The organism is Hadarchaeum sp. (SeqCode) (assembly GCF_049969415.1).
Taxonomy (GTDB): Archaea; Hadarchaeota; Hadarchaeia; order Hadarchaeales; family Hadarchaeaceae; genus Hadarchaeum.
The window spans coordinates 1-53,640 of the sequence record NZ_JBMFOX010000005.1; the positions used below are offsets into that span (position 1 = coordinate 1).

Below are 53,640 nucleotides of genomic sequence, written 5' to 3' on the forward strand. Positions count from 1 at the left end.
AATCGCGGTGGCTTCTTGAACCAAGCTCAAGGACCTCATCTGTGTATTCAGCTGGATAAATCACCTTATCCCCATACGGCTATTGCGGCCACTGCGGTTCCGATAACCTCATAACTAAAATCAAAGCAATGGTCACGAAAACTATGGATATCGCAATCTTCGCCTTTTTGCCCATCCTTTCTACCTTCATCCCTTCTCTTTCCGGTTCACTCACTGAACTTTAGCAATTTTGGCTTTTTAAAACCTTCGAAGAGCGTTCTTACACTTCTCATCCTTTTCGGCATGGAGTACGTCATAGAGATCACCGAGGAGGACCCGGAGAACGCGGACTTCATGCAGCTGGTCGGTGTCGCACCGAGGATGGGCGTGGCCATGGACATACTCGCGGCCAGTCCCTCGGCCTCCGAAAAGATCTACGAGCTCGTCGGACACGTTTATGAGGACGGGAACGGGGAGGTCGCGCTTCTCGGGTTGATTGGTTCAAGAAAAAAGTGAGGGGGATATTCTAAGCAACGCGGGAATCCCTCCACAGATATTCAAAGTATTCCTTGGCGAACCGGGCCAGGCCGATTTCATCCGACCATATCCCGAGAAGTTCGTCCCCGTTCCCAAGGATGAGCAGCACCTCCCGTCCATCGATGACGACACCACCACCGAAGAGGTTTTCCCTTTTTCTGATTTCTAGCTTTCGCGGCAGCTGCAACCCGCGCAGCTTCAGCCTTCGAGGGACCAGAATCCTGACGGGGATATTTTTCGCCTCTAAGAGGTCAAGGTAGGGGGTTAGTCCTGAGATCTCCAGGGGAATGTTCGGTAGCGAGAGCAGGACCTCGATTTCGGCGCGGGCGAGCATCTCTCCAGTTTTGGTGAGGATGTTTTTTCCACCACGGATTACCCAGACATCGGGCCTCTTCACCTCGGCCCTCTTGGAGTAAAGCGGTTCAAGCTCTTTCAGCAGAGCTTCGCTGATCTCCTTGAGCCTCCTCTCCTCTTCGGCCTTTACGATCTTTACCACCTCGGCCGGGTCCCTTGATCGATATCGACTGGGCCTACCCGCCTGAGCTTCCACCCAACCCCGCTCCCCAAGCCGGGACAAAATGTCATAGATTCTCGAGTAGGGCACGTTCGCCAGTTTGCTCAATTCTCCAGCGGTTGACGGGCCGTTTGATACCAGGGCGCAGTAGACCCGGGCCTCGTATTCAGTCAGTCCCAGCTCGCGCAAGAGTTGGTGGGCTTTTTCCATAGCACCACTTTTCATATTGGGAAAAGTTCGGCAAGGCTTAAAAGTTACCCCTTTCAGTGGTAAAATGATGACCATGAAGGAGTTGGCTAGGACCAGTTCCGTCTGCCCGCAGTGCCTTAAGATCCTTCCCGCGGAGGTCTTTGAAAGGGACGGTAAGGTCTGGATCAGGAAGGAATGTCCCGAGCACGGGTTTTTCGAGGACCTCTACTTCAGTTCTTATGATTGGTATCTGCGCGCGCAGAATTTCGCTCGCGATGGCAGAGGGGTGCTGAATCCTCAGGTGACCAAGGAGGCCCCGGTCTGCCCGACGGACTGCGGTTTGTGCCGGATGCACAAGAGCCACACCGCGCTGGCGAACATTGTGCTCACCAACCGTTGTGATCTTTCCTGCTGGTACTGCTTTTTTTATTCGGGCCGTGTGGGCTATGTCTATGAGCCCACTTTCGAGGAAATAGAGGAAATGGTCAAAACTCTAAAGTCGGAGCAGCCGGTGGGATGCAATGCGGTCCAGCTCACCGGCGGCGAGCCCTGCCTCCGTAAAGATTTGATAGATATAATAAAGATGGTCAAGTCGCACGGGGTGGACCACGTCCAGCTGAACACAAACGGTATCAGGCTGGCGCAGGACCCCACCCTTGTTGAGAAGGTTCGTGCGGCCGGTGTCAACACCCTTTATCTAAGCTTCGACGGGGTTACTGAGAAGACCAACCCTAAGAACCACTGGGAGGCCCCTCAGCTTATCGAGAACTGCAGGAAGGCGGGCTTGGGTATCGTCTTGGTGCCCACAGTGATTAAATCGGCAAATGACCATGAGGTTGGAGACATCCTGAAGTTCGGGTTCAAGAACATCGACATCATCCGCAGCGTGAATTATCAACCCGTCTCCCTCGTGGGCAAGATGCCACGCGAGGAGCGCGAGCGCTATCGCATCACAATTCCGGACGTGATAAAGAACCTTGAGGAACAGACGGACGGAATTCTCAAGATGGACGATTTTTTCCCCGTCCCGACCGAGTTGATAATCAGCGATTTTGTGGAGGCCTTGACCAAAAAACCGATGTACCAGATGAGCAGTCATTTTGCCTGCGGTGCCGCCACCTATGTTTTCAACGACAACGGGAAGATGCTGCCGCTGACCCATTTCATCGATGTCCAAGGTCTGCTTGAATACCTATCTGAGAAGGCGAATGAGCTCCGCGCTGGAAAGAGCAAGCTTTTAGTCGGGGCCAAGTTGCTTTACAGCATTGGCAAGTTTGTAGATAAAAAGAAGAAGCCGCGAGGCCTTGACATTGACCGGATAATCTTCAACGCGTTGATAAAGCACGAGTACAACGCGATAGGCCAGTTCCACATGAAGTCCCTTTTCATTGGGATGATGCACTTCATGGATCTCTACAATTACGACATCGAGCGGGTCAAGAGGTGTTGTATCCATTACGCCATGAGCGACAACCGGATTATACCCTTCTGCGCCTTCAACGTCATCCCTGAGTGGTACCGAGATAAGAGCCAGGCGGCGCAGGGCATCTCATTTGAGGAGTGGGAGAAAAAGACGGGGAGGGCGCTGAAACAGGACCTTTACAAGCGCGATATGGAAAAGTGGAAAGCGTCTGAGGCTTACAAAAATTTTGTCCGACAGGTGGAGGAGATAAAGTCGGGCAAGCTTTGAAGGCGCGGTTCGGACAAAACCTTTGCCTAAAAATTTTAACCCGCCGCTAGCTCGTTTTCACCTCCTCAGCTAACAACCGATGTAAAATCTTAAGATGCAACCGACCAAATTAGAACATCTCGGTGGTCAGATTATGGACGTACTCTCTATTGCTTTGGCAGTATTAACGGCACTGTTTTGGTCCCTGAGCCAGATAATGGGTAAAGTTCTGATGAAGGAGATGAATCCCACTTATTATAGCACTTTACGCCTGGTAATTGCGGTAATCGTCTTCACCCCACTGGTGTTAATCAACGGCCTGAGGATAACTGCGGATTCCCTGCCAATAGTGGCGTTGGACGGTGTTCTCGGCATGGCGTTGGGAATACTCATTTACTTCTACTGCATGAAGAGGGCTCCCGCGCACAAAATCATTCCAGTTGGGAACTCGTATCCAATTTGGGCCATGGTCTTAGCGCTGGTCTTGCTGAGGGAACCTTTTTCGATTGTTTTGCCAATTTCTATCGCTCTGATTATGGCGGGAGTTCTTTTACTGGTCCAGCGGAAAAAAGAAAGGAGATCCAACGGTTGGTGGCTGGCTGTTCCGTTGACAACGCTTGTTGCTGCGCTCTACGGTCTGGACCTCGTTTTGAGAAAAATGGCAGTGAACCTGAGAACGGACGTTACCAGCTTTGTTTGGGTCTCGTTAGTTGTCGCGGCCTCGGTGTTAGTTTTAGCCACCTTATTCACGCGCTCTTGGTCAGGACAAAATCTGGGCCGAAAGAACCTATCGCTTGTCTTTTTCTCCAGCCTATTTGGCCACATCTTGGGGACCATTGTCTTCATGTGGGCGCTGGAGTCGGAATCCTTGACATCGTTGGCACCTTTTGTCTCGTTGAGCATACCCTTTGGTTTCATTTTCAGCGTTTTATTTATTGAGGAGAAGCCGAGCCTAAAATCGGTGTTCGGAATGGCCTTAGTGTTTCTTAGCGTGGTCCTAGTCGCCCTCTGAAGTCGAGATTTCACCGCAGATGGTATTGAAAACTATCTGGAGGGAACGTGAGACTGAAGAGAGGAGCAGAAAGATTGGTTGGAAAATCTTGGTCGAGATTTGCGGGTGATTAAGGCATTAAAATGAGATGCTATTGAAAGGCATCGATTTTTAAAAGGGCAAGGTTTTTATATTCTAAAATTTTCTCATTATAGTAGCGTAATTGGATAAATTGATGGGGGGGATTTTATGGCGAGTCAGTTAGGAGGACAACCAATACTCATTCTGCCGGAAAAAGTTCAGCGCTACCTGGGCCGAGACGCCCAGCGGATGAACATAATGGCCGCGAGGGTCATCGCGGAGTCGGTCCGCACGACCTTGGGCCCGCGCGGAATGGACAAGATGTTGGTTGACAATTTGGGTGACATCACCATAACTAACGACGGTGTCACCATTCTCGAGGAAATGGACGTTGAGCACCCGGCCGCCAAGATGATGGTGGAGGTCTCCAAGGCGCAGGAGGACGAGGTCGGGGATGGCACCACGACGGCGGTGGTGTTGGCCGGGGAGCTGCTGAAGAAGTCGGAGGAGCTGCTGGAGCAGGACATCCATCCGACGGTTATCGTCAGCGGCTACAGGCTAGCGGCTGAGCAGGCCCAGAGGGTACTGGAGAAGATGGCGACTCCGGTTTCCAAGGACGACGACAAGCTCCTCAAGCAGATCGCCAAGACGTCAATGAGCAGCAAGGGCTCGGAGATACACGGAGATAAACTCGCCGAGCTCTGCGTTAAAGCCGTCAAGCAGATAGTTGAGGAAGTCGACGGTAAAATCGAGGCCGATATCGACAACATCAAGGTGGAGAAGAAAACCGGAGGCAGCTCTGCGGATACCCAGCTGATCAGAGGGATAGTCCTCGACAAAGAGGTGGTTCACCCCGGGATGCCAAAGAGGGTGGAAAATGCGAAGATCGCTCTTCTGAACCTCGCCCTCGAAGTCAAGAAGACGGAGACGGATGCCAAGATCAACATCACCGATCCGGAGCAACTCAAGAAGTTCATCGACGAGGAGCAGCGCATGCTGAAGGAGATGGTTGACCAGATAAAGAGCGTTGGTGCCAACGTTGTCTTCTGCCAGAAGGGCATTGACGATGTAGCCCAGCACTACTTGGCGAAGGCCGGTATCTTGGCGGCTCGAAGGGTGAAGGAGTCGGACATGGAGAAGCTGGCCCGCGCCACCGGAGGCAACTGCGTGACCAACATCAAGGACCTTTCACCTAAGGATCTGGGCGCTGCCGAGCTGGTGGAGGAGCGAAAGATCGCTGGCGATGAGATGATTTTCGTCGAGGGCTGCAAAGACCCCAGGTCCGTAAGCATCTTGGTCCGGGGTGGCACCGAGCACGTCGTCGATGAGGTCGAACGCGCGGTGCACGACGCGATTTCAGTGGTCTCAGCGGCCATCGAGGACGGCAAGATAGTCGCCGGCGGTGGGGCCCCTGAGATAGAGGTGGCCAAAGGGCTCAGGGAGTATTCCGACTCCGTTGGCGGTCGCGAGGCCCTCGCCGTTAATGCCTTCGCCGACGCCATTGAGGTGATACCGAGGACGCTGGCTGAAAATGCAGGCATGGATCCCATCGATATCTTAGTGCAGTTAAGGGCGGCTCATGAAAAGAACGGCGGAAAGAACGTGGGCGTGGATGTCATCAGCGGTAAAGTCTTGAACACCTTAGAGAAGGGTATCGTGGAGCCGCTGAGGGTCAAGGTCCAAGCGATAAAATCTGCAACCGAAGTCACCGAGATGATTCTCAGAATAGACGACGTTATTGCTGCCGGAAAGCTGGAGAAGGAAGAGGGGAAAGAAAAGGGAGCAGGCCCTGAGATGGGTGGCATGCCGGAGATGTAGGGGGCCCTCCCATTCTCTACAAAAAACACACTCGCTTTGAAAAGGCCCGCATTATTGGCGCTAGGGCGCTCCAGATTCAGATGGGAGCTCCGGTCTTAGTTGAACTGCCGGAGAACTTGTCCGATCCCATCGAAATCGCCATGTACGAGTACGAAAGGGACGCAATTCCGATCACGGTGGTGAGAAGGCTTCCCGGGGAAAACAGAGCGGCGTAGTTTTCGATTGACAACATTTTATAATATTTTTTTACCTGTTCTATTTTAAGTATCCAGCGTGAACTTTAGTTGGTGCCAAGATGGGCGTACAGCTAGGCGACCTAGTTTCCAAGGAAAGGGTTGAGCTGGAGAGCCTGAGGGGCAGAATAGTCGCCATAGATGCCTTGAACTTCCTTTATCAGTTTCTCTCGATAATCAGGCAGCGGGATGGCGAGCTGTTGCGGGACTCCAGGGGCCGCATAACCTCGCACCTCTCCGGAATCTTCTACAGAACGGCCAATTTCATTGAGGTAGGGATCCGGCCGATCTATGTATTTGACGGAAAGCCCCCCGCCCTGAAGCGGTTGACGGTCGAGCAGCGCCAGATGGTAAGGGTGGAGGCGGAGAGAGAGTGGAAAAAAGCGCTCGAGGAGGGAAGGACACAGGACGCCCGTAAGTTCGCCCAGAGGGCGGGTCGCTTGGACGCCGCGATGATAAAGCAGACCCAAGAACTTTTGAGCCGCATGGGGGTACCCTGGGTACAGGCTCCGGGCGAGGGCGAGGCCCAGGCGGCGCTCATGGTCCAGCGTGGAGATGCTTGGGCGGCGGCGAGCCAGGACTTTGATAGCCTGCTCTTCGGGGCACCTCGGCTTGTTCGGAACCTAGCCATAACTGGGAGAAGAAAGCTTCCCGGAAAGGACGCTTTCACCGAGGTCTATCCCGAGATCATCGAGCTGGGAAGGGTCTTGGCGGAGCTGGGGATAACCCGCGAGCAGCTGGTCGACATCGGAATTTTGGTAGGGACGGATTACAACGAGGGCATCAAGGGCATAGGACCGAAGAAGGCGCTGGAGCTGGTTAAGAAATACGGGTCGATGGCAGAGATCGTCAAGACGGAACTGGGTAAAAAGTTTGAGGTCGACCCGCTCGAGGTCCGGGAAATTTTCCTGCGGCCGGAGGTCACCACCGACTATCGTCTGGTCTGGGGTGATCCAGATCCCGAGGCCATCAAAAAGTTCCTCTGCGATGAGTTCGATTTTTCTGAGGAGAGGGTGCTGTCGGGCATAGATAAGCTGACCCGCGGTAAATTGGAGCGGGGACAGGCTAGATTGGAGCAGTGGTTCGGCTAATCCTCCAGCTTCCAGCCGCACCTTCCGATGAGGGGCACAAAGGAACAGCCGCCGTGTTCGGTGATGGAGATTTCCCCCGTTTCGGTCTTTTCCACAACGGTCCAAGTCTGGAACATATAGTCCCGGCCAACTGGAGCGCCCAGTTTGCCCCCCGGCTTGAGCTGTTTGACCAGCGGGCGCGGTAGCTCGGGGGCGCAGGCGGTCACCAGAATCCGATCCCACGGGGCGTCTTCCTCGTAGCCAAGCGAGCCATCACCGACCACCACCTTCACCCAATCATATCCCGTTTTTCTCAGGTTTTCCCGGGCAAAATCAGCGAGCTCCTTAATCCTTTCCACACTGACCACAAGGCCCTTTCTTCCCACCACCTCGGCGATGAGGGCAGCGTTGTATCCCGAACCAGCGCCGATTTCAAGCACGCGCATACCCGGGGCCAGATCGAGCGTTTCCATCATTATCGCTATCATGCTGGGTGCGGAAATGGTCTGGCCTCTTCCGATGGGCAGTGGCTGGTCGTGGTAGGCGTAGCTTCTTTCACCGCTCGGCACGAACTCATGCCGTGGAACTTTTCTGAAGGCCGCAATCAAGGCCGGGTTCTTCAGATAGCCCCATTTAATCAGCCGTTCGACTAATTCCTCTCGCTCCATCATCCAAAGTAATATTTTTCTGATACCTTAAATGAGGTCGTGGTCGAATGAGATGGGTCATCAGGGCAAGGGGACATCCGATGGTGTCGGCGAAACACCGGACGACCTTCATGATTACCAAAGAGAAAGATCTGGGTCCGAAGGGTGACTGCGTTATTGGGGTAGGAGCGGAGAAGTCAGCCGCGGAGCTGGACCTAGAGCTGAAAAGGTTGGCAGCGCTGGCGGTTCCGATTGTTATCCGGCTCAGGGCCGGTGGTTTTGTGGACGAGGTCAGGGCCTGGGGGCATCCGTCTTTGACCCTCAACCACCCCACCGATATCGTGGTGAGGAAAAGTCGGTTCATCTGCGGGCGGACTTTGGCGGTCGGGGCCGACAAGGCAGCAGCGGATCTTTCCCGAGAACTGGTTGCAGCGCTTCGGAAACCAACCACCCGTCTTGAGATGGAGGTAATTTTTGGTGTCAACCGGGAGTAATTTTTCGTTTTACCGGATGATGGTGTCAGTAAGCAATATTTAAGCCGTTTCAATTCGTTTTGTTGAAGTGTGAATTTGATGGAAAAAAGGCTTGCTTTTTTCAACAGAAGGTCAATCCTCATCTTCATTCTCCTGTGTTTGATGGTTGTGGCAGCGGCCTTTCTGATTCTCCGGGAAGACTTAAGCTCGATGCTGTTGGCGCTGTACCAGGCCAGCCCTTCTTACCTTTTGCTGGCGGTTCTTGCTTATCTCTCCGGTTTGCTGTTTTGGTCGTTAAGGTGGCGGGTGACCCTTTCTGCTTCAGGGCATCCCATTCCGGTAGGGAGTATCTACGTCGTCATATTGGGGGGGATTTTCATAAACAACATAACTCCATTTACCTATGCGGGCGGGGACCCTATCGCAAGGGCCTACATCCTCAAAAAAACCCAAAACGTGCCCTACTCGAGCGGTTTCGCCACCATCCTTTCCGAATACATCATGGATCTGCCGGTGTACATTTCCCTGTTAATCTTTGGGCTTTTAATTTCACTTAAACAATTTGAACTTTGGTACGGGGTTTTTGTTTTTCTGATATGGTTGTCCTTTTTAATTGGCTGGAGCGTTTTTTTCTTCCACGTGTTGTCCAGCGGTACGGGGGCCAAGAGAATAGCCAGGATAACGTCCAAACTGGCCAAAATCTTCCACCGCAAAGTAAAGGAGGCCGGCTTGGAGCGCAGCATTAGGCGGTTTTATCGAAGCTCGGAGCGGATTATAAGAAATAGAAAGACGATTACAATAATCACCATCCTTACGGTAACGATTATAGCTTTGGCCATTACCCGACAGTACCTCATCTTTCAGGCCTTTGGCTACACACCAACCCTTCCGATGCTTTTCTTTGCCCTGACCTTGCCGGCGCTGGTGGGGATGATTCCGGCGCTTCCCGGAGGCCTTGGCACAGTCGATGCCACGATTTTGTCCGTTTTTCTGCTGTTCGGCGTGCCGCTTCAAATAGCGGTCAGCGTCACCTTAATCGAGAGGGCGATAACGCTGGTTTTCAGCACTTTGATTGGTGCCGGCGCAATTTCCTACCTTGGGATAAGGCAGGGCAACGCTAGAACACTAGGAGCAAAAAGGCGACGATGAAGAGTCCGCCCTCGAGGGCCAGCACTTTTTTGTCAGTCAGATAGGTCCAGAAATCATAAGGTAGCACCCTGATTCCGTAGAACTTTTTGCTCAGCGGATAGAGGAGGCGCCTCCCCTTCTCGTCGAACGATTCGGTCAGGACGTGAATTATTCCACCCAAGGAAAAGGACATGGCGATGTTCCAGCTGTCGTTCCAGCCGATGGCGCTTAGCCCTAGGCAGAGGAACGGCAATATTATCACGTAAAGGAAAATGGTGTGCAGGATGGTGGAGGCGTGGGTCTCATCAATGGGGTTTTTAGGAGTTTTTTTCCTCAAAAGCGTCGGGAAGACATCAAAGTTGGGAAAACCGCTCCCGATGAGTAAGGCCACCAAGTTGATGTTTCCTGGGAAAAGACCGTAGATTATCAGCGGAATGGAGACGTGTCCTATTAGCGTTTTCTCAACTCCTTGGCCATCTTGACCATGGCTATAATGAACGGCGGTAGGAAGGGGGCGATTACCACCAGCGTGTAAATACCTATCTCCCGTATGACCAGCGCCAGCAGCGTCAGCCCCATGAAGATCCAGATGGCGACGTATGCCGCATTTTGGCGCATCCATTCCTTTAGCTTTACCCGCATACTTTATCCAACCGTTTAAGAGGCGGGCATTGGTTAAATGGCTTTTTGCGTCATCCCTTTAAGCATCCGTCAAGATGGATTTACTGATGGAGATGAGAATTCTTCATGTTAATCCATTTTACTATCCCTATCAAGGCGGCACTGAGAAGTACCTCTACGATTTGTGCCGGCGGCTGGCCCGGAGGAACTCCGTGAGCGTGATCACCTCAAAGTTCGGGGGCAATCCTGAGTTCGAGGTTATCGAGGGAACCAAGGTCTACCGACTAAAGAGCCTGGTACTGCAGAAGCTTCCCCCGTTCTTGCCGCCGCCACTCGCGATACCCTTCTCGTTTCGGAGCAACATGATTAAAATCTGTAAAAAGGAAAAGCCCGACGTAATCCATATCCACAACCGGTTCTTTTTGAGTTACTCATCCATGGTCCTGTGGAAGAAATCGTTGGGCGTGCCCCTTTTCATCACCCTTCACAATGCCAGGCCGGTGGGCATAAACGAGGAGACCGATCTTCTGGGGCAGCTTTTTGATGACTATGTGGGGCAGAGGATAATCCGCAGCTGTGACCGGGTGCTCGCCAACAGCAGGTGGACGCTGGAGACCACCCTCCCCAAGGATTACCCTCGGGAGAGGGCGGAGGTAATCTACAACGGGGTAGACACGCAAAGGTTCAGGCGCGTGAAGTCGAACCTTAAGGACAGGTTTGGCTGCGAGTTTCTCTCCGTGACCGTCTGTAGACTGCTTCCGCAGAAGGGGGTCAAATATCTCATCGCCGCCGTTAATGAAATCGAGGAAGATTACAAGGCGGTGATCATCGGTCGGGGCCCGTGCCTCGGGGAGCTAAAATCACTCGTCAAAAAATTAGGTTTAGAAAAGAAAGTTGAATTTATCACCGATTACTTAACGGACGAGGACTTGGTTAAATATTACTCGGCCAGCGATTTTTCCATCTTGCCCTCGCTTTGGGAGCCCTTTGGCATAACGCTGGTTGAGTCGATGGCCTGCGGCTGCCCCGTCATTGCCACCAATGTCGGCGGGATTCCCGAGGTCGTTACCAGCGACTGCGGGATTTTGGTTAGTCCCAGAAGTCCAAGTGAAATTGCTGTGGCGGTCAGCAAACTCATCGGGGACAAGAACCTCCGAAGAAGGTTGGGTCGGAATGCACGAAAGAGGGTCGAGAGGCACTTCGACTTTGACATCATCGCTGAAAAGGTCGAGCAAAGCTATCAAAGACACCTAGAGGGAGCCGGCTAGAGGTTTATCTTTTCTTCACAGGTGGTCCCGTTGTATCCGCTGTCCGAAAAACCGAAAATAACGATAGTGGTGCCGGCGCTGAATGAGGAGAAGCTGATAAGGAAAACGTTGAAAAATGCCCGCGAGGTGGCACCCGAGGCCGAAATCATCGTGGTCGACAGCGGTTCCACGGACAAAACGGCCCAAATAGCCGCCGAATACGCCAAGGTCCGCCGCCGTGTGGGCAATGTGGCACAGGCGAGGAACTTTGGCGCCAAAATGGCCACGGGAGAAATCATCATTTTCTTGGACGCGGATACCCTCATAACCAGGCAATTTGTCGATGAGGTTGTTCGCGCCTTCAGGGATCCTGAGGTTGTCGGTGCCGGGGGTATGATAATGCCCCATTTTAAAGGAGTTTTGGTCGAAATGATCTTCTACCTTTTCAATTTCATGGTCATGGTCTCTTTCGTTACTCTAGGTCCTTTTCTCGCCGGGACCTGCGTGGCTTACAAGCGGGATCCCTTTTTTGAGGTGGGGGGATTCAACGAGAGGCTGGTGGCCTCGGAGGACTTCGATCTGTGCCGGAGAATATCGAAGAGGGGAAGGGTGGTATTTCTCAGGAAGGTTGCGGTGAGAACCTCGCGGAGGAGGCTGGAGCGGCTGGGGCTGATGGGGCTTATCCTCGATTGGGCGAAGGTCACGTTACAATATCTGGGCGGCAGAAACCCGATGAAGTACAGCAGTTTCAGATGAATGGGACAGTTTAGATGTGTTTTCGGTAGAACCTCTCCAGTTTTTTGGTACATTCAACGACGGAAAACTTTTTTCCTGTTTTCAGTGCCTGATTTTGCATTTTTTGGGATGGCACATAGGAGTTTAGGATCTCGGCCAGTTGGGCAACGTTACCGGGTTCAAAAAGGTAGCCGTTTTTTCCGTCCTTTATAAACTCAGGTATGGCGAGGGAGTTGGCGCCGATTACGGGGCAACCGCAGGCCATGGCCTCCAACACCACTAGGGCCTGCGTCTCTCCCGTTGATGCGATGATAAAGGCATCCGCGGCCGAATAGTAGAGAGGTTTTAGCTTTTCCGGGACATAGCCGACAAAGGAGACCTTTTTCCTGAGCCCGAGCCTGTCCCTTAAATCCCTCAGCTTCTTGGCTGCCGGCCCGCGGCCGGCGATGACCAATTTTCCATCAACCTCAGCAAAGGCGCGGATGATGACATCTATGTTTTTCTCGTAGCCCAACCGCCCCAAGCTTAAAAAAAATTTTTCCCCTTTCAGCCTGAGAACTTCTCGAGCGTATTCCCTTTCTTCCGGCTTGAAGAAATTGGTGTCGATCCCTGTGGGGATGATTGAGATGGCCCTTTTTATCTGGTGTGAGCGGAGGACCTCCCTTAGCGCTCGGCTCGGGGCAATGATCCCGTGTTGTTTATTGTAGAAGATCTCGCAGTATTTCCAGACCACCTTTTCCATTATTTTTTTACCCAGCGTTGCCACGTAGCACACGTATTCCGAGAGCAGGGTGTGGAAGGTCGTGACGCGGGGAATCTTCTGGAAGTTGGCGACCCTCCATCCGAAGAAGCCCATGGTGAATGGGGAGTGGCTGTGGACGATGTCGAGCTCGGGCACGGACTCTCTCCCCTGCGGGACGGCGATTTTGAACTCGGGATAGGGCCGGAAGGTCACCGCCGGGTAGGAGCAAACCTGCATCCCGGCGAACCCCCTGACGTTGGTCTTCGGGCAAAAGATAAAGACCTCATGCCCCCGCCTGACCAGCTCAGGACCGGTGCTCAGCAGGGAGGTTACGACGCCGTTTTTCTGGGGCAGGAAAGTGTCCGTGAAGAACCCGATTCGCATTTTTACCCACTCCAAAGTTGTCCGATTGATCTCAGCCCAGTTTCCGACCTTAGATTGGCCAGCAGAATTTTCATTCGGTGCCCGCTCTTTAACGTTTTCAGTATCTGAGAAATCAGGTAGCTTGGCCTTCTGACAAATTCCTGATAAAAACCGTTTATCATCTCGTTCAGCTCCCCTTCGTTCAAGACGGAGGGAAGAACTTCGACGGCGGGCAGAGCGACATCCCAGTATTTTTCTTCATCCAGGTATCCTTTCTCCACCGCGTGGTTCCATAGTTCAGTTCCGGGAGACAGGCTGAGGATGTTCATCTGGGGAAAATCCATCTGTCGCAGGCTGAGGGCGAAATCAAAGGTTTCTCTGATGTCCGCCTTTGTTTCAATCGGCGCCCCAACGATAAAAGATCCGATGACGTTTTCTATATCTGCCTTTTTCGCATTGGTCACCGCCCTTCTGCTCATCCCCGGGGTTATGTTTTTTCCGTAGTAGTCGAGTACCTTCTGAGCGGCGCTCTCGATTCCAAAGTAAATGGTCCTGCATCCGGCGCGGGACAGCTCCCGCAGAGTTTCCGCGGAAGCCTGATCTACCCGCCCCTCGGCCCACAGGTCTAGCTTTACCTTGCGGGCCCTCAAAAGTTCGCAGATTTTTTCGACACGCTTTCTGTTGAGCAGTAGGTTATCATCCACGAATCCGACCTCCTCATACCCCTGGCTGCAGAGCAGCTCCATCTCGGCGACAACGTTTTCAGGCGATCGGAACCTCACCTTTCTCCGTGAAAATGCCGAGCAGGCGCAGTACCTGCAGGCGAAGGGGCAGCCCCTAGAAGAGAGTATGGTGGTGAATTTCCCTGAGGCGCCTAGCAAACCAACCAGCTCTGAGTGGTATTCCTGCTCCAACAGCGATCGGTCAGGGAAGGGCAGCTTGTCTAGGTCTTGGACCAATTCTTGGGGCGGATTTTTTACCACCTTGCCTCTCCGCCGGAAAGCGATGCCCTTGACCTGTTTTATTTCAGTTCCATTTTCAAGCGCATTGATCAGTTCCGGGAGAACTATTTCCCCCTCACCAAGGACAACGAAGTCGACGATAGGATATTTCTCCAGCAGCCGCCTGAACTCGAAGGTGGCGTGATAATTTCCAAAGACGATCTTGGTCTCAGGGCTTTCTTCCTTCACCAGGGTGGCAATTTTGAGGGCCTGTTTAAAGGTGGGCGTCAAAGCACTTATCCCCACGATATCCGAATTTTCCCATTTTACTCGTGCAGAGAGCTTTTCCAGCGGCAACCTTTCCCGGGCATTGTCGATGACCTTGACCTCGTGGCCCTCAAGCTGCAGCACCGATCCCAGATAGAGCAGGCCTAGTGGAGGCCAGGCCGCCTCGTTTTCGATCCGCTCCTTTTGCCCCATGTTGGCATTTATCAGAACTACTTTCAAATGGCCACAACCTGAATTAATATTTCCTCATCAGGTTAAATTTATCAGGTGGCAGGGAGAGGTGAGACGGATGACGGTTTTGGTTACTGGCGGTGCGGGGTTCATCGGCTCGAACCTGGTGGAGGAGCTGGTCGGGCTTGGGGAAAGGGTCATCGTTGTGGACGATTTTTCCACAGGCTCGCTGGATAATTTGAGAGCGGTGCAGGGCCGGGTGCAGATCTTGAGAACCCCTTGCCAGCGGCTTTTGGAGCTGGAACTTCCGGAGATAAAGAAAATTTTCCATCTGGGGATACCGTCCAGCTCTCCGATGTATCGCGACAACCCGGTGCTGGTCGGTGAGGCCATCGGCGGCTTCATGAATGTCTTTGAGCTGGCGAGGAAAAACCGGGCCAGAGTGGTTTACGCCTCTACCTCAAGCCTTTACCGGGGTTGCCCCACCCCCCACCGGGAGGACATGATTGCGGAGCCGTTTGACTTCTACACCGAGGCCAGAATTGCCATGGAGCGGCTGGCCAAGGTTTATCACGAGCTTTACGGAGTTTCCTCGGTGGGCCTGAGATTTTTCTCGGTTTACGGTCCGCACGAACGCGCCAAGGGCAGATACGCGAACAACATCTCCCAGTTCCTCTGGGCCATGCGTGAGGACGAGCCCCCGGTGGTTTACGGCGACGGGGAACAGACGCGCGATTTCGTTCATGTGAGCGATGTGGTCCGGGCCTGTCTCAAGGCAGCCGATTCCGATCTGGGCTGTGAGGTGATAAACGTCGGTACCGGCAGGCAGACGACCTTCAACCGAGTGATTGAGTTGCTCAACAAGGAGCTGGGCAAGTCAGTAAAACCGGTTTACGTGCCGAACCCGGTGAAAAATTACGTCTACCACACGCTCGCCGATCTGACCAAGGCTAGGAAGCTGCTGGGGTACGAGCCGACGGTAACCGTTGAGGAGGGCATCAGACGGCTGGTTGCGTCGGCAGAGTAAAGCGGTCACTTTTGGTGCGGCACCAGGTTTAGAGGTTAGAAGATTAAGGTAAGTTGGGGTCACCGGTGAATGGGAGCTGGTTAAGTCGGCACAGAAAACCGGTTGCGGTATTTGTCGTTGTGGTTCTGGGCCTAGGGCTTTCGCTGTTGGCCACCTATATCTACAACCTGCCCGGTGATTTCTGGAAAAGCATCGGTTATCCCGGCATCTTTTTGTTAAGTTTTATCGGGACCAGCTCGATAGTAATCCCCATCCCTTACACGGTGGTGTTGCTGGCAATATCGCCGGCCTTCGACCCCATCCTTTTTACCGTGGCGGCGGGAACGGGCTCGGCCGTGGGGGAGATGACCGGATATCTTCTCGGGTTCTTGGGCCGAAATGCCCTGGGTGAAAAGCGCCGCAGCCAGATGGACGCAATGCTGAGAATTTTCAGGAAGTTCGGGTCCGTCGCCGTCTTCGTCTTCGCGCTCACCCCCCTCCCTGATGACCTGATCTTTATCCCGCTGGGCCTCATGCGATACAGCCCGTGGAAGACCTTGGCCGCGTGTGTCGCCGGCAAGTTCACCATGGTGTTTATCATTGGAGTTGTGGGCAAGGCAGTGGGGGAGTTGTCTGGAGACCTGCTGATCACGGTTTTGGTATCCGTCCTCTTGATCCTGATTATCCTGGTAATTTTCAAGATTGACTGGGTGAAGCTGGCCGAAAAATACGCTCCGGTAGAGGATTAGCACTGACAGGCTACTTAGTTTGGTCGGTCACTTTTTGATGGGTTCAAAGCGCTTCTTCAGCTTTTCAATCACGTCAGGTAGCGTGGTGTACTCCAGTTCTTCCAGGGAGAGAAGGTGGGGCTCGAATGGCCCGTGCCGGCGCATGTACTCGCTTACCTCGATGGCCCGTTTTCGAGCTAGGTCGAAGGAGGGGTCGCCGAAGAGGTCAACCGGACCAATCAGTTCTCCCTCGCAAACTTGGAAGCCGTAGGCCATTACACGCGGTGGACCATCAAAGCGTGTGGGCCGCGCCTCTTCGCGGGAGACCGGCATCAGGGGGCCGCGGTGGGACCCGCGCATCCACCCGGGCACGAGCTGCGGAAAGGCAAACGCTTCCAGAATTTCCCCCACGGCGGGGAATCCGGACTGCGCCCGGGCAATCGCGACGGGATCGTCCTTGCCCACGTATTTTCCTGCGATGAATGAGAGCCGTTCTGTGCTGGCCACGGCGGCCACTGCCCCGTCTTTCCTGAATATCCTTTTGATCACATAGCGGCTGGAGAGGCCGATCAGAGAGAGCAGATCGTAGAGTTCCTCGGGGCAGTTGAGGAAGATCCGTTCACCTTCCTTGATATTGTGCACCTCAAACCTAAAGCCCTCGTGTATCTTTGAGTCTATTACCAGCCCGGCGGTGTTGAAGGGATCGGCGAAGATCTTGTAGAAGGGAAGGTTGAAGGCCGAGGGCGAGGTCTTGTCGCACATAAGGACAATGATGGGCTCGCTGGGGCGCTCCTCGATTTCGAATTCAGCCACCCCCGGCCCCATGCCCCTCACGTTTCCGGAGAAGGCCTCGACCAGCAGGTCCTGACCCGCACCGTAGTATTTGCGCTTTTTCGCCAGCGCCGCAGCTTTCTTAAAAGTTTCCCAAGCCAGTCCGTGAATCTTAGGGTTGTCCTCTCCCTTGTCGTGGGACATGATAAGCTCTAGGTCATCCCCGCAGTTGGTGACATGATAGCTTTTGATGACGCCCTTCTGCTGGGCCGCCTTTAAGGATTTTTCTGCAATTTCCAAAAGCTCGTCGGGAACTTTTACGTGACCGGGAATGCTGCCTACGTCGGCTTTTATAACACTGATGGTGGTTTTCATACATCAAGTTTACGGCCGAACGTTTTTAAGTCTTACGCGCTGGAGATCGCGAAGGTGGCGGTTAATCCGGCGACCAAGGACAGCGTCACGATGATGATGAGGCTTGAGATCAGTTCTGGGCCCGCCGCCGGCTTCGTCGGCCTTCCCCGCAGGCGATAGAGCATCCGGACGGACCGCTGTGTGCCCAGCTGTGCGGCCCACAAGGAGAGTGGCAGATTCACGACTAAGATTATCATGATGAAGAAGAACGACCAAAGCTCCGCCGATGTGATCGAGGTCAACCTCCAGTTTGAAATGGCGGTCTCTAGGATTGTGATCAAACCGCTGTCGTAAACACCCCGTGCGAAGAGAAAGAACGCGGCCCCAGCCCCGAAGAAGAGCTGGGATAGCACGAAGGCGGCAACCGGGGTGAGGGTGAAGTATAAAATGGGCTGCCAGAGTTCCAGCCGGCCAGGCAGCGGCACGCTGATGGCCCGCCCGAGCTCCGAGAAAAGTCCACCGTAACCACCCAACCACTTTCCATAGGCGAAGCCAACTATCCAACTGCCGACGACGACGAGCCAAAAGGAGTAATACCAGTATTCTTCGCGCATCTCCCCACCGGAGCGTTATCTATTTGTATTTCCGGTCATAGTCGCGCTTGGCCAGATCGATGGCCCGGCTGAGATACTTGTGGTCCAAATCCGTCTTTTTCTGGGCGGAGTCGGTCGTTGAATGCGGCGTCTTCGGCGCCAATGGCTTCGGCGGCGTTAGATTGCGCTCCAGGATGGTTATCCTGCGCTCAAGCTCAGAAATTTTGGCGCGAAGAAAATTCAGCTTCTCCTCCAGCTGCGAGATGCGCAGGTCGTTCTCCATATTCATTTCACCGTTAAGATTTTTCTCTGGTTTCTATTAAGCGTTTGGCGTAATTTTTTTAATAAGCGAGGCAACTAGGCAATTTCACTCGGCAAAACAGTTTTTTGTTGGTGAAGAAAGACATATTTGAGCCGCCGTAGCTCAGCCGGTAGAGCGATCGCCTCGTAAGCGATAGGTCGTGGGTTCAATCCCCACCGGCGGCTCCACTGGCAAAAGCCGCTTCGCACTTTATCCCCAGTTCCCGACAAAGAGGGATTATTTTTGAAGAGATTATTTTTTGATAATCGTGCCCATGAGAGATTGTTGGCGGTATCCTCCCAGCCAGCCCCGGTTTCAGGCTTTCCAGAACCGGCTCCAGCCGTTCCATCACCCACGGCTTCAGGTTGAGCTTATCGTATAGTACTTTGCTTTTGGTTTTTGCTGCGATTTCAACGATTTTTCTGAGATTTTCTTCATCATCGTTTATTTCAGGAATTATCGGACCCAGAAATATCCAGGTGTCAACTCCGCGGCCAGAGAACTCCTCCAGCACCTGAGCGCGCGCGTCGGGCGGTGAGGCCTTGGGCTCCAGCAGACGCGCCAGTTCTGGATCTATCGTGGTGATGGTCACGCCGACGTCGAATTTCTTTGGCACAATTAAATCGGAGTCGCGCAGGACTAGGTCCGATTTGGTCTGGATCGATACTGGAAAATCGTGCTCTAGCAGAACCTCGATGCATTTTCTAGTCAGCTCTAGGTTCTTCTCGACGGGTTGGTAGGGGTCGGTCACCGTGCTCAGCCCGACCACGCCGCGATCTTTGCGGTGCACCTCCTGCATCAGCGTTTCCACAATGTTCCTTTTTATCCTGACGACCTTTCCCCAGCTTTCAGCAATTGACTGGTCCTTAAACACCGAGGGGCTGTAGCAATAGGCGCAGCCGTGCTCGCATCCCGTGTAGGGGTTCAGGGAGTAGTTGAGCCCGGGCAGCCTGCTGGGTGAGAGCGCAGTTAGGCAGCTGGTGAAGATGTATTCCACACTCATCAAACGAACTCCGTTATTTTTTTCTGATATAAGGATTGCCTCAGGAGCTGACTGTTCCGGATCCAGTTCTTTAGCGGGATAGTGAGCTTGGCCATGGCGCTGTTCAGTGCCGCGGTGAAGTTGTCGAACTTCTCGGGCTCGCCCTTCAGCATTTGCCTGATCGACTCCCTCACGTTCCAGACGCCCACCGGCAGGATGTAGCCCGGATGGATCTCCCTGAGCACCAGCGCCGCCGCCTGTCTCTTTTCTTGGCACAGCTTCTCCGCAACCGCAAGCCTGCAGGAGTAGTAGCAGCCGCCGACATCCGGGTAGATGTTTCGGCCCCAATAGCTCTCAAAATCACCCATCATCGCCGGTTCGGGACTGCCCCGGTCCGGATTCCAGGTCGTCCCAGGGAACCAGGCCTCGATCCACTCAAAGCTCCATTTCTCCGGCATCAGAATGGCGACGTAGCGGCTGTCCAGATAGCTGAATGAGTAGACCCGATACTCATCGATGGTGTCGTTCTCCTTTATCCGGTTGATGAGCTCTTGGGAGACGATTGAGTCCACAGCGGTGATGCTCCAGCGCGTGGGCACGAGTTTCCTGTTTTTCCCTAAGCCGAACATCCCGAGGCTGAACGCCCGCTGGATTCTGGTGACGTAAACCCCGTTGTCGTAGAGTTCCACCACCGCCTCGCTGGCCCTGAGGTCCCGGTCGTAAAAGGCCCGCTCCAGCCGGCGATCGACCGAGACGTTGGAGGCGTTGAAGGATCTGAGCGGGGCGGAAGGACCAAAGGGTTGAATGTCGCTTCCGAGCGTGAGCACCCCCTGTGGGATCTTTGCTAGGACCACCTCTGCTTCCACGGGGCTTCTTCCCAGCGCCAGCTCCTGAAGCGAGTCCAGAAGCCGCGTGCCGGTACTTGCCTCGCTGATGTGGGCCACCGCCTTGCCCCGGATCAGTGAGAACCGGTAGTCGATTATTTCCTGAATCCCTTTTCCCATCCAGAGCTCCGGCGTGTCCAGTATCTCGGTGTCCCCCGTAAACGGCGGCACCATCGGCCCGATGAAGACCTTGGGGTAGCCGAGGCGCCCGACGAAGACTCCTGGCGGGGTGGATCCCTGGATGTGCGGAGAGGTGATGCGCAGAGTGGTTTTTGCCAAGGACTGGGCCTTGGCGATTATCGGGCAGCTAATTTTTCCGCAGAGCCTTCGGCCTCCCTTGCAAAGCAAACAGAGCGAGCTCCCCCTGACGACCTTGATTTCCTGGAAAGTGGTCAGCTCGTTGACCTGCCGGGGAGAAATTATGTCGCTTAACCAACTACCTAGTGACCGGGGCATGTTTTTAACCCAGTTTTTTCGATTGAAATAGAACCTCATTCTCCCTTTAAAACACTTGCCGTCGCCACCACCTGAGTTCCAATTTCCTTTTTAAGCGTCACGAACATTGTTTTCTTGTAAGAGAAATTTTTGGCGTTTGGGATGTACGATTTTGAGGAAGAGCGGGTCCGGGAATTTTTGCGGAGAACCGGGGCCAAAAGAGCGGCTGTGCAGCTACCGGCAGGTCTCGCCCGTTTTTTGCCTGGGATTAGAAGGCCCTTTGACGAGCTCGGCGTAGAAATGGTGGTTTTAGCTGGCACCTGCTATGGCGCCTGTGATCTGGCGGATGATACTGCCAGAAAACTGGGCTGCGAGGTGCTGGTCCACTATGGACATGCCGACATGGGGCTCGGGTCAGCGCTGCCCACTCTTTTCGTGGAAGCCCGAATCAAAGTTGACTTGGTTGACTCCCTCAGGCAGGCCCTTCCCGCGCTTGATTTCAAGCGGGCCGGCTTGGTTGCCACGGTGCAGCATGTGGGGCAGCTAGAGGAGGTGGTCAGGTTTCTCAGTGCTCAGGGGATTGAGGTGGTGCTGGGCGGGCCGTCATCCAGGACAAGATACCGCGGCCAGATTCTGGGCTGTGATGTGGGCTGTGCCAAGGCCCTGGCCCCGGTGGTCGATGGCTTCGTTTACATCGGCACCGGTGATTTTCATCCGCTGGGCGTGGCCCTAGCTACGGGTAAGAAAGTTGTCGCGGTCAATCCGGTTTCAGGAGGCTTCAAGGTTTTTTCGCCGCGGCAGGAGGAGTTCCTCAAATGGAGAAAGGCTGTGGTGGCCCGGGCGGCTCTGGGTAAAAGTTTCGGCGTCATCGTGAGCACCAAGAAAGGCCAATCCCGTTTCAATCTCGGCAGAAACATCGTTAAACTGCTGAGACAGGAGGGGAGGCAGGCCCACCTCTTGGCGGTCGACGATGTCTCCCCGGAAGCCGTGGAAAACTTTAACTTCGACGCCTTGGTCTGCGTCGCCTGTCCGCGCATCCCGATAGACGATGCGGAGCGCTTTGAGCGACCGGTGTTGACACCGTTTGAGGTTTTGGTCATGCTGGGCAAGGCACCAATCGAGCCCTATCAGTTGGATGAGGTGTCCTTGGAGGACAGAGGATAAATCGTTTAAGGGGAGCAATATATTGTTGGTGGGATATCATGCCTGAAGTAAGCACTGGAGACTTTGTCGTTCCGGGAGACCTCTTGGCTACGGCAGAGGAGTTCGTCCCCGGAAACGGCGCTTATGAGGAGAACGGTAAGATATATGCCGCCAACACGGGCGTGGTCTTGGTTGACGCGAGGACGAAGCACATCTCCGTGTTCTCGAAGACGGCCGGAGTGCCTACCTTGAAGAGAGGCGACATCATCGTGGGCAGAATTGATGAAGTCAGGGACCAGAACGCCACCGTGGTCATCAGTCGTCTGCGGGGCAGGGAGGATCGAGCCCTGCCGCCCCCAAATGTGGGATCGATTCACATTTCACAGACGGATACCGGTTACGTCAAGGACCTGAGCCGGGAGTTTCGGGTCGGCGACATCGTGCGGGCCAAGGTCATCAATGCCAACCGGGAACCCGTGCAGCTGTCCACGGTCGGCGAGGACCTCGGCGTCATCGTTGCCTTCTGCTCGAGATGCCGGACTCCACTGACCCGCCAGGGCAAGAAACTGGTGTGTGAGTCCTGCGGCAACGTTGAGACCAGAAAAATGGCCAACGACTACCGTAAAGGAGTGCTGTGATGGCGAGGACGAAGCGGGTTCTTAACGTGCCCGTCAAGGACACGGCTGAGATGCTGGACCTCATGAAGAAGCTCGGGACGCTGGCGGCTGACCTGGAGGCGGTTTCTCGGCCCGGGATGGTCAGGATCGTCCTCCACGGGACCGGCGAGGAGATCAAGGAGCTGAAGGAAAAAATTAAAGATTTCACAAAGGCTAAATAAAAGGGATTACAGGTAGTCTGGGTGTGCGGATGGAGCTTGAGTTGGTCGAGAAGGGGGAGGACAGCATCCTGATAAAGATAATCGGCGAGGATCACACCTTTTGCAACCTGCTGCGGGCGGAGCTGATGAAGGACGACGACGTGGTTTCCGCGGTCTACACGATCGAGCACCCCCTGACCGAACCGCCCAAGTTTTACCTCAAGGTCAAGGGTGGTAGATCGCCCGAGAAGGTGCTGATGGGGGCGGCAGATCGTTTAGTCGAGCAGCTGGAGGATCTGAAGAAGCAGCTCCAGAAAGAGCTTAAGAAATAATGCCGATGTTTCCTTAGGGCTGGCTTTGCGCACGGTTAAATTTTGGCAGATAAAGCCGGAGATCAGGATATTGGGCGTTGACGACGGACCTTTTGAGGCGGACCACCAGGGCAAGGTCCCGCTGGTGGGCGTCGTCTTCCGGGGAGGGCGCTGGCTCGACGGCGTTATGGTCACCGAGATCGAGAAAGACGGGATGGATGTCACCGACCGTTTGATTGAGATGCTGGTTCGCAGCCGCCATCTGGGCCAGCTCAGGGTCCTGATGGTCGACGGCGTAACCTTTGCTGGGTTCAACGTGCTGGACGTGAGGCGGGTCTTCAGGAAAACCAGTTTGCCCGTGGTGGTAATCTCCCGGGAAGTCCCGGTGATGGCGGATATCCGCAAGGCGTTGAGGCATCTTCCGCGGTGGAGGGAGAGGTGGAGGATCATCAAGGCGACGGGCAGGATTTATCCGGTGGCGACGAAGAGCCAAGGCAGGTCGATATACATACAACCGGTTGGGATTAAGCGGGAGGATGCCGAAAGGATCGTGAGGTTGAGCTCGACCCGCAGCCTGGTTCCGGAACCGCTACGGGTGGCTCACCTCATAGCCACGGCAATCGTTCGCGGTGAGAGCTATGGCCGGGTCTAGGAAAACACGTCGCTTTTTCAAGAGGGCCAAATCCTCGTTGCGGAATTTTTTGAGGCGCCCCGCGGTTAATGGGACCGTTGAGTTCCTGCTGATGCTGGGCATCCTTTATTTTGCCTTCACCGGGGCCATGATCCTAATCTTCCGAACGGATTCTTTCTGGAGGGGGGTTACCTCCCAGAGCATGAAGCATGAGGACGACTATTCCTGGCGCCAGTACTACCTCGAGCGGGGCATTGATACCTCTCAGTTTCCGATTCAAGGCGGCTTTGAGCGGGGGGACCTGTTGATCATCCAGGGCGTCAGCTCCTTCTCGGAAATAAAGGTGGGCGATGTCGTCGTCCTGGATCAGGGCAGTGGTGTGATACCGCTGGTGCATCGGGTCGTTGAGATCTGGTATGAAAACGGATCGCCTAGGTTCACGACCAAGGGTGATGCCAACAGCCGGCCCTTGCCCGTTGAGGTGGCCAACCGCCCTGAGCAAATCTTGGGCAAGGTGATCTTCGTTATCCCCAAGCTGGGCTACATCTCGTTATGGTTCCAGGGGCAGTGAGAAGATGACGGGTCCGGCCTTGACCGTGGATGTGGTGATAAAGTTCCGGGGTGGCGTTGTCTTGGTGAGGAGAAAAAACGAACCTTTTAAGGATAAATGGGCCCTCCCCGGAGGCTTTGTGGAGTACGGGGAAAGGGTCGAGGCGGCTGCGGTGAGGGAGGCCTGGGAGGAGACTGGGCTTCGGGTGAAATTACTGCGGCTGCTCGGCGTTTACTCGGACCCCGACCGGGACCCCCGCGGCCACACGGTGAGCATCTGTTTTCTGGCCAAGAGGGCGGGAGGGAGGCTCAGGTCGGGCAGCGATGCTAAGGATGTTGGCGTCTTCAGGAAAATCCCCTGGGAGGAGCTGGCGTTCGACCATGCGCAAATTTTAAAAGACGCTGGGTTCAAGTGAGCTCTATGCAATTTTGTCCCAAATGCGGACGGCTGCTGCTGCCCAAGAAGGAGAAGGAGCAGGTGGTCTTGGTCTGCAGTTCCTGCGGCCACGTTGTCAGGGAGGAGAAGGTTGAGGGTTATTCCGTGGTCAAAAAAACCGCGGCATCAGAAGACGTCGTGGTCGTGGAGGAGGAGGCCAAGACGGGCCTGCCCACGGCCAAGGTCCGTTGTCCCGGCTGCGGGAACGACCGTGCCTACTGGTGGATGAGGCAGACGCGTTCCGCGGATGAACCGACGACACGCTTTTACCGTTGTACGAAGTGTGGAAAAGTGTGGAGGGAATACGCCTAGTGGTTTAGTATGGAAGAGATTCACCAGCGGAGGATGCCCGCCAGGCCGAGGAAGATCTCTGATATCAGGATAGGTGATGAGAGGGTTAGGGTCGTCGGGCTGGTGGTGGACAAGAGGGATTCGGAGTTCACCCTGGATGACGGTTCCGGACTTCTCACGGTGATCTTTGACGATCCCGCCGTTGCCAGTGGCATCGAGATCGGCGCCAAGGTCAGGGTCTTCGGCTCGCCGCTGCTGGTCTCCGGAGCCAAGGAGCTGCACGCGGACATCGTTCAAAGGGTGGACAAACTGGATTTAAATCTTTACAGAGAAGTTAGACAGGAGGCGGAAAGGCTGGAACGTGAGCTGGGGAGGTAGTGCATGGTCAGCGCTAAGATGTCCGATCCCAAGGTCTGGAAGACCTGTGTTGGGGCCATGGTTAACCTGATCGAGGAGGCGGCTTTCAAGTTTGCCCCCGATGGCGTCAGGATGAAGGCGATGGACCCCTCCCATGTGGCGCTGGTTGATTTTGAGCTGCCCGCCGCTGCCTTTTCCGAGTATGCGGTCAAGCAGCCGGTGACGCTGGGGATAAATCTGACCGAGATGGACAAGATACTTTCCCGGGCCAAGGCGGACGACGAGCTGGTCCTAGAACTGGATGAGAAGACGAACCGTCTGGCCGTCGCCTTCAGGGGTGCCTCGACCAGGCGGCTGAGCCTGCCGCTCATCGACGTCCGGGAGGCCGAGCTGCAGGAGCCGAAAATACCGTTCACCGCCTCGGCCGAGATCCTCGCCGGGATTATCCAGGATGGGCTCAAGGACGCCGAGCTGATCAGCGACAACGTGAGGTTTGAGATAAACGAGGAAGGATTCTTTATCACCGCCGAGGGGGACCGGGGGTCAACTGAGCTCAAGCTCGGCAAGGGCGACAAGGGGCTGCTCAAGCTCAGCGTCAAGGAGCGGGCCAGGGCCATGTTCAGCATAAAATACCTCACCGACATGACCAAGGCAGCCGGTTCCGCCGAGGTCATCAAGATCAGCCTGGGGACCAACCTGCCGATTCAGCTTGACTACCCCATAGCCGCCGGCGTGGGGAAGCTCAGGTTTTTGCTGGCCCCACGCGTTGAGGCCGAATGAACCTGAAAAGTTAAATCCGAGGATGCTGAAGTTAGCCTCAAAGCTGGTTGTTGGGGCTGGACTTGATCGCTCCGGAATATTTGGCCGTGCTGGATCCATTTGCGGAAGAGGCTAAGCGGATCGTGGAGACATCACCGCCGCTGGAGGCGCTGCCGCCGGAGATAGCGGAAAGGGCCGTCAGGCGGGTGAAGTGGACGACCAAGGAGATGCTGGTCGAGCCGAAACTGGACAGCATCCGGGCGGAGGTCCTCTCCTTTTACCTCATGTGTCAGGCGGTGGCCGCGGTTTCCTTTCCTGGCTCGCCCGAGGTCCGCCTGATTAGCGAGGCGACCCAGAATACGCTCAGATACCGGATGTACGATCTCTTCAAGAGGGGCCAGGTGGACCCCTGCCTGAAGGCCGTCAAGCGCTCGATAAACTTGGTGGATCTCGAGGTGGGGGAAAACATCAGGGCGGGTGATTTCACCGTACCCCGCGAAGATTTCTACAAAATTCGTGACCTGAGACTGGCGGAGGATGGACTGGAGACGGTCGATGACAGAATTCTCCCCCAGTATCTGCCGAGATATGCGGTGAGGTGGACCGACCTCGCCCCGCTGCTCCGGCACCGGCGGAAGGAGTTGACCAAGCTCTATCTAGTTGGCGGCTGGGCGGTGATCACCCCCCGGGATCTGTGGGACCTCTACGCCAACTTCATCAGCGTGAGGCTGGAGGAATACGTGCAATCGGTCTATGAGAGAATCCTCGAGTCGGGGGCACAGCCGTCGGGAGTTCTCGCCCGCGTGGGTGAGCGGATCTCCGCGCTGGTGCCCCGGGAGGTGGTTCTCCGCGAGGGGTTCACCCGGGGGCCCGCGGGCAGGCTTCAGCCCGAGTTCTTCCCTCCCTGCATGAAGCTGGCGCTGAACGGCGTCGGGTCCGGACTGAGGAACTACGCCATCATGATGATGCTGACGCCTTTTCTTTCCTATGCCCGGGTGGCGCCATCGGGTAAGGTGGCCACGCGGATGGCGGATTTCATCAAGGATATTTCCGTTGTCCGTGACGAGATCGCCCCGCTTCTGATTGAGGCGGCGGAGAGGTGCAACCCTCCCCTCTTCAAGGATCAGCCGCAGGAAAGGGCGGGCATTTTCTACCACATGGGGTTCGGGATGACGACCGAGCCCACCCTAGCTGACTCGGGGAGGTCGAAGTGGTACCGGCCGCCCAACTGTTCCAAGATCCAGATGTCGGCGCCCTCCCTCTGCCGGCCCGACGAGTTCTGCCGCAAGGTGAAGAACCCGCTGACCTACTACTTTAGGAAGAAGTATGAGGGGTCGAGAGGGGGATGAGGTGTCCGGGATGATGATGCGCGAGGCAACTCCTGAGGAGCGGCGGAGGTTTTACCAGGAGGAGTGGGACAGGCGGGAGGTGCCTGATTTCATCCTCCACACCATTTCGATGAGGGAGTTCGGTTTCGACTTGGACGGCCGAGGGCCCAACAACCGCTACAACCAGTTTTTAACGGTCGACCAGCTGGGCGATTTCCTGAGGAGCCGGGCGCCCTACTCCGCATACGCCAGCGTGGCGCTCTATGGGAGGCCCTCGGCACGAGAGGGCTGGCTGGGGGCCGAGCTGGCGCTGGACATCGACGCCAAGGACCTGCCGATCAAACCCTGCGGGTGTCCGCCGGGCAGCGTCTGCGAGAGGTGCCTAGATGAAGCGAGGCAGGTGGCCAAGCAGTTTGCCGCGGTCCTGGCAGGGGACCTGGGGCTACGGAAGATAAATTTCGTGTATTCGGGGCGGGGCTTCCACGTTCGGGTCAACGATGAGTCGGTGATGCCGCTGGAGGGAAATGAGCGGGCGCAGATTGTGGACTACGTGACGGGAGGGGTGCTCCCGTCCGACTTCACCATGGCGCTGGGCTACTCTAAGGTCTTTCGCGAGAGGCTGGAGAGGACCTTCAGCTCCCTGAAACTGGAGGACCTCCTCCAGGTGAAGGGGGTGAAAAAATCGCTTGCCCAGCGGCTCATCCTGGAGAAGGATCGCGCCCTCGCGATGATCAGGAGAGGCAGGCTGGATGAACTCTCCAGCTTTGAGGGGCTCGGCCCCAAGACCCTTCGGAATCTTCTGGAATTTCTGACCAAGCTGAACTCTAGTTTCACCGACGGAAAGGTCACGATTGACACCAAGAGAATCCTACGGCTGCCCTCGAGCCTGCACTCAGGGGTGAGCATGAAGTGCATGGTGGTTCGGGACATTGATCGGTTCCGGCTGGAGGAGGCGGTCCCTAAGTTTCTGAGGGAGGCATCCGGATGATCAACTTCTCCTTGGAAGAGCTGGTGAAGGCTTACCGGGAGGAGAAGTCCTCGCGCGAGCTGGCGGAGATCTCCGACGACTTTTACCAGAGCGTTGGCAGGCACATCTCCAGCCTGAACGCCGAGCTCAGCCGCGCGGACGCCGTGAGAAAGGAGCTGCTTCGCGGGGAGCTGCGCAGCGTCGTTTTCATGGTCGAGGAGATTCACTTCACCCGCTTGGTCAAGGCCATGGCGGCCATCGCTCGCGGCGAGGCACCCGCACCGCTGATCGAGCGCGAGCGCGATGCCTTCGGTGAGATCAGGCGGACACTGGAGAGGCTTTACGCCGAGATGGTTCAGCCTGCCATCTCCGGCAAGGTTGAGGTCACCGCGCCGCAGCGGATCACGAACACGCTTTGCATCTTGCTGGCTGACTTCCGGGAAAGGATTGTGGGCGCTGACCTGAGAACATACGGGCCCTTCACCAAAGGGGAGATCGCCAGCCTGCCGGCGCTGAATGCAGAGATCATGGTTAAACACGGCCTAGCGAGGAGGATAACGGTAAAAGCTTAGCGCCGATATCCTTTTTGGGAAGAAGTGCGGATGTTTGCGGGGGAAAAGAGATGATAATACCCAAGAAAATCAGGACTTACTGTCCTTCTTGTAAAAAGCACACCGAGCACAACGTCAGCCAGCTGAAGAAACGAGCGGCGAGGAAGCTGAGCTGGGGGCAGCGCCAGTTCGCCCGGGTGACCGCGGGCTATGGCAGCCAGCCCCGTTCCGAGCAGAAGAAGTTCTCCAAGACTTCCAAAAAGGTGGTCTTGATGCTGAAGTGCACCGAATGCAAGAAATCGCACCCCTACAAGGGCTTCCGGAGCAAAGGGGTGAAGTTTGAGGAGGGATAGCTTGGCCGAAAAAAGACGCTCCAAGTTCTTAGCGGTCCGCTGCAATGAATGCGGCAATGAGCAGGTGATCTTCAGCCACGCCAGCACCACCGTCAGGTGCCACGTCTGCAGCAACACTCTTGCGGTCCCCCGGGGCGGAAAGGCCGAGATCAAGGCGACGGTCGTAGGTGCCGTGGAGTAGGGTCTGATTATGGTCAGGTACCGGTCTGAATGGCCCTCGGTGGAGGAGCTGGTCATGTGCACGGTGAAGAAGGTCTTCCCGCAGGGGGCCTTCGTGACTCTGGACGAGTACGGTGGCAAGGAGGGGATGGTCCATATCTCCGAGGTCGCCTCAGGCTGGATCAAGAACATCCGGGACCACGTTCGCGAGAATCAAAAGGTGGTCTGCAAGGTCCTCGCGGTCGATCCGGTGAGGCAGCATATCGACCTCTCCATCCGGCGGGTCAAGGACGGCGAGCGCAGGTGGAAGGCGCAGCGGGTGAAGCTCAACCAGAGGGCCGAGAAGCTGCTGGAGCTGGCCGCGAGCAAGCTGGGCAAGACGTTGGACCAGGCCTACGAGGAGGTCGGGTTTAAACTGCAGGAAAAGTTTGGAGATCTGTATTCCGCAATGGAGGCGGCGGTCAGGGACAGCAACAGCTTCTCTGGAATCATTGATGAGAGCTGGGCGAAGGTCATCACCGAACTCGCCAAGGACTCGATTCAGGCCCCATCATACAAGGTTGCCGGGAACGTGATCCTGAGTTCCACAGCCCCCAACGGCGTGGAGATAATAAAATCGGCGATGATAACCGCCCGAGATGCCGTTAGGGATGAGGATGTTAACGTGGAAATCTACTACGTCGGCGCGCCCAGGTATCGGATTGAGGTGACGGCTCCTTCCTACAAGGCCGCCGAAAATGCGATGCAGCGGGCCGTTGAGCTGATGATCGAGGCAGTGACCAAGGCCGGTGGCAAGGGGGAGTTCCAGAGGGCGGGTTGAATGAGGATGAAAAAGTGCAAGTCATGTGGAATCTACACCCTGAAGGACATCTGTCCCAGCTGCGGCGGGCAGACGGTCTCACCCCACCCACCTAGGTTTTCACCTCAGGATCCCTACGGTAAGTACCGGAGGTTATTGAAGAAGCAGGCGGGGGTTCCGTGAAGGAGACGGTGATTGAGGTCCTGAGCAGGCCGCGGCTGGCTCAGCCAGTGTTGATCGGCGGACTTCCAGGGATGGGTTATGTGGGGAAGCTGGCGGCGGAGCATTTGGTGGCTGAGATTAAGGCCAAGAAGTTCGCCGAGCTTTACTCGCCGCATTTTCCGCACCAAGCCGTGGTCGAGGAAGGCGGTCTGATCCGGCTCCCCAGAAATGAATTTTACTGGGCCAGGGTGGATGGGAGGAGCCTGGTGATCTGGACCGGCGACGCGCAGTCGGTGACCCCGGAGGGGCATTATGAGATTGTGGAGAAGGTGCTGGACTTTGCTGAGGATCTGGGAGTCAGACAGATGTTCACGCTAGGCGGATTCGCGACCGGGAAGTTCTCAAGGGCGCAGCCCAAGGTGGTGGCCATCGGTGATCTTGAGATGCTCCGGGATCTCGGCCCCCTCGGCGTTTCCATAGAGAAGCGGAGTGGCCCGATCGTCGGGGCGGTGGGGCTGCTCGTCGGGCTGGGAAAGCTGCGCCGGATGCCGGGTATCAGCCTCTTGGGGGAGACGCACGGTATGCTCGTGGACCACCGCGCGGCGCAGGCGGTCCTCCAGGTGGTGCTGAAGGTGCTGGGGCTTAACATCAGCCTGGAGAACCTGCAGCAGCGGGCGAGGGAGACGGAGCAGATGATCGAGCGGGTCCAGCGGGAGCTCATGAGCCGCGAGGAGATGATGAAGAAACGTGAGGAGGAAGAGTCCTGGTACATCGGTTGATCCCTTTGCCCCGCGTTCGTTCTTTTTGTTTTTAGACCCGGGAGCAGCGAGGTGATGGCTTGGCTGAACTCAGGAGCTATGCCGCGGATTTTCACATCCACTCGAAATATTCCGGCGCCACCTCCAGTCAGATGGACGTGGAGACGATAGCGGCGCAGGCCAGGCTCAAGGGGCTGACCTTCGTCGGAACCGGTGACGTCTTTCACCCCTCTTGGTTTCGCAGCCTGAAGGAGGAGCTGGTCGAGGTGGCCGAGGGGACTTTTGAGCACCGGCGCCATGGGACGAGGTTTATCCTGACGGTCGAGGTCGAGGACAGGAACCGGGTGCACCACCTCATCATCTTGCCCTCATTCGCCACGGCCGAGAGCGTTCGCGAGGAGCTGGCCAAGCATTCCCAGGACATCGGTAGCGATGGCCGGCCCCGCGTCGAGCTGAGCGGCCAGGAGCTTGCCGAGGTTGTGGTCGCGCAGGACTGCCTGATCGGTCCGGCCCACGCCTTTACGCCTTGGACCAGCGTTTACAAGGAGTTCGACAGCCTCCGCGACTGCTACGGTGACCGGCTCAGCGCGGTCAGCTTTGTCGAGCTGGGGCTGAGCGCGGACAGCGACATGGCGGACCGGATTGCCGAGCTCGCTGACCTCACCTTTCTCTCCAACAGCGATGCCCACTCGCCGTGGCCGGAGAAGCTGGGTCGGGAGTTCAACCGCCTGGGGCTGGCCGAGCCGACCTATGCTGAGGTTGTCAAGGCGATCAGGCGGGAGGATGGTAGGCGCGTGCTGCTCAACGTCGGCTTTGACCCCCGCCTGGGCAAGTACCACGTCACCGCCTGTTCCCGCTGCTTCAAGCAGTTCACGATGGAGGAGGCGGTCAGGTTGAAGTGGAGATGCGATGATTGCCGCGGCTGGATCAAGAAGGGAGTCATGGACCGGGTGAACGAGCTCGCGGACTATCCTGAGCCAAGGCATCCTCTCCACCGCCCGGGTTACCTGAGGATAGCACCGCTGGCCGAGGTCATCGGGCTGGCCACCGGAGAGGACCCTCACTCTCCCGGCGTCAAGGCCGAGTGGGAGAAGCTGGTGACGAGCTTCGGTGACGAGATTTCGGTGCTGGTTGATGCCGTTCCCGAGCTGCTCCTGGAGGTCACGAGCCCGGAAATAGTAGAAGTTATAAAGGCGTTCAGGACAGGAACATTAAGGGTGATTCCGGGCGGAGGCGGGCGCTATGGCCACCTTGAGATAGGTGTCGGGGTGAACAGGAGGCCGCCGAAGCCGCAGAGAAAGCTAACGGAGTTTGGAATATGAAGGTGGACCAGAACCTGTGTGTCCGCTGCGGTGGCTGCGTGGGCGTCTGTCCCTTTGACGCCATCGAGGCCACCGACGGCAGCGTAGGGCCGAACGAGAGGTGCACCGATTGCGGCATCTGCGAGCGGGTCTGTCCCATGGGGGCGATTAAGGTTGCGAGAAAGCTATGATGTGGTCGTCGTTGGAGCCGGTCCGGCGGGGTCGGTGGCGGCATACGCGGCAGCGAAGGGCGGGGCCAGCGTCCTGATGCTCGACCGCCGCCGGGAGATCGGTGTGCCCGTCCAGTGCGGTGAGGCCCTTTCTGAGGATGTTCTCAATGAGATGGGGATTAAGCCCGACCCGAGCTGGGCGGTGAACCCCACCAACGCGGTGAAAATAGTCTCGCCTTCAGGCATCGCCGTTCGCATCTCCGAGCGCCGGGTGACGGGCAAGGTCGGCTACATCCTGAACCGCAAGGTCTTTGACAAATATCTGGCGGTCAGGGCCGCTGAGGCCGGCGCCGACGTCAGGGTCGGGACCTACGTCTACGGGTTGATGATGAAGGACGGCGAGGTTCGCGGCGTCAGGGCCCGGGGGGTCGAGGGTGGCCTTGAGGTTGAGGCCAAGGTGGTGATAGCTGCCGACGGCGTTGGTTCCCGCGTGGCTCGCTGGGCGGGGATGAACACGGCGATAAAGCTGGATGATTTTGAGAGCGGCGTCCAGTTCCAGATGGTGGGGGTCGATTTTGAGGCGCCGACGATGCTGGAGTTTTACCTCAGCAGCCAGATAGCTCCGGGTGGTTATGCCTGGGTCTTCCCCAAGGGGGAGCACTTGGCCAACGTTGGCCTGGGCGTGCTGGGCAGCCGCGCCGAGCGCAGGGCGATTGACTATTTGCGCGATTTTGTGGCGCATAATCCAGCGCTGGCGAAGGGCAAGGTGGTCGAGATAAACGCGGGTGGGATTCCCGTCAGCGGACCGCTTAAAGAGACGGTGAAGGGCAATGTAGTCCTCGTGGGTGATGCCGCCCGCCAGGTCAACGCCCTCACCGGTGGAGGCATTGACTCCGCCATGCGCGCGGGACAGATTGCCGGCGAGGTGGTGGCCCGTGCGGTCAGTGAGGATGACGTTTCGGAGAAGAGGCTGAAGGAGTACGAGAGGCGCTGGCGGGAGAAGATGGGCAAGTCACACGAGAGGTATTTGAAGGCAAAGAATGTGCTGCTGAGCCTGAGCGATCGGGACCTCGACCAGCTGGCGGAGACGCTGTCCAAGGTGGACTTCGAGAGGATCAGCCTGACCGACATGCTGAAGGTGTTGATAAAGTCGCACCCGAAGCTGCTCTGGAAGCTCAAGGGCTTGGTCTAAATTAATTTCTCATTCCTTTGGCAGCTTTTTCCACAGAATTGCCACCGCGGCTAGGCCTATCAAACCTGAGATCAGGAATGCTGAGGTCGGGCCAAAGGAGTCGGCGATGGCGCCGCCCAAGCCCGGGAAAACCCCCCAGCCGATTGAGGTCACTAGGTTGAAGATGCCCATCAGGTAGCCCGCCCCGCCGCCGGATTTTGAAAAGGCACTTAAAACCGAGGGGTACAACAGACCCTCCGCCACTGCGAGCGGGATTAGAAGTACGGTCAGCAGGATGGCGTCGGAGGCCAGGTAGAGGAGAAAGAAGGTGAGGGAGACACCGAACAGCCCCACTAAGATGGCCGGGCGGTGGCCCACCCTGTCAGAGAGTGCGCCGAAGGGGGTGAAGATCACGGCCCGGACCAGGACAAAAAGAGTGATCAGTAATCCGACGTCGAATGCCGACATCCCGAGAGCCGCCGTCGCGTAGACGGGGACGATGGTGTTGATTATCGCTATCGTGCCTACGTATATGAGGCCAGCGAAGCAGAGGGCCAGTATTTTGGATAGGTTGGGTTTCTCCGTGGCGGGCTGGGGCTCGATTTCAGGGATCTTGGTCGCCACCGCGGCGGAGGCCAGTGCTACCATCCCCCAGAGGATAAAGGTCATCTGGGCTCCCGCAATGGAGTAGCAGAAGCCACCGATTATCGGACCTAGGGCGACACCGAAACCCCACCATCTCCCATAGGACCCCATCGCCCTCCCCCGGGCTTCGGGTCTTGAGCTGTTGATGATGGCCACCTGGACATTTATCCAGAGGACGGTTTCGGTTAGGCCTTGGAGGAGCCTGAGCGCCAGCAGCCAGGGGATGGACGGGGCGAGGGCATAGAGGGTCATCACAATCGCGGTGCTGAGGAAGCCGAAGAAGATGAATTTCTTCTTTCTGTAGTTGTCGCTGGCTCGACCCGCTGGCAGCGAAAAGATCAACCCGAGGACCACGTAGGCGACGCCCAGCATCCCGATTTCGGTGTAGCTGGCGCCGAGGCTGCTGGCGTAAAGCGGGAGGGCGATGGCTGAGCCACCCATCGCCATGGACATCAGAAAGACGGCGATCATCAACCAGGACATGTTTTGTAGATTGGAGTTTTTCCAAATAAATTTATTAACTCTGCTTCAGAAGGTCGCAGTGTGAGGATGCTGGAGACCCCGATCGTCATCGTGAACTTCAAGACCTATCCTGAGACCACCGGGGAAGGCGCCGTCAAGCTAGCCCGTCTGATTTTCGAGGCCGGGAAGGAACACGGGGTTGCGGTGGCCGTGGCGCCGCAGGTTGTAGACATCTACCGGATTGCCTGCAGAGTGGAAGTGCCGGTCCTCGCCCAGCACGTGGATCCGGTCAAGCCGGGAAAAAACACAGGGTGGATAACCCCCGAGTCGGTGAGGGCGGCCGGAGCCGTGGGCACTTTGGTTAACCATGCGGAGCACAAAATCCCCATCGATCGGATTGCTGGAGTTATTGAGAGAGCAAGGGAGGTCGGGTTGTCTACGGTCGCCTGCGCCGCCGACATCGAGGAGAGCCGGGAGATAGCTGGGCTGGGTCCGGAGATGATTGCGGTTGAGCCTCCAGAGCTGATTGGGACGGGTATTTCGGTTTCCAAGGCCAAGCCGGAGGTGGTGGCTAAATCCGTGAGGGCGGTGAAGGAAGTTAACTCTGGGGTAAAGGTACTTTGCGGTGCGGGCATAACCAAGGGCGAGGACGTGGCGAGAGCTCTGGAGCTGGGGGCTGAGGGAGTGCTGCTGGCTTCAGGGATTGTCTGTGCCCAGGATCAGCGGGCGGCGATCGAGGATATCCTCAGAGGCGTGTCTGGGCGTTAATTTGCCTTAAGTTTTAGCAATGTATTTTTTCTTGGAGATTTACAGGTTGTCGGGGCCGCCGTAGCTCAGCCGGCAGAGCGATCGCCTTGTAAGCGATAGGTCGTGGGTTCAATTCCCACCGGCGGCTCCACTCCTTTTTCAAGCTCCCTAATTTCCCTCGCCATGAATTTGAACGCCGGAACCACAGAAATGGTCTTGCTGGCGACATTATTAGTTTCCTCCGCATCATGTGTGGTGATATTTCCCTTTCTGACTCCGAACCTTTCCATGAAGGTCAATAGTCCGCCGTAGTCCGGCTTCTTGAGCTTTATCTCGATTGGTGTGGGTTTGCCGTTGGTCAGCACCACGTCAACCCCGTTCTTGTAGGGGTCTCACCAAAAGAACCCCGCTTTCAATTGGTTGGCGATGGTTCCTTCAAATGCCGTCGATTTTGAAGTGCTGTCATCGCTGAAGACCAGGTCCGTAGAAATTATTGTCGGGTAAAATTTCTTCAGCTTTCGTTTAATTTTTCTTTTACTGGCGGGGCAGTTGTAGAGTTTTCTCAGAAGAAAGGACTCCTCAAGGTATTTCAGATAGTTGAAAAGGGTCTGTCTTGGTGTCTTCATCTCACTGGCGAGACCGGATAGCTCAATGAGTTGCCCCGGTTCCTCCATGATGATGTTCAGCAGCGATTCCATGACTGAGATCTCTTATTCCGAACAGGAGGGCAAGATCTTCGAAGACGACCTTCTCCACGATGCTTTCTCGCAGGTACTTCCGCAGCACGGTTTTTTCATTTATCCCCACAAGTTCGGGAAATCCTTGGGTCAGGATGAACTCATCGAATAACCGCGACAATTCCTTTTCATAAAGCATGACTGGTCTGAAATCAACGCCCCTAAAGGCAAGATATTCCTTAAAGGAGAGTGGTTCAACACTGAACTCAAAGAGACTGCCCGCGAGTGTTTTCTTTGACCTTTCCCTTATGAACAATGATTCTGGGCCGGAGATTAATCTCTTGAGATGGCCCTTGTGCTTCTCATAGATGGCTTTCAGTTTGTCCTCCCAACCGGCGACCTTCTGTACCTCGTCGAGAAATATCAGGAATTTTCCCTCATTCAGGTTTCTATCCACCAGTTTTCGTATTCTGCCAGATTTCCCGCAATTCCACTTTCCGGAATTCGAAGTAGAGAATTTTTTGGGATCGGTACCCTCACTGATGGCGTCCTCCACCATTTTGAGCATGAGCGTAGCTTTCCCGCTCTTTGTAGACCAGTGGGCGCCAAGATCGGGGGCAGCGGCATGAACTTTTTTATTTGCCCGTAAATTTCCTTCGGATTGTAGTCGACCTTGAATTCCCCTTCCACCACGGGTTCAGTTCGATTACTTCCCTAATTCGTGCCATGTTGTCTTAATTCAAATTATATTTTGTGTTAGGCATTAATTGGGAGGTAAAACGGCCTCGCTGGGCGGTAAATACAACGAGAAGCAAATGTCTGCTTTGTGTGGAGGTCTCAGGTTTTGATTCATGGCGAAGGTCTTTGACTGTATCATGTTTAATTCACCGGAAATCAAAATGATGGGGGAGAAAATGGTCGATGGCTTCGTCGGGCAGATCTTCAACTCGATTCAGGGCGAGGGGCTTTACGTCGGCAGAAGGCAGGTTTTCGTCCGCTTTGCCGGATGCACGCTTAACTGTAACTACTGCGACTCCGCGGATTTCAGGAAGTTTACACCGCCGAGCTGTGAGGTTGAAACTAGGCCGGGGTCGATGAAGATGAAACGGGTGAAAAATCCCCTGAGCGTTGAACAGGTGCTCCAGCACGTCAAGCGCCTGGCGACCCCGGACATCCACAGCGTGTCGTTGACCGGTGGCGAGCCGTTACAGGCGGGCGAGTTCCTCATCGAGATCGCTGGAGGTTGCCGGCGAGCAGGGTTGGCGACTTACCTGGAGTCGAACGGAGCCAGCCTCGAGGTGATGAAAAAGGTCGTGGACAGCCTCGACATCGCGGCTCTGGACATCAAGCTGCCCGAGCACCATGCCGTGCCGGTTGAAAACTGGCCTAGGCTGCTGGAGGAGGAGCTCTCCTGCATCGAGCTGTCGCTTAAAAAAGGCGTGCGGACCTTCGTCAAGATCGTGGTCCTTCCCGCCACATCGGAGAGGACGATTGCGAAGGCGTGCCGGAGGTTGGCCGAGCTGGGCGATATCCCGCTGGTGCTCCAGCCGGTCTCGCCCGCCCGGGAGGTGAAGCGGAGCCCGACCATGGCGCAGATGTACCGCCTTTCCCAGGCCGCGTCCCGGGCAGGGGTGAAGGAGATAGCCATAATACCCCAGCTGCACAAGTTAATTGGGGTTCTCTGATGCGGGTAGAGCTGACCGAGGGAATCGGCTTCTCCGCGGCCCACTTCATCATCGGGCACAAAAAGTGCGAGTTCCTTCACGGACACAACTGGCGGGTGGGGCTCACCGTGGAGGGGGAGGAGGACGAGCGCGGGCTCGTCGTTGATTTTCTGGACCTCAGGCGGATGATGGAGAAGATCTGCAGCGCCTATGACCATCGCCTGCTGCTGCCGTCGCAAAATCCGGCGATAAAGGTTGTCTCCGAGGGAAAGTCCACGCGCATCGCGGTGCATGGCCGGGAGTTTGAGTTTCCGAGCTCCGATGTCGTCTGGATTCCCGCGGTGAACACGACAGTTGAGGAGTTTGCCCGGGTTCTCGCCGACGAGATCGTCAGGAATCTTTCCGACCGGCCCAACGTGAGGAGCATCAAGGTTCTTGTCGAAGAGTCTCCGGGACAGAGCGCCACCGAGGAGCGCCTGCTGAGGCCGGGCTAGACGGGAGAGTTGCGATGGCGGATCCCGGAATCTACGCGCTTTTGATCTACGTGCCCTATGATCTGTCGCTGAACATCGGACAGCTGGGCGTGGTCGATTTCAAGCGGGGCTATTACGCCTATGTGGGCTCCGCGCTGGGTGGTATCTCGGCCCGAGTGCGCCGCCACCTGCGGAGCGAGAAGAAGTTACACTGGCACATCGACCATCTCCTGCTCCACGCCCGCGCCGTCGACGTCGTGGCCGCGCGCGGTCGGGGACGGAAGGAGTGCGCGGTGGCCGCCGAGCTGGCGAAGCGGTTGCCCGGCGTCAAGGGCTTCGGGTCGAGCGACTGCGACTGCGAGAGTCACCTCTTTTACAGCCCGGATTTCGACGAGCTGCGCCGGGCGGTGGTCGAGGGCTTCAAGGAGTCCGGGGTGAAGATCTTCAGGTCCGGCGACATCTGAGGGGTCAGTTTTTAGGAACTCAAAAATGCTTTCAAGGTGAGCTTCGAGAGGGGATGGCATGGGCCGACGCTGGCAGCTGGAGCGGAGGCGGGATTACTACTATCGGATGGCGAAGCGGGAGAAATACCGGAGCCGAGCCGCCTACAAGCTGAGACAGCTGAACCACCGTTATCAGCTGCTGCGGCGCGGTGACGTGGTCGTTGACCTCGGGGCGGCTCCCGGCGGCTGGATGCAGGTCGCTCTTGAGGAGGTGGGTGACGGGGGCTTCGTGCTGGGGGTCGACTTGCAGCGGATAGCGGACCTGCCCCATAAAAATGCGGCGACCCTCGTGGCCGACATCACCGATCCGGCGACGGCGGAAAAGATTAAGGAGAAGCTGCCGCGGCCGGCGGATGTCGTGGTCTCAGATGCTTCACCTTCTATCTCCGGGGTCTGGGATCTGGATCAGGCCCGGTCGGTGGAGCTGGTGAGGTCGGCCTTGAGGCTGGCGGAGGGGGTGCTGGCGCCCGGGGGCAGATTTCTGGCCAAGGTTTTTCAGGGGGCGATGATGCCCGAACTTTTGCAACTAATCCGGGAGAGATTTGAGTTCGTGAAGGTATCCAAGCCATCGGCGTCGAGAAAGGGCAGCGCGGAAGTCTACGTCATCGGGAAGGGGTTCAGGCGCCCTTGATTATTTTCAGTATCTCTGTTATCGGTGCATCTGTTCTGAAACCGGTGGGGGAAAAGTGGGTGCGGGAGGCGAAGTAGCCGCATTCCCGCAGGGCTGAGATCACTCGGTCCATCTTAGGTGGAGATTTCTTAACCAGCCCGGCAACTTCATTGAGGTCATAGAATGTGGGCGGTCCATCGGCTTCCTCGGCGCACCTCAGCAGCAGCGAAATTTCATGATGTTTTAACCTGAAGTCCCTCGCCGTCAGGTCTTGAATGACTTGTTGAGTAAATGCCTTGTTGGTCAATTTTCCGAGCCAGAGGGGGCCGGCGTGGGAGAATTTTCCACCGCACTCGCATTCCCTTGGCAGCTCCGGGATCAGGCCCGGGCTGGTGGTCCTGCGCAGACACTCGTTGCAGTAGGAGATGTATCCCGTTTCCTTGAGCAACTCATCAGCACGCTGGGCGCTCCGCTGTCCCAGAAGATAAACCCGGAAGTAGTGCTGCGTGGCGTGGGCCAGAACCGGGCTCAGTGCGATCTCGTGTATCCCCCCGATTCTCTGGGCGAAACCGATCAGTATTCTGATGCCGATTTCGTGGCAGGATTCAGTCTTCAGCGGCTTGGTCCCGTAGCGGCGCAGGCAGGTTTTGGGGTAGGTCCCTGAGAGCGGGGCGGTGTCGGTGGCCGTCAGCGCCAGCATCCCTCTCCGCGACAGCGAGCTGCAGGCGGCGTCCAGAAATGGCGCCGGCGAGCCGAATGGATCCAGATCAACAAAATTGAACTTCCCCCGGTTTTCCCGGAGGATGACGTTGGCATCGACCGAGCTGGCCTCAACCGAGTTGTCCAGCCCGTTCAGCGCGATGTTCCGCTTGATCAGCTCGAAGGCCTCTGTTGATCGGTCGTTGATGAGGCACCGGGCGACACCGGTTACCTCGTTGGCGTATCGGAGGCCCCTGATGCCGATGCCGGCGAGAGGGTCGCAGAGGTATAGGCCGTTGAAAGTATCGGAGGCCACCTGAGCCACTGAAATCGAGATGTCGCGGCAGAGCTCCATGTGCGGGTTGTAGAAGACTTTGGTGAGTGAGGGGGCGTAGTCACCTGCGCTTGTCCTGAATTTCGCTGGGTCCGGTGTTTCGAACCTGGTTTTTCCTTCGGTCAACAAAATCGTCTTCACGGGATCACAATGACTTCTGGGGGATTCAACTATAATAATCCCAAGCGATCTTGGTTTTCGAATTCATAATCATAGTAGTAGTTATCAGGGTTTCGATTGTGGTAGTAACTTATTAAAAAGGCATCATCATAGTAGTAGAAATTACACAGGTTTATATCGGCTCTTTTCCATAGTTTTAACCATGAAGTGCTCTCGATGTGGGTATCAGTGGGAACCGAAGGTCCCGAATCCAAAGGAATGCCCGCGATGCAAGACTAGGCTGGATTACGTTTCTATGCCTGTGGGGGCACCAAAAAGGTTTGAAAAAAGGGAGGTGAGCAAAGCGATGTCTAGCAAACTTCCCTGGATTGCGGCGATCATCGTCTTAGCAGCAGCGGCTGCAGCTTGGGCGCTTTGGCCAACTGCCGAGGTGCCGGCTACCGTGCCCTCTGCTGGAGCCAGGATAACTTTGGCTGCAGGATCCGGTACTGTCTTCGCAGCGCCTCCGGAAAACTCGGGAATTGAAAACATATACATCGTTAAAGCAGGTCAGAACTACAACGAAAACTTTAGTGGACTAACGGACAACTATCTGGCAGTCATCTCGTCAAATGGATCCTACGTAACGATTCCCTACGACACACCCTTTGCCATAGTCGTTGCTGTCACCGGCCACAAAGACAACATGGGCAAGCTCGATAAAGCATATCTGAAAGTAGCGCTGGGTGCGACTACGGATTCTAATTCTTGGAGCATTACGTGGGATAACTCTAACGACACCAATGAGTACATATTCTACTCGGACGCAACCAAGATTCGAGTAAACGTGGTTTGGGACAACAGTGGCAGTTACTACCAGCTCCAGGCAGACGACAACCTCAACATCCAACACGTGGATCTCTGGATACGCGGTAAATAGACGGACCGCTTCAAGCGGGCATAAATATGATTTGGGGCACGTAAATGGCACGTGCCCTTTTTTATCTTTTAACCAATTTAGTTTGGTGCAAACGGCTTATATTTTCCGAGTAACGACAACTTATCCGAAGGGTGTTAGGTTGTTCGACAAAAAAACAGCCGCGATTTTTGTTTTGGTTCTCCTGGTGGCTGTTGTGGGAGTCGGTTGGCGTCTGGCCGAGTCAAGGTACTCAGTGGTCCAGACCCTCCCCGAGGATGTGGAGAACTGGACGCATATCTTCCGCGGATACGAGGCCTATCTCGACAAGAAGATTCACTACTCGGTTGTCTCCGGGTCCAGTATGGAGCCCACCCTTAAAGATGGCGATCTGGTGCTTTGGGTTGAGGTCGATAACACGTTCCAGTTCCGGGTGGGCGATATCATCATTTACCAGCACCCAACTCGGCCTTATCTTGACAACATTGTCCACAGGATAATCGAGGTGGGGAGCGATTACCGGGAGAACCAGTTCAAGACCAAAGGGGACAATTCACCCGAGGAATACTGGGTTCCCCGCGCCAACATCCATGGGCTGGTGATCGGGGTAATTTACCGGAACGGTTCGAGATAGGTCCATTAAAAGCGGGCTCTGACTGGCTAGGTGATCTTGGTTCATTTTTGCAGTGACTAGCGTTGAAAAGGAGCCTGGTTGAATTTTAAGCTCAGAAGTGGGGGCGATTGCGGGCAGACAGGGTAATGCGGGTCTTCATCTTCTTGAACCCTGCTTGGTTTCAGCACCAATGGGCAATTTTGTCGCCCCTATTCGATGGTTTTGATTCCCATTTTTCCGAAAAACTCCCCTTTTCCTTCATCCCGTCGCAAGTTTCCGGTGAACAAAAAAATGGTCTGGATAAGCGTTTATAATGAATAAGAGTTATTTTTTAAAGGGGTGGCGTTGGACCCAAAGGCTGAGAAAGATAAGAGTAAAAAGTTGCTTTCCTTGCTGAAGCCGGCCAAGGAGCGAGGTATTGAAATCAAGGAAAGGCGGGCGATCATCACCGGTGTTTTCTCCTGCAAGGGTGGCGTCGGGAAGACGACCACAGTGGCAAACTTGGCCCTGTGTGCCGCGGAGAACTTCAAGGGCAACGTTCTGGCCGTTGACGCCAACCTCTCCGCCCCTAACTTGGGTCTGCACTTCGGGGAGCTTGACCCCAAGGTCACGATTCACGATGCCCTCGCTGGCGAGATGCCGATCGAGAAGACCATCATGGATTATCACGGCCTCGACCTCATCCTGGGTTCGATAGCCTTCGGCGAGGAGGTTCACCTGGTTGACCTCAAGGGACTTTTGGAGCCGCTCAGGTCGAGATACCGGCTGATACTCATTGACTCCGCCCCGGGCATTGGCGCCGAGGTGATCGCGGCGATGAAGATCTGCGACGAGATAATCATCGTCACCAACCCCGAGATCCCGACGGTGGCCAGCACCCTCAAGACGTTCCGCGCCGCCGAGAGGCTCAAGATCCCGATTTTGGGGGTGGTGGTGAACAAGGTCAGGAACGAGCCGTTCGAGCTCACGATCAAGGACGTGAAAAAGGCGTTGGGGTGGCCCATTGTGGCGGTTATTCCTGAGGACGTAAAGGTCAGGGAGGCCACCGCGGCCGGGATCCCGGTGGTTTCGTATTATCCCAAGTCTCCGGCAGCAGCGGAGTTCCGGAGGCTGGGCGAGTTTATGATCAAGCACGTTGCCAAGAGCTAGGCAACTTTCAGCCTAATCTTCTTTCTTTTCTTGCAGTTTTCTCTTTTTCTCGGAGATCTCTTTCAGCCTCTCCAGACCAGCCAGCTCTTTCGGACCTAACTTTTCCTGCACCGGTGCCTCCTCCGGTTTTCCGATGACGCGGTGCCTCGGAGCGAGAACCGCCCGCCTGATCCTTTTCAGGAGCAAGTAGTACCGCGAGGGCGTGAGGAGGCTGTAGATGATGGAGAAGGCCGCCAGCCCTCCCGCCATCGCCAGCATGGTGAAGAACTCGTAGGGCACCGAAGGCAGGGTTGGCGTGATTCCCCCGACCGGCGTGACCGGTTTGATCGGCATTACCGGTTTTCGTTCACCGGCAGCAGCGAACACCGATAGGCCGGGTGAAATCGCTTCGTAGTAGACGCAGGTGCTGTCCTCGTAGAGGTATTCGGTGGGGAGCCGTTGCCAGCCTCCGGAGAATCTGTAGAGGTAGATGGTTTTCTCATCAACCCCGTTTATTTCCAACCACGCTTTTTCCAACCTGAAGCGGATGATCACCGAGGCCAGGAAAAGGTCCGGCGCGTTGGTCTTTATTTCCATAAAGACTGGGTAGACTATTCCAGATGGCGGTTGGGATGGAACTTTGCCTTCCTTTTGAAGTTCTTGGTACGAAGCTTGTTCCACCGTAACTATCACGTTTTCCAAGTTGGTCGTGAAGATTATCTTCACGTCGGTCACGCATATCTTGAACTCGGTGAAGTCGAATTTGGCGAACATGCCGCCGGGTATCGAGGCGATTTTTGCTGTGGCGCCTTTAATTTCCACGGAGACGAGCTCTATCGAGTCGCTGGCGGCCGCGGAAATCAGTCCGGCGTTGTCCCTAACTCTGACGTACACCGTCCTCGTGCCGCTTCCCGTTGGCAGTAGGTATTGTTTGGCCGGTGAGAAGGGCTCCCACGCCGTCCAGATCACGCCGTCGTTGCTGAACTGCATCTGCGCCACTCCTGAGGCCTGGTCAACCGCGAGGATGGTAATCAGCACCGATGTTGAGTTGGTGGTTGTGGCGTTGTTGTTGATGACCACCGCGACTATCGACGGTGGAACGGTGTCGACTCCGCAGGAGGCATCGGCAGTGGCGGGGGCGAGTTCCACGTTGCCTTTCTCGTCCACCGCTATCGAGTAGAACTGGTAGTAACCGTCGCCGGAGGGTGCCGTGAAGGACCATGAGTTCGGCCCCGTGTTGTCGCCAAAGTTCTCCCAGGAACCCCAGCTCAGCTTGTCCTTGGAATATCGGTACCACAGTTGAACGGTGGCCACGTAACCACTTGGGCTTGGATCCGAGGCCGTTGCTGTGATGGTAAATGGTTTTGTGGTTATCCAGAATGGTGTGAGGGCATCGACTTTGGAACTTGGCACTCCCGGAGCCCTGACGCTGATATTCCAAGCCTCGACTAGTTTCCAGGCAACAGGCGCCCTGACCACTCCGGTCCAGGTTTCTAGAAGTTTCCAGCTAGATGTGGCCCTGACGGTAGCAGTCCAGGCGTCGACGAGGTTCCATACCATCGTAGCTCTGACGGTAGCGGTCCAAGATTGGATCAGGCGCCATTCGGCTGTAGTCCTAATCGCTGCCGTCCAGCTCTCGATCAGCTTCCACTGGGCGGTTGCCTGAACCGTTGCCGTCCAAGACTCAATGAGGTACCACTGGGTTGGGGCCCGAACCGTCGCCGTCCAGCTCTCGATCAGGTTCCATTTGTATGCTTTTGCAATGACACCTGCGTAATCGATCATGAGGCTCGTCCTGAGATTATCATTGTCGGGCTGCACGTAACGTACTCTCACTTCTCCATTTACGTTGTCGATCAGGTTTGTCCCCTCGACGTTGTAGGTGAACACAGTATAGGTGGCCGAGGTCAGATTGCCGATGTTTTCCCATTGTCCGGTCGAAAAGTTGTAGAGGTAGACGCTCACGGGTTCGGTGTCGCCCGCTAGGTAGTATCCGATTTCCAGACGGTAGCCGTAGTAGTTGTCGAGCGGTATGCCGGTGATATTGTGCTGGACGTTCTCGCGGTAAGCGGGGGACCGAGGCTTGAATTCGATCCAATCCAACTTCAGGTCAAATCGGGTGCTGGTCACCTTAACACCAGACACCCTGATCTTCCAGTTTCCCGAGGCGTCCCTGAATTGGGTCGGGTTTGTTGTGATGGTTTGAGTCTGGGTCTGGTCTGTGTTTGCCGCGCCTGAGGTGTAGCTCAGGTACCCGTCCTCTCCGCTCTCCGCGTATCGCCCAAGGCCATAGTTGTAGAGCTGGAGGACCACGTTCACGCTGTCCGCCGTCCACTGGCTGTCCACCGTCCAAGTCAAGCTGTCCCACTGTTCCGTGTTCGAGGTGCCGGTGAACTCGACGTTCTCAGTAAAGGCACTGGCCGACGGCAGGCGCAGTGCAATTAACCTTGCGTTCCTAATGTACACAGCGGTCCCTGCGGTCTGGGTGTAAAAGGAGATGGTGGCCGTCTGACCGCCGGAGAGGTTGGTGAGTCTTTTGGATATCGTGAAGGTGGGCCACTGGGCGGTTGCGGCGACGTCCACAATCGAGTTTCCGTAGTCCGTGCCATTTATGGTCAGTCTGGCTCCGACGTAAACGGTGGTGCTTGAGGTGTTGATCTGGCCGGTGGCGAGGAACAGGTAGTCACCGGTCGAGCTCGGCGTGAAACTCAGCGTCGTCTTGGTCGTGCCCGGGGCGGTCGTTGTCGTGCTGCTCAGGCTGTCGGAATTCTCGGCAAAGACCTCCTGAAAGACGGCGGCGGTCGGTATGGCGTAAAGGTGAACGTTCTTGTAGGTTAAGGTGCCGGCGCTGGTTTTCATCTGGATTTTTATCGTGTGGCTGGATCCACCGCTGAGGGAGACCACATCGTGAAACCCGGCGCTGAGATAGTGGCCTGCGTTTGCTTGCCGGCTCCAGAACTCTCCACGGTTTTCGCCGTCCACGAGGAACAGTACTCCGTTGTAGTTCGCAGCGGCGGAGTTCGTCACGTCGGCATGGGCCAGGATGAGCCAGTTCTCGGTGATATCCGGGGTAAAGGTCAGGGTGGCGATGTCGGTATAAGTGGTCGAGGTCGTCGTACCGTCACTCGGCTCCGAGAGTTTGAAGTTGTTGCCGATTCTGATGGCTATTATCCTCGCGTTTTTGATGAATGCAGTATTTGAAGCATTGGTCGTGGCGTACTGGATCCCTATCGTGTGCGACGCCGCTGTCAAATTGGCTACCTTGAAAGCCACGAAGCTGCGGTAGATGTCGGCGTCTGTATCATCCGCCACAAATGTTTCGGCGACGCTGGTCCCGTCGATCGTCAGTTGCGCTTTGGTGGTTCGGGCCGCAATTGTACTTATTCTTTTGATTTCCGCTGTGGCGATGATGAGGTAGTTGTCCTCGAGCGCAGGCGTCCAAGTTAGCGTTACCTTGTCCTGATAGGTGGTGCTCGTGGTTGTCGACTGGGCCTCGCTCTCGGCGACCTGCACATCTCCTGAGAAAGCCGAGGGATAGCTTTTGAAGGTCATGTAGGTGCTGTTGTCGTTGCTCTGCAGATTTCCGACCGTACCGCCGACGAATTTCGTGTTGCCCAAGAGGTTGTAGCCTGAGGGGTAGTAGTATCTAAAGCTCCCAATGTTATTCTCAAAGATGTTCTCGTAATTTCCATCGCTGTAGGTTTGCGCCGCCGCGAAGTTGCTCGTCCCCCCCTCATAGACGGTCTCGGTGGTGACGGGGAAGAAATTTTCATCGCTTTCAAGGGGGTCCTTTATCTGGTCAAATTCAAGGTAGGCCGTTTCCGGGTCGGAGTTCAAGATTTTCAGATCGAAGGTGTCGCTGCGGCCGTTCATGTTGGCCAGATACACCTTGTAGTAGCCCTCACTGGTTATCACTGGGAACTGTGTGATCTTCTCAGAGCTGTCGGGATAATAGACCTCAATCCAAGTGTTGAGCCCCTGGGTGTTTCTGACGTAGACGGTGATGTCATTCCAGGGGTTAAGCTCCTTCTGGAAGGTAACCCGCACCCATTCACCCTCGGAGATTGGTTCCGACCAAACGCCGTCTCTGGTTTTAACCGCCGCTGAGATATCGGAGAGGAAGTTTCGGTTTTCGTCGAGGTGCACGGCCTGCTCAATCAAAATTTCCACCCAATCCTCGCCGCTGGCGCTTCCGCCGCTGTAGATCAGCTCGGTCCGCAGATGGTACTTTTTCGGCTGCAGCGATGCTGGCTTCGGTGATTCAAAAATGTAAGATCTTGTAACCGAGTTATCGACCCTGCCGACCTTCCACTCTATCTTGCTGTATCGTTCATCGTGCTCGCTGACGGTCCCCCCGCCAGCGTCGACGATGGTCCACTCCTTGGGGAAATAATCGATTAGGACGGCGTTCTCAACCGGCGCGGAAACGTTTGCAGTTATTTCCATCGTTACTGGGGATAGTGCCGGTGCCTTGCGCTGGCCGCCTTGCTCGCCTGAGAGCCGCCGCTCGAAGGTCACGCTGACGCCGCTGATGGTGACCTGAAACGGCGCGGCCGCGGCCAGAAGCCCCCCAAGGATCTCCAACAGGAAGAATAACGTGATTAGCTTGAGCAGCGACCCTCTGGATCTGGTCCAGCCGAAGCCTCGAGGCGATTTTAACTTGCCTGAATTTTCTTTTCCGCAGTTCACTTTCCTCTGCAGTTGTTTTTTACCGGAGCTGAACTTGTCGCCCGAATTGACTTTCAGTTTTCCCGAGCTTCTTGAGCCGACATCAGGCGCTCGCTTGATTTTTATAAGCTTGGTGCGGGCTCCCGCGGATTCAGGCTTAGATTTACCCATTAGGTTCGCGAAATTCCTGATTTTATCCAGAAGATGATTGATGAGTTTTGTAGGAAAGAGTCCCCAGGCTGGAGATGGCTCCGTCGCTAAAAGCCTTCCCTCCGGTGGGGACTCCCCAAATTCCTTGGACGGTCTATGCAAGGGTGCGCACCCTGAGATCCGCTTCCTACGCTGAAAAGCTCGGTGGCGATTTTTAGGCGGGTTTGGTAGGGGGACATTCTTTCGAGAATAACCGAAAAAATAATAAAGCAGTTCCGGTACCGGTTTAATTCTTTTCTTTCAATTTTTGAAACTTCGTCTTGGGGTTCCTCAGGATTCCTGAGTTGAAAGTAAATTTAACAACTCCGGAGTGTTTCTCGAACCTCATTTAAGTCTGGGACTATGCCGACTTCTCTTTTCTCGGACACACCAAAAATTCCTTGGAAGATAGCCCGGACTAAACATATGCCCGACCCCCGTCACCATCTTGAACTACTCTGGGGGGGTCGAACAAACTCGAATCAGGTCCAGGAGCTTGTTGTTGGCAAGCGCGAGGTCAATTCCAGCGGCTTCAGCGGGTGTTCGATTTATGGTCTGGTAGGTTCTCAAGTTGTAGATCACGTCCCAGCTTCAAGAATGCCTAGGCCGAGGCAAAGCTCTTGAAGCTGCGCATGACCTTGTACCTCTGTTTGATGTCCTCGTTGTGGCGCTCGATGGGATTGTTATTGAACTGTAGACCGTACTGCCTACAGGCGATGGGAACGCCGTACACTAGCTTGGCAATTCGGTAGAAGTACCTGTTAAACGCCGACTTGTACTGTCCGAGCTTATCGCTCACGAATTTCACCAGCTTCCTCTCCTTGGGGGCTTTTGACTCTCCCTCCAGAAAACGACTCTTATTTGGCCTCCGGCGCGGTTTTTGAGCCCCTTGAAAAACTCGTCGAATTCCTCTAGCCTCCTGCTCTTTACCAGTTTCGTACCGAGGTTGAACTTCGTCACGCTGTCTACGGCGTTTATGTTATGTTCCAGCATGTTTTCCCCACTTTGACCTCGACCTCGTCGAGGTGTATCCTCCCTTTGACTCTAGGCTTCGGCATCTGTTCGCGCTCGAATTTCTCCACTAGGTTCGCGTACTTCCTGACCCAGTTCAAGATGCTTCCATCCGAGATCTGGTAGCCGTGGTGCTGGTACATGTGCTCCTTTATCTTGGTAAGGGATAACCACTCGACAAAGAGGTGCAGCACCGCAACGATAATTTCCTTTGGGTAGGTCATCCCCTCGAACCCCTCTCGCTCAACGAAGTAGCGCTTGCAATCCTTACAACGGTGGCCCTGTTTGGTGACGTACTTATTCCTGAGCTTGCCCACCCTGATCACGTTCCCCGATCCGCAGTGGGGACACTTAAAGTTCAATCACTTTCCGTCCCCCACCTCTCTCAGTCCAGCCTCCAAGCTCTATGAGACTTGGCTGTTTAAATCAACAATCCTGAGGAAAACCCGTCTTGGGTATGGTTTATTTGGATCAAGATTGAATTTAAAGCGGTAAGAGGTCAGGGGGGTGAATAAAATGGCATCAAAACAAACGCCCAAAAGACTGGCGGAGTCTGCCTCCCCAGAATGGATAAAGCTCGGCATACCCGGATTCAACGATTTGATCGAGAAAGGAATTCCCCGGGGGTCGAACATCCTCGTTTCCGGCGGCCCCGGCACCGGCAAGACCATCTTCTGCCTGCAGTCGCTTTATCACGCCTCCCGCGAGGGCCACGACTGTCTTTACATCACCTTTGAGGAGAGGCCCGAGAGGCTGTGGCGGCACATGGAGAGGTTTGGTTGGAGGGTCAGGGAGGTTGAGGAGAGAAAGGACGGGCTGCTGCTGAAGGTGGGTGATGCCGGAAAGGGCGGCTCGATTCTGATCCGGATGCTGGATCCCTTCAGCATCACCCGCGCCGTCGAGGGGCTGGTGGAAAAGGCCGCCGGCAGGATCTCCATCGAGCTGAAGGGAATACCCGATCTCATCCCGACCGGAATGAGCCCCTATCTCATTGCCATTGATTCCCTCTCCGCGTTGGAGTCGGCGTTCATCCACAAGCCCGAAGGCTACCGCATCTATGTGGAGCAGATCTTCAGGGCCTTTGAAAGGGCCGGGGCAACGACTTTCTTGATAACTGAGACTGAGGAGGCGCCATTGAGATACTCGCGGTCCGGCATCGAGGAGTTCCTCGCCGACGGTGTCATCGTTCTCTACAACAGCAAGGTTAGGGGGCAGCGGGTGCAGGGAATTGAGATCCTTAAGATGAGGGGGGCAAGGCACGAGAGGAGGATCGTTCCCGTTCAGATAACTCCTGAGGGCATGAAGGTGTTCCCGAGCGAAACTGTCTACGGGACGGACGAGTCAAAATGAAAATTCTGTCAACTGGCGGCTGGTTGCTTTGAAGCCTGGTCGCGCTCGTGGAGGTGGTAGGGTGGGCTGGAACGAGGCGAAGCTGCTCTCGCCAGTAATCGTTGCTTTAATTGCACTCTCCGTGGCGCTGGTTTGGGCACCGTTAGCGACGGGTGCCTCGTACACAAAATACGCGACCCGCTTTGGCTCCGATGGATGGACCAATCCAGGAAAGATCACGGGGCACCCTGATGGTCAGGGGGCGGAATCTCCAATCGCAGACAGCCTTAGCATCTGGGGCTATGGTTTTGGAACGGAAACGGGTGAGATAACCAGAGTGGTCATTAAAGTTGTTTACCGAGTTGACGTGCCCGCGGTGGACGATAAAATCTATCTGGAATACTCCTTGAATCCCTTGCAGTCCGGCGGCGCCACCTTCCTCAGCTGGGTTCCAACCGACACCGATTGGACTGAGAAGAGCCTTGATATTACCTCTGATGACTCGGTCAATGGCGGCTCCTGGGACTGGGGCGATATTCAGTATCTCTACGTCTTTGTGACAAACAGCAGCGAGGGTGATCCGGACAGTTCTGTTGTCTTTGTAGACGCAATATACATCGAGGTGACGACCGCCGCGGCACCGGAGACATCTCCGCCGACACCGACAACACCCAGCTTTGATTTTTCCTTGAGCGCAGCGCCGGATATCCTTTCCCTACAGCAGACCGGATCGGCTACAACAGCGGTTAACGTTAGGCTGACCACCGGCGTTCCCGTGCCCGTGTTTCTCAGCGGCGGATGGGTTGGGATTGCACCTACCGGAGTCGAGTCGAGTCTTAATCCTCCATCCGGAACCCCGAACTTCACGAGCAAGTTGACCTTTTCCGCAACCAAGGAGGCGACGCCGGGGTCTTTCGTCTACCAGGTGAAGGGCATCAGCGGCAACCTTACCCGCACCGTTAATGTTTTTCTAGAGATAACCGAGCTAAAGCCCCCGGCCTCCCCGGAGCTGCTGTTTCCCGACGATGGCGTCACTCTGGATACCGTGACACCTGCCTTTGATTGGTCTGATGTCGCTGCCTCTGAATACCATCTGGAGATAGCCACCGACCGGGAGTTTTCCCACATCATTCTCACCAAGGTAACGATGGAGTCGAGCGCTACCCTGTCCCAGAATGAGGCGCTCTCCTACGGGACGGTTTACTACTGGAGGGTCCGGGGTAGGAATGCTGCAGGACTTGGAGACTGGTCTCAAGTTAGATCTTTCACGGCAAAAATCGGTGCCCCCAAGGTTCTGGGCTTCGAAATAGCGGCCGGTGCCAAGTATGTGAATTCGACGACGGTTCAGCTCTCGATAACCGCGCTCAACGCGGCTCAAATGTCCTTCTCCAGCGATGGCATAACCTGGAGCGATTGGGAGGATTTCCAGCCCGCGAAATCCCTGACCATTTCCCCTCCGGAGGGCACGAAGGACATTTACGTTCGGGTGAGGGATGCCGCGGGGGACGTCGGACAGTCGGTGATGGCCTCGGTGATTTTCGACCAGACGCCGCCCGTCACTAGGCACTTTCTCTCCGGGAGTCAGGAGGGCGGCGCCTTTCGGGGCTCGGTGGTGGTCTCGCTCGTCGCCGAGGATCTGACCTCAGGTGTCTGGGAAACCAGGTACCGCGTTGACAACCAGGATTGGGTTGCCGGGAACACCTTCGTCATTGCCGAGGATGGCAAGCACGTGGTGGAGTACTACTCGGTGGACCGGGCGGGCAACGTGGAGGCCACCAGGAGTTTTGAGGTCACCGTCTTCACCCCGACCGCCCTGCCCCCGATTATCCAGCAGTACTGGTGGGCCATGCTGGCGGGCGTCGTGGCCGTAGGAATATTTTCTACGGTGATCTACCGGAGGCTGAGGTTGGCGGGCAGGCTCAAGCAGATAAGGAGGGAGAAGGCCGAGCTGCCCAAGCTGAAGCGGCAGGCGGAGATCAGGTACTTCAAGGAGGGGACCATTTCCCGGCAGGAGTACGACAAGCTGGTCGAGGAGTACGAGCGGCGCCTCGCCGAGCTGGAGAGGGAGGAAAGGCTTCTGCTTAAGAGACTGAAGGGTAAGAAGGCCAAGTGATCGTGCCTGATGTTTAAGCAGCCTTAAAGGCGCCATTGATGAGGGATTTCTGAGCAATATAAAGGAGATCTTTCGTATCTATAAAGCTGAATCGCCCCTCGTAAAGTGCATCTATTTGGCAAAATACCCGCGTTTACAGGGTGTTTTTAGCAGGGCCCCGTTTTCCTCAGTTTCTGATGGTTGGCCTGTTTAGAAAAATGCGATAAAACGCGTCAAAATGGCTTGAAACATAGAAATTTAGGTCTTTAAATAGTCGGTGGCTTTATAATGCGATCTTTCGATATTTGAAAGTAGAGGAATAAATATTCTTTAAATAGAGTTGAAATGGTGTAACTCCGAATGAATCCGCCGCGGAAAAGATTAAGGAAATCCCGGTCCAAGGGCTCGGGTTCTGCGGCTTCGAATCTGGTGAAGGGGGGGGCGGAATAAAAAGCGGCCTGGCCAAAAAGAGGCCGGAAACAAAATCCCTCGGGCAGCTGAAAGAAGAACTCGAGAAAATCGGGCCGGGCGAGCACTTAGCCTGCGTTTACCGGGGCAAGAGGGAGCGCGATGCCGCCGTTGTCTCCTTTCTCCTCGCCGGACTGGAGAACAACGAGAAGTGCCTCCTGGTTATGGATGAGAGCACCAGGGAAGACATCGTTCAGGCCTTCCAGAGGGCGGGTGCGGCTGTTGAGAAGTATCTCAAGTCGGGTCAGCTAGAGTTGCTGCGGGTCGAGGACACGTACCTCAAGGACGGTTACTTTGACCCGGACAGAACCGTGGCGATGATCGGGCAGGCCGTAGAGGCGGCGATCAGAGAAGGCTATCGGGGCCTTAGGGGCGCCGCGGAGGCGAGCTGGTCGCTGAGGAAGCTGCCCGGCTCGGAAAGACAGCTGGAGTACGAGGCGAAGATAAATCGGCTCCTGCCCCAGAGCCAGGTTACCGCGCTTTGCCTTTACGACGAAAGGAAATTCTCCCCAAAGGTTCTGCTTGACGTGATCTACACCCACCCGAAGATCATCCTCCACAATACTGTGTGCGAGAACCCCAGTTACATCCGGCCGGAGGATTTGGCGACGAGGGAAAAAGGCGAAGTCGCCCGGGCAGTTTACCAAAGGGTCAAGGAGAACATCTTCGAAGCAAAGTTGCGGGAAGAGGAGTTAGATTTGAGCCGAGAGCTAATGAGACGAAATCAGGAACTACATCAGCTGATGATTAATCGGATGCCAATTGGGATGATCCTCTGGGACAGGGATTTTAGGGTCAGGATGTGGAAC

At 55.7% G+C, this 53,640-nt stretch carries 63 protein-coding genes and 2 tRNA genes; 46 read left to right on the plus strand and 19 right to left on the minus strand.

Going from position 1 to position 53,640, the window contains the following annotated elements:
• The first annotated feature begins 282 nt into the window (after nt 1-282).
• Nucleotides 283-495 (plus strand): hypothetical protein, encoded by a 213-nt coding sequence (locus ACP5PX_RS02185; protein ID WP_428083528.1) that lies wholly within the window; start codon nt 283-285, stop codon nt 493-495.
• Nucleotides 496-505: 10 nt separating this feature from the next.
• On the opposite strand, the gene ACP5PX_RS02190 is transcribed toward ACP5PX_RS02185, so the two are convergent.
• Nucleotides 506-1,240: a TrmB family transcriptional regulator gene (locus tag ACP5PX_RS02190; RefSeq protein WP_428083530.1), complete on the minus strand. Its 735-nt coding sequence runs from the start codon at nt 1,238-1,240 to the stop codon at nt 506-508.
• 64 nt (nt 1,241-1,304) lie between these two features.
• Here ACP5PX_RS02190 and tes point away from each other — a divergent pair, with 64 nt between their 5' ends.
• The 5 genes from tes to fen all read left to right on the plus strand — a co-directional run bounded on the left by tes (nt 1,305) and on the right by fen (nt 7,102).
• A complete protein-coding gene (gene tes / locus ACP5PX_RS02195; RefSeq protein WP_428083532.1) occupies nt 1,305-2,909 on the plus strand; it encodes a tetraether lipid synthase Tes in 1,605 nt (534 codons plus the stop codon).
• A 133-nt stretch (nt 2,910-3,042) separates the two neighbouring features.
• Entirely contained in the window at nt 3,043-3,900 is an 858-nt protein-coding gene (locus ACP5PX_RS02200) for a DMT family transporter (RefSeq protein ID WP_428083534.1), read from the plus strand.
• Nucleotides 3,901-4,128: 228 nt separating this feature from the next.
• Entirely contained in the window at nt 4,129-5,778 is a 1,650-nt protein-coding gene (gene thsB / locus ACP5PX_RS02205; RefSeq protein ID WP_428083536.1) for a thermosome subunit beta, read from the plus strand.
• Between the two features lie 11 nt (nt 5,779-5,789).
• Nucleotides 5,790-5,993: a DNA-directed RNA polymerase subunit K gene (locus ACP5PX_RS02210; RefSeq protein ID WP_428083643.1), complete on the plus strand. Its 204-nt coding sequence runs from the start codon at nt 5,790-5,792 to the stop codon at nt 5,991-5,993.
• Nucleotides 5,994-6,073: 80 nt separating this feature from the next.
• Nucleotides 6,074-7,102 carry a flap endonuclease-1 gene (fen, locus tag ACP5PX_RS02215; RefSeq protein WP_428083538.1) on the plus strand — a complete coding sequence of 343 codons (1,029 nt, stop codon included), beginning with the start codon at nt 6,074-6,076 and terminating at the stop codon, nt 7,100-7,102.
• On the opposite strand, the gene ACP5PX_RS02220 is transcribed toward fen, so the two are convergent.
• Nucleotides 7,099-7,749 (minus strand): protein-L-isoaspartate(D-aspartate) O-methyltransferase, encoded by a 651-nt coding sequence (locus tag ACP5PX_RS02220; protein ID WP_428083540.1) that lies wholly within the window; start codon nt 7,747-7,749, stop codon nt 7,099-7,101. The genes fen and ACP5PX_RS02220 overlap by 4 nt on opposite strands.
• Nucleotides 7,750-7,796: 47 nt before the next feature.
• On the opposite strand from ACP5PX_RS02220, the gene ACP5PX_RS02225 reads away from it, so the two are divergent.
• The gene (locus ACP5PX_RS02225) at nt 7,797-8,222 is read left to right on the plus strand and encodes a DUF371 domain-containing protein (RefSeq protein ID WP_428083542.1); all 426 of its coding nucleotides are present in this window, start codon (nt 7,797-7,799) and stop codon (nt 8,220-8,222) included.
• A gap of 78 nt (nt 8,223-8,300) precedes the next feature.
• Complete coding sequence (locus ACP5PX_RS02230) at nt 8,301-9,350, plus strand: flippase-like domain-containing protein (RefSeq protein ID WP_428083544.1); 1,050 nt, start codon at nt 8,301-8,303, stop codon at nt 9,348-9,350.
• Here the strand turns inward: ACP5PX_RS02230 and ACP5PX_RS02235 are convergent.
• Both ACP5PX_RS02235 and ACP5PX_RS02240 read right to left on the minus strand, forming a co-directional pair.
• Nucleotides 9,319-9,720, minus strand: a complete 402-nt coding sequence (locus ACP5PX_RS02235; protein ID WP_428083546.1) for a metal-dependent hydrolase — start codon at nt 9,718-9,720, stop codon at nt 9,319-9,321. The genes ACP5PX_RS02230 and ACP5PX_RS02235 overlap by 32 nt on opposite strands.
• Before the next feature lie 59 nt (nt 9,721-9,779).
• Nucleotides 9,780-9,971: a hypothetical protein gene (locus ACP5PX_RS02240; RefSeq protein ID WP_428083548.1), complete on the minus strand. Its 192-nt coding sequence runs from the start codon at nt 9,969-9,971 to the stop codon at nt 9,780-9,782.
• 86 nt (nt 9,972-10,057) lie between these two features.
• Between ACP5PX_RS02240 and ACP5PX_RS02245 the strand changes: the two genes are divergently transcribed.
• Together ACP5PX_RS02245 and ACP5PX_RS02250 are read left to right on the plus strand one after the other, a co-directional pair.
• Complete coding sequence (locus ACP5PX_RS02245) at nt 10,058-11,218, plus strand: glycosyltransferase family 4 protein (RefSeq protein ID WP_428083550.1); 1,161 nt, start codon at nt 10,058-10,060, stop codon at nt 11,216-11,218.
• Between the two features lie 30 nt (nt 11,219-11,248).
• Nucleotides 11,249-11,953, plus strand: coding sequence for a glycosyltransferase (locus ACP5PX_RS02250; protein WP_428083552.1), 705 nt, complete (start codon nt 11,249-11,251; stop codon nt 11,951-11,953).
• 10 nt (nt 11,954-11,963) lie between these two features.
• Here ACP5PX_RS02250 and ACP5PX_RS02255 read toward each other — a convergent pair whose 3' ends face one another.
• Together ACP5PX_RS02255 and ACP5PX_RS02260 are read right to left on the minus strand one after the other, a co-directional pair.
• Nucleotides 11,964-13,058: a glycosyltransferase gene (locus ACP5PX_RS02255; protein WP_428083554.1), complete on the minus strand. Its 1,095-nt coding sequence runs from the start codon at nt 13,056-13,058 to the stop codon at nt 11,964-11,966.
• Nucleotides 13,059-13,060: 2 nt separating this feature from the next.
• Complete coding sequence (locus ACP5PX_RS02260) at nt 13,061-14,485, minus strand: B12-binding domain-containing radical SAM protein (protein ID WP_428083556.1); 1,425 nt, start codon at nt 14,483-14,485, stop codon at nt 13,061-13,063.
• Between the two features lie 70 nt (nt 14,486-14,555).
• Here ACP5PX_RS02260 and ACP5PX_RS02265 point away from each other — a divergent pair, with 70 nt between their 5' ends.
• A complete protein-coding gene (locus tag ACP5PX_RS02265) occupies nt 14,556-15,464 on the plus strand; it encodes an NAD-dependent epimerase/dehydratase family protein (protein ID WP_428083558.1) in 909 nt (302 codons plus the stop codon).
• Between the two features lie 65 nt (nt 15,465-15,529).
• Nucleotides 15,530-16,192, plus strand: a complete 663-nt coding sequence (locus ACP5PX_RS02270) for a YqaA family protein (protein WP_428083560.1) — start codon at nt 15,530-15,532, stop codon at nt 16,190-16,192.
• A gap of 27 nt (nt 16,193-16,219) precedes the next feature.
• Here ACP5PX_RS02270 and fbp read toward each other — a convergent pair whose 3' ends face one another.
• Genes fbp through ACP5PX_RS02285 form a run of 3 tightly spaced genes read right to left on the minus strand, consistent with a single transcriptional unit; the run spans nt 16,220 to nt 18,178 of the window.
• Nucleotides 16,220-17,317, minus strand: a complete 1,098-nt coding sequence (gene fbp / locus ACP5PX_RS02275) for a fructose-1,6-bisphosphate aldolase/phosphatase (protein ID WP_428083562.1) — start codon at nt 17,315-17,317, stop codon at nt 16,220-16,222.
• A 32-nt stretch (nt 17,318-17,349) separates the two neighbouring features.
• Complete coding sequence (locus ACP5PX_RS02280) at nt 17,350-17,910, minus strand: hypothetical protein (RefSeq protein WP_428083564.1); 561 nt, start codon at nt 17,908-17,910, stop codon at nt 17,350-17,352.
• 19 nt (nt 17,911-17,929) lie between these two features.
• On the minus strand, nt 17,930-18,178 hold the full coding sequence (locus ACP5PX_RS02285; RefSeq protein WP_428083566.1) for a hypothetical protein: 249 nt from the start codon (nt 18,176-18,178) through the stop codon (nt 17,930-17,932).
• 124 nt (nt 18,179-18,302) lie between these two features.
• On the opposite strand from ACP5PX_RS02285, the gene ACP5PX_RS02290 reads away from it, so the two are divergent.
• Nucleotides 18,303-18,378: transfer RNA gene (locus ACP5PX_RS02290), tRNA-Thr, on the plus strand.
• Here ACP5PX_RS02290 and ACP5PX_RS02295 read toward each other — a convergent pair.
• Nucleotides 18,357-19,193: an SPL family radical SAM protein gene (locus ACP5PX_RS02295; protein WP_428083568.1), complete on the minus strand. Its 837-nt coding sequence runs from the start codon at nt 19,191-19,193 to the stop codon at nt 18,357-18,359. The genes ACP5PX_RS02290 and ACP5PX_RS02295 overlap by 22 nt on opposite strands.
• Nucleotides 19,193-20,512: an Nre family DNA repair protein gene (locus ACP5PX_RS02300; RefSeq protein WP_428083570.1), complete on the minus strand. Its 1,320-nt coding sequence runs from the start codon at nt 20,510-20,512 to the stop codon at nt 19,193-19,195. Before ACP5PX_RS02300 ends, ACP5PX_RS02295 begins: the two co-directional genes overlap by 1 nt.
• Nucleotides 20,513-20,653: 141 nt before the next feature.
• Between ACP5PX_RS02300 and dph2 the strand changes: the two genes are divergently transcribed.
• From dph2 to ACP5PX_RS02405, 21 genes are read left to right on the plus strand one after another with little or no spacing between them, the layout of a single operon-like run.
• A complete protein-coding gene (gene dph2 / locus ACP5PX_RS02305; RefSeq protein WP_428083572.1) occupies nt 20,654-21,655 on the plus strand; it encodes a diphthamide biosynthesis enzyme Dph2 in 1,002 nt (333 codons plus the stop codon).
• Nucleotides 21,656-21,693: 38 nt separating this feature from the next.
• Complete coding sequence (locus tag ACP5PX_RS02310; RefSeq protein ID WP_428083574.1) at nt 21,694-22,272, plus strand: exosome complex RNA-binding protein Csl4; 579 nt, start codon at nt 21,694-21,696, stop codon at nt 22,270-22,272.
• Nucleotides 22,272-22,472, plus strand: coding sequence for a hypothetical protein (locus ACP5PX_RS02315; RefSeq protein ID WP_428083576.1), 201 nt, complete (start codon nt 22,272-22,274; stop codon nt 22,470-22,472). The genes ACP5PX_RS02310 and ACP5PX_RS02315 overlap by 1 nt, the downstream gene beginning before the upstream one ends.
• Before the next feature lie 29 nt (nt 22,473-22,501).
• On the plus strand, nt 22,502-22,783 hold the full coding sequence (locus ACP5PX_RS02320; protein WP_428083578.1) for a DNA-directed RNA polymerase subunit L: 282 nt from the start codon (nt 22,502-22,504) through the stop codon (nt 22,781-22,783).
• 25 nt (nt 22,784-22,808) lie between these two features.
• Nucleotides 22,809-23,414: a DUF99 family protein gene (locus ACP5PX_RS02325; protein WP_428083580.1), complete on the plus strand. Its 606-nt coding sequence runs from the start codon at nt 22,809-22,811 to the stop codon at nt 23,412-23,414.
• Nucleotides 23,401-23,964: a signal peptidase I gene (locus ACP5PX_RS02330; protein ID WP_428083582.1), complete on the plus strand. Its 564-nt coding sequence runs from the start codon at nt 23,401-23,403 to the stop codon at nt 23,962-23,964. Before ACP5PX_RS02325 ends, ACP5PX_RS02330 begins: the two co-directional genes overlap by 14 nt.
• Before the next feature lie 4 nt (nt 23,965-23,968).
• The gene (locus ACP5PX_RS02335) at nt 23,969-24,358 is read left to right on the plus strand and encodes an NUDIX domain-containing protein (protein ID WP_428083583.1); all 390 of its coding nucleotides are present in this window, start codon (nt 23,969-23,971) and stop codon (nt 24,356-24,358) included.
• 5 nt (nt 24,359-24,363) lie between these two features.
• Nucleotides 24,364-24,690 carry a transcription factor S gene (locus ACP5PX_RS02340; RefSeq protein ID WP_428083584.1) on the plus strand — a complete coding sequence of 109 codons (327 nt, stop codon included), beginning with the start codon at nt 24,364-24,366 and terminating at the stop codon, nt 24,688-24,690.
• Between the two features lie 9 nt (nt 24,691-24,699).
• A complete protein-coding gene (locus ACP5PX_RS02345) occupies nt 24,700-25,047 on the plus strand; it encodes a hypothetical protein (RefSeq protein WP_428083586.1) in 348 nt (115 codons plus the stop codon).
• Nucleotides 25,048-25,050: 3 nt separating this feature from the next.
• On the plus strand, nt 25,051-25,806 hold the full coding sequence (pcn, locus tag ACP5PX_RS02350) for a proliferating cell nuclear antigen (pcna) (protein WP_428083588.1): 756 nt from the start codon (nt 25,051-25,053) through the stop codon (nt 25,804-25,806).
• 50 nt (nt 25,807-25,856) lie between these two features.
• Nucleotides 25,857-27,134 carry a hypothetical protein gene (locus tag ACP5PX_RS02355; RefSeq protein ID WP_428083590.1) on the plus strand — a complete coding sequence of 426 codons (1,278 nt, stop codon included), beginning with the start codon at nt 25,857-25,859 and terminating at the stop codon, nt 27,132-27,134.
• A 10-nt stretch (nt 27,135-27,144) separates the two neighbouring features.
• Nucleotides 27,145-28,101 carry a DNA primase catalytic subunit PriS gene (priS, locus tag ACP5PX_RS02360; RefSeq protein ID WP_428083592.1) on the plus strand — a complete coding sequence of 319 codons (957 nt, stop codon included), beginning with the start codon at nt 27,145-27,147 and terminating at the stop codon, nt 28,099-28,101.
• Complete coding sequence (locus ACP5PX_RS02365; protein ID WP_428083594.1) at nt 28,098-28,652, plus strand: hypothetical protein; 555 nt, start codon at nt 28,098-28,100, stop codon at nt 28,650-28,652. Before priS ends, ACP5PX_RS02365 begins: the two co-directional genes overlap by 4 nt.
• Nucleotides 28,653-28,702: 50 nt before the next feature.
• Nucleotides 28,703-28,984, plus strand: a complete 282-nt coding sequence (locus ACP5PX_RS02370; RefSeq protein ID WP_428083596.1) for a 50S ribosomal protein L44e — start codon at nt 28,703-28,705, stop codon at nt 28,982-28,984.
• Nucleotides 28,971-29,165, plus strand: coding sequence for a 30S ribosomal protein S27e (locus ACP5PX_RS02375; protein WP_428083598.1), 195 nt, complete (start codon nt 28,971-28,973; stop codon nt 29,163-29,165). The genes ACP5PX_RS02370 and ACP5PX_RS02375 overlap by 14 nt, the downstream gene beginning before the upstream one ends.
• Nucleotides 29,166-29,174: 9 nt before the next feature.
• Nucleotides 29,175-29,963 carry a translation initiation factor IF-2 subunit alpha gene (locus ACP5PX_RS02380; RefSeq protein WP_428083600.1) on the plus strand — a complete coding sequence of 263 codons (789 nt, stop codon included), beginning with the start codon at nt 29,175-29,177 and terminating at the stop codon, nt 29,961-29,963.
• Nucleotides 29,964-30,125 (plus strand): RNA-protein complex protein Nop10, encoded by a 162-nt coding sequence (locus ACP5PX_RS02385; RefSeq protein WP_428083602.1) that lies wholly within the window; start codon nt 29,964-29,966, stop codon nt 30,123-30,125.
• The gene (locus ACP5PX_RS02390; RefSeq protein WP_428083604.1) at nt 30,122-30,883 is read left to right on the plus strand and encodes a proteasome assembly chaperone family protein; all 762 of its coding nucleotides are present in this window, start codon (nt 30,122-30,124) and stop codon (nt 30,881-30,883) included. The genes ACP5PX_RS02385 and ACP5PX_RS02390 overlap by 4 nt, the downstream gene beginning before the upstream one ends.
• Nucleotides 30,884-30,942: 59 nt before the next feature.
• Nucleotides 30,943-32,184 carry a TIGR00375 family protein gene (locus tag ACP5PX_RS02395; RefSeq protein ID WP_428083606.1) on the plus strand — a complete coding sequence of 414 codons (1,242 nt, stop codon included), beginning with the start codon at nt 30,943-30,945 and terminating at the stop codon, nt 32,182-32,184.
• Nucleotides 32,181-32,354: a DUF362 domain-containing protein gene (locus tag ACP5PX_RS02400; protein WP_428083608.1), complete on the plus strand. Its 174-nt coding sequence runs from the start codon at nt 32,181-32,183 to the stop codon at nt 32,352-32,354. Before ACP5PX_RS02395 ends, ACP5PX_RS02400 begins: the two co-directional genes overlap by 4 nt.
• Nucleotides 32,338-33,525: a geranylgeranyl reductase family protein gene (locus ACP5PX_RS02405; RefSeq protein WP_428083610.1), complete on the plus strand. Its 1,188-nt coding sequence runs from the start codon at nt 32,338-32,340 to the stop codon at nt 33,523-33,525. Before ACP5PX_RS02400 ends, ACP5PX_RS02405 begins: the two co-directional genes overlap by 17 nt.
• A gap of 9 nt (nt 33,526-33,534) precedes the next feature.
• On the opposite strand, the gene ACP5PX_RS02410 is transcribed toward ACP5PX_RS02405, so the two are convergent.
• Nucleotides 33,535-34,632, minus strand: a complete 1,098-nt coding sequence (locus tag ACP5PX_RS02410) for an MFS transporter (protein ID WP_428083612.1) — start codon at nt 34,630-34,632, stop codon at nt 33,535-33,537.
• Between the two features lie 66 nt (nt 34,633-34,698).
• Here ACP5PX_RS02410 and tpiA point away from each other — a divergent pair, with 66 nt between their 5' ends.
• On the plus strand, nt 34,699-35,379 hold the full coding sequence (gene tpiA / locus ACP5PX_RS02415; protein WP_428083614.1) for a triose-phosphate isomerase: 681 nt from the start codon (nt 34,699-34,701) through the stop codon (nt 35,377-35,379).
• Between the two features lie 54 nt (nt 35,380-35,433).
• Nucleotides 35,434-35,509, plus strand: a tRNA-Thr gene (locus tag ACP5PX_RS02420).
• A gap of 241 nt (nt 35,510-35,750) precedes the next feature.
• On the opposite strand, the gene ACP5PX_RS02425 is transcribed toward ACP5PX_RS02420, so the two are convergent.
• Nucleotides 35,751-36,056: a hypothetical protein gene (locus ACP5PX_RS02425; RefSeq protein WP_428083615.1), complete on the minus strand. Its 306-nt coding sequence runs from the start codon at nt 36,054-36,056 to the stop codon at nt 35,751-35,753.
• The gene (locus ACP5PX_RS02430; protein WP_428083645.1) at nt 36,007-36,714 is read right to left on the minus strand and encodes an AAA family ATPase; all 708 of its coding nucleotides are present in this window, start codon (nt 36,712-36,714) and stop codon (nt 36,007-36,009) included. Before ACP5PX_RS02430 ends, ACP5PX_RS02425 begins: the two co-directional genes overlap by 50 nt.
• 172 nt (nt 36,715-36,886) lie before the next feature.
• Here ACP5PX_RS02430 and ACP5PX_RS02435 point away from each other — a divergent pair, with 172 nt between their 5' ends.
• From ACP5PX_RS02435 to ACP5PX_RS02450, 4 genes are read left to right on the plus strand one after another with little or no spacing between them, the layout of a single operon-like run.
• Nucleotides 36,887-37,720, plus strand: a complete 834-nt coding sequence (locus tag ACP5PX_RS02435) for a 7-carboxy-7-deazaguanine synthase QueE (RefSeq protein WP_428083617.1) — start codon at nt 36,887-36,889, stop codon at nt 37,718-37,720.
• Nucleotides 37,720-38,193, plus strand: a complete 474-nt coding sequence (locus tag ACP5PX_RS02440) for a 6-pyruvoyl trahydropterin synthase family protein (RefSeq protein WP_428083619.1) — start codon at nt 37,720-37,722, stop codon at nt 38,191-38,193. The genes ACP5PX_RS02435 and ACP5PX_RS02440 overlap by 1 nt, the downstream gene beginning before the upstream one ends.
• A 14-nt stretch (nt 38,194-38,207) precedes the next feature.
• Nucleotides 38,208-38,636 (plus strand): GIY-YIG nuclease family protein, encoded by a 429-nt coding sequence (locus ACP5PX_RS02445; protein WP_428083621.1) that lies wholly within the window; start codon nt 38,208-38,210, stop codon nt 38,634-38,636.
• Nucleotides 38,637-38,694: 58 nt separating this feature from the next.
• Nucleotides 38,695-39,306: an RlmE family RNA methyltransferase gene (locus tag ACP5PX_RS02450; protein WP_428083623.1), complete on the plus strand. Its 612-nt coding sequence runs from the start codon at nt 38,695-38,697 to the stop codon at nt 39,304-39,306.
• Here the strand turns inward: ACP5PX_RS02450 and ACP5PX_RS02455 are convergent.
• Complete coding sequence (locus ACP5PX_RS02455) at nt 39,293-40,459, minus strand: tRNA (guanine(10)-N(2))-dimethyltransferase (protein WP_428083625.1); 1,167 nt, start codon at nt 40,457-40,459, stop codon at nt 39,293-39,295. The two genes, ACP5PX_RS02450 and ACP5PX_RS02455, sit on opposite strands and share 14 nt — an antisense overlap.
• Nucleotides 40,460-40,733: 274 nt before the next feature.
• Here ACP5PX_RS02455 and ACP5PX_RS02460 point away from each other — a divergent pair, with 274 nt between their 5' ends.
• The 3 genes from ACP5PX_RS02460 (at nt 40,734) to ACP5PX_RS02470 (ending at nt 43,095) form a co-directional block, all read left to right on the plus strand.
• Complete coding sequence (locus ACP5PX_RS02460; protein WP_428083627.1) at nt 40,734-41,357, plus strand: hypothetical protein; 624 nt, start codon at nt 40,734-40,736, stop codon at nt 41,355-41,357.
• A gap of 139 nt (nt 41,358-41,496) precedes the next feature.
• Nucleotides 41,497-41,967 carry a signal peptidase I gene (locus ACP5PX_RS02465; RefSeq protein ID WP_428083629.1) on the plus strand — a complete coding sequence of 157 codons (471 nt, stop codon included), beginning with the start codon at nt 41,497-41,499 and terminating at the stop codon, nt 41,965-41,967.
• A 324-nt stretch (nt 41,968-42,291) separates the two neighbouring features.
• Complete coding sequence (locus ACP5PX_RS02470) at nt 42,292-43,095, plus strand: P-loop NTPase (protein ID WP_428083631.1); 804 nt, start codon at nt 42,292-42,294, stop codon at nt 43,093-43,095.
• Nucleotides 43,096-43,107: 12 nt separating this feature from the next.
• On the opposite strand, the gene ACP5PX_RS02475 is transcribed toward ACP5PX_RS02470, so the two are convergent.
• From ACP5PX_RS02475 to ACP5PX_RS02490, 4 genes are all read right to left on the minus strand, one after another.
• The gene (locus ACP5PX_RS02475) at nt 43,108-47,913 is read right to left on the minus strand and encodes a PGF-pre-PGF domain-containing protein (protein WP_428083633.1); all 4,806 of its coding nucleotides are present in this window, start codon (nt 47,911-47,913) and stop codon (nt 43,108-43,110) included.
• 619 nt (nt 47,914-48,532) lie between these two features.
• Entirely contained in the window at nt 48,533-48,730 is a 198-nt protein-coding gene (locus tag ACP5PX_RS02480) for a hypothetical protein (protein ID WP_428083635.1), read from the minus strand.
• A gap of 5 nt (nt 48,731-48,735) precedes the next feature.
• The gene (locus ACP5PX_RS02485) at nt 48,736-48,924 is read right to left on the minus strand and encodes a hypothetical protein (protein ID WP_428083636.1); all 189 of its coding nucleotides are present in this window, start codon (nt 48,922-48,924) and stop codon (nt 48,736-48,738) included.
• Entirely contained in the window at nt 48,906-49,304 is a 399-nt protein-coding gene (locus ACP5PX_RS02490; RefSeq protein WP_428083638.1) for an IS1/IS1595 family N-terminal zinc-binding domain-containing protein, read from the minus strand. Before ACP5PX_RS02490 ends, ACP5PX_RS02485 begins: the two co-directional genes overlap by 19 nt.
• Before the next feature lie 154 nt (nt 49,305-49,458).
• On the opposite strand from ACP5PX_RS02490, the gene ACP5PX_RS02495 reads away from it, so the two are divergent.
• The 3 genes from ACP5PX_RS02495 to ACP5PX_RS02505 all read left to right on the plus strand — a co-directional run.
• Complete coding sequence (locus tag ACP5PX_RS02495) at nt 49,459-50,292, plus strand: RAD55 family ATPase (RefSeq protein ID WP_428083640.1); 834 nt, start codon at nt 49,459-49,461, stop codon at nt 50,290-50,292.
• 61 nt (nt 50,293-50,353) lie between these two features.
• Nucleotides 50,354-52,384 carry a LapA family protein gene (locus ACP5PX_RS02500; RefSeq protein ID WP_428083641.1) on the plus strand — a complete coding sequence of 677 codons (2,031 nt, stop codon included), beginning with the start codon at nt 50,354-50,356 and terminating at the stop codon, nt 52,382-52,384.
• A gap of 497 nt (nt 52,385-52,881) precedes the next feature.
• Nucleotides 52,882-53,640 (plus strand): MEDS domain-containing protein (locus tag ACP5PX_RS02505; protein ID WP_428083647.1); only part of this gene is annotated, 759 nt, incomplete at its 3' end.

Bases quoted from the DNA above. Each gene is read 5' to 3' on its own strand.
- ACP5PX_RS02185 (WP_428083528.1), top strand. From the start codon at position 283: ATGGAGTACGTCATAGAGATCACCGAGGAGGACCCGGAGAACGCGGAC.
- ACP5PX_RS02190 (WP_428083530.1), bottom strand. From the start codon at position 1,240: ATGGAAAAAGCCCACCAACTCTTGCGCGAGCTGGGACTGACTGAATAC.
- tes (WP_428083532.1), top strand. From the start codon at position 1,305: ATGATGACCATGAAGGAGTTGGCTAGGACCAGTTCCGTCTGCCCGCAG.
- ACP5PX_RS02200 (WP_428083534.1), top strand. From the start codon at position 3,043: ATGGACGTACTCTCTATTGCTTTGGCAGTATTAACGGCACTGTTTTGG.
- thsB (WP_428083536.1), top strand. From the start codon at position 4,129: ATGGCGAGTCAGTTAGGAGGACAACCAATACTCATTCTGCCGGAAAAA.
- fen (WP_428083538.1), top strand. From the start codon at position 6,074: ATGGGCGTACAGCTAGGCGACCTAGTTTCCAAGGAAAGGGTTGAGCTG.
- ACP5PX_RS02220 (WP_428083540.1), bottom strand. From the start codon at position 7,749: ATGGAGCGAGAGGAATTAGTCGAACGGCTGATTAAATGGGGCTATCTG.
- ACP5PX_RS02225 (WP_428083542.1), top strand. From the start codon at position 7,797: ATGAGATGGGTCATCAGGGCAAGGGGACATCCGATGGTGTCGGCGAAA.
- ACP5PX_RS02230 (WP_428083544.1), top strand. From the start codon at position 8,301: ATGGAAAAAAGGCTTGCTTTTTTCAACAGAAGGTCAATCCTCATCTTC.
- ACP5PX_RS02240 (WP_428083548.1), bottom strand. From the start codon at position 9,971: ATGCGGGTAAAGCTAAAGGAATGGATGCGCCAAAATGCGGCATACGTC.
- ACP5PX_RS02245 (WP_428083550.1), top strand. From the start codon at position 10,058: ATGGAGATGAGAATTCTTCATGTTAATCCATTTTACTATCCCTATCAA.
- ACP5PX_RS02255 (WP_428083554.1), bottom strand. From the start codon at position 13,058: ATGCGAATCGGGTTCTTCACGGACACTTTCCTGCCCCAGAAAAACGGC.
- ACP5PX_RS02265 (WP_428083558.1), top strand. From the start codon at position 14,556: ATGACGGTTTTGGTTACTGGCGGTGCGGGGTTCATCGGCTCGAACCTG.
- fbp (WP_428083562.1), bottom strand. From the start codon at position 17,317: ATGAAAACCACCATCAGTGTTATAAAAGCCGACGTAGGCAGCATTCCC.
- ACP5PX_RS02280 (WP_428083564.1), bottom strand. From the start codon at position 17,910: ATGCGCGAAGAATACTGGTATTACTCCTTTTGGCTCGTCGTCGTCGGC.
- ACP5PX_RS02285 (WP_428083566.1), bottom strand. From the start codon at position 18,178: ATGAATATGGAGAACGACCTGCGCATCTCGCAGCTGGAGGAGAAGCTG.
- ACP5PX_RS02295 (WP_428083568.1), bottom strand. From the start codon at position 19,193: ATGAGTGTGGAATACATCTTCACCAGCTGCCTAACTGCGCTCTCACCC.
- ACP5PX_RS02300 (WP_428083570.1), bottom strand. From the start codon at position 20,512: ATGCCCCGGTCACTAGGTAGTTGGTTAAGCGACATAATTTCTCCCCGG.
- dph2 (WP_428083572.1), top strand. From the start codon at position 20,654: ATGTACGATTTTGAGGAAGAGCGGGTCCGGGAATTTTTGCGGAGAACC.
- ACP5PX_RS02310 (WP_428083574.1), top strand. From the start codon at position 21,694: ATGCCTGAAGTAAGCACTGGAGACTTTGTCGTTCCGGGAGACCTCTTG.
- ACP5PX_RS02315 (WP_428083576.1), top strand. From the start codon at position 22,272: ATGGCGAGGACGAAGCGGGTTCTTAACGTGCCCGTCAAGGACACGGCT.
- ACP5PX_RS02320 (WP_428083578.1), top strand. From the start codon at position 22,502: ATGGAGCTTGAGTTGGTCGAGAAGGGGGAGGACAGCATCCTGATAAAG.
- ACP5PX_RS02330 (WP_428083582.1), top strand. From the start codon at position 23,401: ATGGCCGGGTCTAGGAAAACACGTCGCTTTTTCAAGAGGGCCAAATCC.
- ACP5PX_RS02335 (WP_428083583.1), top strand. From the start codon at position 23,969: ATGACGGGTCCGGCCTTGACCGTGGATGTGGTGATAAAGTTCCGGGGT.
- ACP5PX_RS02340 (WP_428083584.1), top strand. From the start codon at position 24,364: ATGCAATTTTGTCCCAAATGCGGACGGCTGCTGCTGCCCAAGAAGGAG.
- ACP5PX_RS02345 (WP_428083586.1), top strand. From the start codon at position 24,700: ATGGAAGAGATTCACCAGCGGAGGATGCCCGCCAGGCCGAGGAAGATC.
- pcn (WP_428083588.1), top strand. From the start codon at position 25,051: ATGGTCAGCGCTAAGATGTCCGATCCCAAGGTCTGGAAGACCTGTGTT.
- priS (WP_428083592.1), top strand. From the start codon at position 27,145: ATGATGATGCGCGAGGCAACTCCTGAGGAGCGGCGGAGGTTTTACCAG.
- ACP5PX_RS02365 (WP_428083594.1), top strand. From the start codon at position 28,098: ATGATCAACTTCTCCTTGGAAGAGCTGGTGAAGGCTTACCGGGAGGAG.
- ACP5PX_RS02370 (WP_428083596.1), top strand. From the start codon at position 28,703: ATGATAATACCCAAGAAAATCAGGACTTACTGTCCTTCTTGTAAAAAG.
- ACP5PX_RS02380 (WP_428083600.1), top strand. From the start codon at position 29,175: ATGGTCAGGTACCGGTCTGAATGGCCCTCGGTGGAGGAGCTGGTCATG.
- ACP5PX_RS02385 (WP_428083602.1), top strand. From the start codon at position 29,964: ATGAGGATGAAAAAGTGCAAGTCATGTGGAATCTACACCCTGAAGGAC.
- ACP5PX_RS02400 (WP_428083608.1), top strand. From the start codon at position 32,181: ATGAAGGTGGACCAGAACCTGTGTGTCCGCTGCGGTGGCTGCGTGGGC.
- ACP5PX_RS02410 (WP_428083612.1), bottom strand. From the start codon at position 34,632: ATGTCCTGGTTGATGATCGCCGTCTTTCTGATGTCCATGGCGATGGGT.
- tpiA (WP_428083614.1), top strand. From the start codon at position 34,699: ATGCTGGAGACCCCGATCGTCATCGTGAACTTCAAGACCTATCCTGAG.
- ACP5PX_RS02425 (WP_428083615.1), bottom strand. From the start codon at position 36,056: ATGGAATCGCTGCTGAACATCATCATGGAGGAACCGGGGCAACTCATT.
- ACP5PX_RS02435 (WP_428083617.1), top strand. From the start codon at position 36,887: ATGGCGAAGGTCTTTGACTGTATCATGTTTAATTCACCGGAAATCAAA.
- ACP5PX_RS02440 (WP_428083619.1), top strand. From the start codon at position 37,720: ATGCGGGTAGAGCTGACCGAGGGAATCGGCTTCTCCGCGGCCCACTTC.
- ACP5PX_RS02445 (WP_428083621.1), top strand. From the start codon at position 38,208: ATGGCGGATCCCGGAATCTACGCGCTTTTGATCTACGTGCCCTATGAT.
- ACP5PX_RS02450 (WP_428083623.1), top strand. From the start codon at position 38,695: ATGGGCCGACGCTGGCAGCTGGAGCGGAGGCGGGATTACTACTATCGG.
- ACP5PX_RS02460 (WP_428083627.1), top strand. From the start codon at position 40,734: ATGCCTGTGGGGGCACCAAAAAGGTTTGAAAAAAGGGAGGTGAGCAAA.
- ACP5PX_RS02475 (WP_428083633.1), bottom strand. From the start codon at position 47,913: ATGGGTAAATCTAAGCCTGAATCCGCGGGAGCCCGCACCAAGCTTATA.
- ACP5PX_RS02485 (WP_428083636.1), bottom strand. From the start codon at position 48,924: ATGCTGGAACATAACATAAACGCCGTAGACAGCGTGACGAAGTTCAAC.
- ACP5PX_RS02495 (WP_428083640.1), top strand. From the start codon at position 49,459: ATGGCATCAAAACAAACGCCCAAAAGACTGGCGGAGTCTGCCTCCCCA.